Source organism: Paenibacillus eucommiae, assembly GCF_017874215.1.
GTDB lineage: Bacteria > Bacillota > Bacilli > Paenibacillales > NBRC-103111 > Paenibacillus_AI > Paenibacillus_AI eucommiae.
Map to the genome: position 1 here is coordinate 1 of NZ_JAGGLB010000011.1, position 57,671 is coordinate 57,671.

General features: G+C 45.8%; 33 protein-coding genes and 2 pseudogenes (1 of these 35 running past the window's edge). 11 read left to right on the forward strand and 24 right to left on the reverse strand.

What is annotated here, in order from left to right; genetic code table 11:
- Positions 1-310 precede the first annotated feature (310 nt).
- From J2Z66_RS16780 to J2Z66_RS16790, 3 genes are all read right to left on the reverse strand, one after another.
- Positions 311-1,198, reverse strand: coding sequence for a carbohydrate ABC transporter permease (locus tag J2Z66_RS16780; protein ID WP_209972606.1), 888 nt, complete (start codon positions 1,196-1,198; stop codon positions 311-313).
- A gap of 15 nt (positions 1,199-1,213) precedes the next feature.
- Positions 1,214-2,131, reverse strand: a complete 918-nt coding sequence (locus J2Z66_RS16785) for an ABC transporter permease (RefSeq protein ID WP_209972607.1) — start codon at positions 2,129-2,131, stop codon at positions 1,214-1,216.
- Between the two features lie 197 nt (positions 2,132-2,328).
- Complete coding sequence (locus J2Z66_RS16790; protein WP_209972608.1) at positions 2,329-4,026, reverse strand: type 2 periplasmic-binding domain-containing protein; 1,698 nt, start codon at positions 4,024-4,026, stop codon at positions 2,329-2,331.
- A gap of 192 nt (positions 4,027-4,218) precedes the next feature.
- On the opposite strand from J2Z66_RS16790, the gene J2Z66_RS16795 reads away from it, so the two are divergent.
- Positions 4,219-6,522 (forward strand): helix-turn-helix domain-containing protein, encoded by a 2,304-nt coding sequence (locus J2Z66_RS16795; RefSeq protein WP_209972609.1) that lies wholly within the window; start codon positions 4,219-4,221, stop codon positions 6,520-6,522.
- 1,344 nt (positions 6,523-7,866) lie between these two features.
- Here J2Z66_RS16795 and J2Z66_RS16800 read toward each other — a convergent pair.
- The 3 genes from J2Z66_RS16800 to J2Z66_RS16810 form a co-directional block, all read right to left on the reverse strand.
- The gene (locus J2Z66_RS16800; RefSeq protein WP_209972610.1) at positions 7,867-8,814 is read right to left on the reverse strand and encodes a carbon-nitrogen hydrolase family protein; all 948 of its coding nucleotides are present in this window, start codon (positions 8,812-8,814) and stop codon (positions 7,867-7,869) included.
- A 43-nt stretch (positions 8,815-8,857) separates the two neighbouring features.
- Positions 8,858-11,572 carry a glycoside hydrolase family 38 N-terminal domain-containing protein gene (locus J2Z66_RS16805; RefSeq protein ID WP_209972611.1) on the reverse strand — a complete coding sequence of 905 codons (2,715 nt, stop codon included), beginning with the start codon at positions 11,570-11,572 and terminating at the stop codon, positions 8,858-8,860.
- Between the two features lie 471 nt (positions 11,573-12,043).
- A complete protein-coding gene (locus J2Z66_RS16810; RefSeq protein WP_209972612.1) occupies positions 12,044-16,627 on the reverse strand; it encodes a DUF4838 domain-containing protein in 4,584 nt (1,527 codons plus the stop codon).
- A 391-nt stretch (positions 16,628-17,018) separates the two neighbouring features.
- On the opposite strand from J2Z66_RS16810, the gene J2Z66_RS16815 reads away from it, so the two are divergent.
- Positions 17,019-18,422 carry an extracellular solute-binding protein gene (locus J2Z66_RS16815; protein ID WP_209972613.1) on the forward strand — a complete coding sequence of 468 codons (1,404 nt, stop codon included), beginning with the start codon at positions 17,019-17,021 and terminating at the stop codon, positions 18,420-18,422.
- Between the two features lie 203 nt (positions 18,423-18,625).
- On the opposite strand, the gene J2Z66_RS16820 is transcribed toward J2Z66_RS16815, so the two are convergent.
- Together J2Z66_RS16820 and J2Z66_RS16825 are read right to left on the reverse strand one after the other, a co-directional pair.
- Positions 18,626-20,539: a right-handed parallel beta-helix repeat-containing protein gene (locus J2Z66_RS16820; protein WP_209972614.1), complete on the reverse strand. Its 1,914-nt coding sequence runs from the start codon at positions 20,537-20,539 to the stop codon at positions 18,626-18,628.
- Between the two features lie 444 nt (positions 20,540-20,983).
- Positions 20,984-21,265 (reverse strand): hypothetical protein, encoded by a 282-nt coding sequence (locus J2Z66_RS16825; protein WP_209972615.1) that lies wholly within the window; start codon positions 21,263-21,265, stop codon positions 20,984-20,986.
- 124 nt (positions 21,266-21,389) lie between these two features.
- Here J2Z66_RS16825 and J2Z66_RS16830 point away from each other — a divergent pair, with 124 nt between their 5' ends.
- Entirely contained in the window at positions 21,390-21,626 is a 237-nt protein-coding gene (locus J2Z66_RS16830) for a helix-turn-helix domain-containing protein (RefSeq protein WP_209972616.1), read from the forward strand.
- Between the two features lie 71 nt (positions 21,627-21,697).
- Here J2Z66_RS16830 and J2Z66_RS16835 read toward each other — a convergent pair.
- The 6 genes and pseudogenes from J2Z66_RS16835 to J2Z66_RS16860 form a co-directional block, all read right to left on the reverse strand.
- A pseudogene (locus tag J2Z66_RS16835) lies at positions 21,698-22,516 on the reverse strand (class I SAM-dependent methyltransferase); the annotation flags it as partial.
- Between the two features lie 866 nt (positions 22,517-23,382).
- Positions 23,383-27,807, reverse strand: coding sequence for a DUF4838 domain-containing protein (locus tag J2Z66_RS16840; protein ID WP_209972618.1), 4,425 nt, complete (start codon positions 27,805-27,807; stop codon positions 23,383-23,385).
- Positions 27,808-27,828: 21 nt separating this feature from the next.
- Positions 27,829-30,555, reverse strand: a complete 2,727-nt coding sequence (locus tag J2Z66_RS16845) for a cohesin domain-containing protein (RefSeq protein ID WP_209972619.1) — start codon at positions 30,553-30,555, stop codon at positions 27,829-27,831.
- 133 nt (positions 30,556-30,688) lie between these two features.
- Positions 30,689-32,371: an extracellular solute-binding protein gene (locus J2Z66_RS16850; protein ID WP_209972620.1), complete on the reverse strand. Its 1,683-nt coding sequence runs from the start codon at positions 32,369-32,371 to the stop codon at positions 30,689-30,691.
- 164 nt (positions 32,372-32,535) lie between these two features.
- On the reverse strand, positions 32,536-34,041 hold the full coding sequence (locus tag J2Z66_RS16855) for a response regulator transcription factor (RefSeq protein ID WP_209972621.1): 1,506 nt from the start codon (positions 34,039-34,041) through the stop codon (positions 32,536-32,538).
- On the reverse strand, positions 34,038-35,837 hold the full coding sequence (locus tag J2Z66_RS16860; protein WP_209972622.1) for a sensor histidine kinase: 1,800 nt from the start codon (positions 35,835-35,837) through the stop codon (positions 34,038-34,040). Before J2Z66_RS16860 ends, J2Z66_RS16855 begins: the two co-directional genes overlap by 4 nt.
- 198 nt (positions 35,838-36,035) lie before the next feature.
- Between J2Z66_RS16860 and J2Z66_RS16865 the strand changes: the two genes are divergently transcribed.
- Together J2Z66_RS16865 and J2Z66_RS16870 are read left to right on the forward strand one after the other, a co-directional pair.
- A complete protein-coding gene (locus J2Z66_RS16865) occupies positions 36,036-36,344 on the forward strand; it encodes an ArsR/SmtB family transcription factor (protein WP_209972623.1) in 309 nt (102 codons plus the stop codon).
- A 95-nt stretch (positions 36,345-36,439) separates the two neighbouring features.
- On the forward strand, positions 36,440-37,282 hold the full coding sequence (locus tag J2Z66_RS16870) for an SDR family oxidoreductase (protein WP_209972624.1): 843 nt from the start codon (positions 36,440-36,442) through the stop codon (positions 37,280-37,282).
- 5 nt (positions 37,283-37,287) lie between these two features.
- Here J2Z66_RS16870 and J2Z66_RS16875 read toward each other — a convergent pair whose 3' ends face one another.
- Both J2Z66_RS16875 and J2Z66_RS16880 read right to left on the reverse strand, forming a co-directional pair.
- Positions 37,288-37,932, reverse strand: a complete 645-nt coding sequence (locus J2Z66_RS16875) for an acyl-CoA-like ligand-binding transcription factor (protein ID WP_446686403.1) — start codon at positions 37,930-37,932, stop codon at positions 37,288-37,290.
- Positions 37,933-37,938: 6 nt separating this feature from the next.
- Positions 37,939-39,462, reverse strand: a complete 1,524-nt coding sequence (locus tag J2Z66_RS16880; RefSeq protein WP_209972625.1) for a DHA2 family efflux MFS transporter permease subunit — start codon at positions 39,460-39,462, stop codon at positions 37,939-37,941.
- Between the two features lie 345 nt (positions 39,463-39,807).
- Here J2Z66_RS16880 and J2Z66_RS16885 point away from each other — a divergent pair, with 345 nt between their 5' ends.
- Positions 39,808-40,674: an AraC family transcriptional regulator gene (locus J2Z66_RS16885; RefSeq protein WP_209972626.1), complete on the forward strand. Its 867-nt coding sequence runs from the start codon at positions 39,808-39,810 to the stop codon at positions 40,672-40,674.
- Positions 40,675-40,741: 67 nt separating this feature from the next.
- Here J2Z66_RS16885 and J2Z66_RS16890 read toward each other — a convergent pair whose 3' ends face one another.
- Positions 40,742-41,758 carry a phosphotransferase enzyme family protein gene (locus J2Z66_RS16890; protein WP_209972627.1) on the reverse strand — a complete coding sequence of 339 codons (1,017 nt, stop codon included), beginning with the start codon at positions 41,756-41,758 and terminating at the stop codon, positions 40,742-40,744.
- A gap of 148 nt (positions 41,759-41,906) precedes the next feature.
- Here J2Z66_RS16890 and J2Z66_RS16895 point away from each other — a divergent pair, with 148 nt between their 5' ends.
- From J2Z66_RS16895 to J2Z66_RS44305, 4 genes and pseudogenes are all read left to right on the forward strand, one after another.
- Complete coding sequence (locus J2Z66_RS16895; protein ID WP_209972628.1) at positions 41,907-43,001, forward strand: GerAB/ArcD/ProY family transporter; 1,095 nt, start codon at positions 41,907-41,909, stop codon at positions 42,999-43,001.
- A complete protein-coding gene (locus J2Z66_RS16900) occupies positions 42,994-44,427 on the forward strand; it encodes a spore germination protein (protein WP_209972629.1) in 1,434 nt (477 codons plus the stop codon). The genes J2Z66_RS16895 and J2Z66_RS16900 overlap by 8 nt, the downstream gene beginning before the upstream one ends.
- A 1-nt stretch (position 44,428) precedes the next feature.
- On the forward strand, positions 44,429-45,577 hold the full coding sequence (locus J2Z66_RS16905) for a Ger(x)C family spore germination protein (protein ID WP_209972630.1): 1,149 nt from the start codon (positions 44,429-44,431) through the stop codon (positions 45,575-45,577).
- Positions 45,578-45,866: 289 nt separating this feature from the next.
- Positions 45,867-46,001, forward strand: a pseudogene (locus tag J2Z66_RS44305) (IS256 family transposase); the annotation flags it as partial.
- Between the two features lie 446 nt (positions 46,002-46,447).
- Here the strand turns inward: J2Z66_RS44305 and J2Z66_RS16910 are convergent.
- From J2Z66_RS16910 to J2Z66_RS16940, 7 genes are read right to left on the reverse strand one after another with little or no spacing between them, the layout of a single operon-like run.
- Complete coding sequence (locus J2Z66_RS16910) at positions 46,448-47,665, reverse strand: VWA domain-containing protein (protein WP_209972631.1); 1,218 nt, start codon at positions 47,663-47,665, stop codon at positions 46,448-46,450.
- A 3-nt stretch (positions 47,666-47,668) separates the two neighbouring features.
- Positions 47,669-50,083 (reverse strand): DUF5682 family protein, encoded by a 2,415-nt coding sequence (locus tag J2Z66_RS16915; protein WP_209972632.1) that lies wholly within the window; start codon positions 50,081-50,083, stop codon positions 47,669-47,671.
- Positions 50,041-51,132 carry an AAA family ATPase gene (locus J2Z66_RS16920; protein WP_209972633.1) on the reverse strand — a complete coding sequence of 364 codons (1,092 nt, stop codon included), beginning with the start codon at positions 51,130-51,132 and terminating at the stop codon, positions 50,041-50,043. The genes J2Z66_RS16915 and J2Z66_RS16920 overlap by 43 nt, the downstream gene beginning before the upstream one ends.
- The gene (locus tag J2Z66_RS16925; protein ID WP_209972634.1) at positions 51,108-52,934 is read right to left on the reverse strand and encodes a HEAT repeat domain-containing protein; all 1,827 of its coding nucleotides are present in this window, start codon (positions 52,932-52,934) and stop codon (positions 51,108-51,110) included. The genes J2Z66_RS16920 and J2Z66_RS16925 overlap by 25 nt, the downstream gene beginning before the upstream one ends.
- A gap of 27 nt (positions 52,935-52,961) precedes the next feature.
- A complete protein-coding gene (locus J2Z66_RS16930; protein ID WP_209972635.1) occupies positions 52,962-54,413 on the reverse strand; it encodes an SWIM zinc finger family protein in 1,452 nt (483 codons plus the stop codon).
- A gap of 59 nt (positions 54,414-54,472) precedes the next feature.
- Entirely contained in the window at positions 54,473-56,281 is a 1,809-nt protein-coding gene (locus J2Z66_RS16935) for a sensor histidine kinase (protein ID WP_209972636.1), read from the reverse strand.
- The gene (locus tag J2Z66_RS16940) at positions 56,278-56,997 is read right to left on the reverse strand and encodes a response regulator transcription factor (RefSeq protein WP_209972637.1); all 720 of its coding nucleotides are present in this window, start codon (positions 56,995-56,997) and stop codon (positions 56,278-56,280) included. The genes J2Z66_RS16935 and J2Z66_RS16940 overlap by 4 nt, the downstream gene beginning before the upstream one ends.
- A 137-nt stretch (positions 56,998-57,134) precedes the next feature.
- Between J2Z66_RS16940 and J2Z66_RS16945 the strand changes: the two genes are divergently transcribed.
- On the forward strand, positions 57,135-57,671 hold the start of the coding sequence (locus J2Z66_RS16945; RefSeq protein ID WP_209972638.1) for a DUF418 domain-containing protein. It continues 663 nt past the right edge of the window; only the first 537 of its 1,200 coding nucleotides appear in the window; its start codon is at positions 57,135-57,137; its stop codon lies off the right edge, out of view.

The window sequence follows — 57,671 nt, forward strand, 5'->3', positions numbered from 1 at the left end:
CCTCCTTGTAGATTTGTTGATTAACTTATTTCACATGATGTACCCTGAATCCTTTTATTTCACCAAAATTTCTTTAAGGTACCTAAGTAGTAACTGAAAAACATCACTAAAACGCTATGGAAGCTAAACTAGGCTAATGAGGCTAAGGTAAGCTAAGGAGAGCTATCTTCGAGACTGTCCCCATCCCCTACGGCATCGAACCAACTCAAGAAGACAAGAGTCAGATGTTACCTTGAATAAACCACATGAAAACCATAATTTCATAGAAGTGGTTTCCATGTGGTTCTATATAGTTTTCATAAGAAGCCAACTACTCTTTTACACTGCCAAGCACAATCCCCTTCATAAAATATCTTTGCAGAAAAGGATATACTAGCAATATAGGAAGAGCGCCAAGCCCAATTTGCGCAGACTTTAAAGTCCGGTCGGAAAGATTGGACAGAATGTTCGCATCGAGTACTGATAAGGCAGCAGAGTCCTGTTTCAGAAGGATAATCGTCTGCAAATAGCTTTGCAGTGGGTAATTATCAGGCGAGTTCATATATATAATCCCATCAAACCAGGAATTCCAATGTCCAACCAGAGAGAACAGAAGCAGAGTCGCAAGTCCCGGTGTTGACAAGGGGATATAAATTTTCCACAGCGTCTTCCAGTGCCCCGCCCCATCAATGAAAGCAGCTTCACTCAATTCCTTAGGCAAATTTCTGAAGAAATTTAACAACAGTACAACACTGAAAACAGGGACTGCATTAGGTATGACAAGCGCCCAAATACTGTTCATCAAGCCCGTCATTTTGATCGTCAAATAGGTAGGAATTAACCCGCCACTAAACAAGATCGTGATCATAAAAAACCACACATACACAGTGCGAAAACGGAAAATGGACACATCCTTGGAAAGTGGGTAAGCAATTAACACCATCATCAGCATCTGCAGGGAACTGCCCAGCACAACCCGCTCCACAGATACCCAAACGGATCGCATAAATGCTTCATTTCGCATTACATAGCGATACGCATCTGTAGTAAATTCAATCGGAAATACTGTGACACGCCCGGAAGAGGCAGCCGTACCCGAACTGAAAGACACTGCTACCATCTGGATAATCGGAAATAAACAAGCAAAAGCCATGAGGGCTAATACGATATAGTTAAAAGAAAGAAACCATTTCCTGCTCCAAGATGCATGTTCAACCATGTGTTGCCTCCTTTCTTAGAAAATACGATAATTCGCAAAACGAAAAGCCAGCCAATAAGAAATGCTGATTAGAATCAGCGAAGTGAAAGACTTAAATAAACCTACAGCCGTAGCTGCACTATATTGCATATCAACAAGACCCATTCTGTACACCATCGTGTCGATAATATCTCCGCTTTCGTAAACTTGCGGACTATACAGCACGAATACCTGATCAAATCCAGCGTTGAGCACCGATCCCATACTTAAAGTGACCATTAAGACGATAACCGGCAGCATGCCTGGTAACGTAATATGCAGCATGCGTTTCCAATGATTCGCTCCGTCAATTGCTGCCGACTCATAGAGGGAAGGATTAATTCCCGTAAGTGCAGCCAAATATACAATCGTACTGAAGCCAAATTCCTTCCAAGTTTCGGAAATAACCAGCGTAAAAGGAAACCACTTATTGTCACCCAGAAAAAAGACAGGCTCAAAGCCCATGGAAGTGATAATCTGATTGACCACTCCTTCAGAAGGCGATAAAAGATCAATTAATATCCCGCCCAAAATAATCCAGGACAGAAAGTGCGGAATATAGACCAGCGTTTGAATTGTCTTCTTAAACCATTGCTTGGCAACCTCGTTTAACAACAGCGCCACAGTGATCGGTGCGATTAAACCGACTACAATTTTTAGAATCGCAATATACAACGTGTTTCCAATGACCTGCTGTGTATCGGGCAAACTGAATAAGTATGAGAAATTGTCCCATCCCACCCATTCAGACCCTGTAATTCCTTTAGTCGGAATAAAGTTTTGAAAGGCCATCACAATGCCGCTCATCGGAAAATAGTTGTAAATCAACACAATAATAACACCTGGCAGCAGCATAAAATGAAGTGGCACTTCCGTTTTGAATCGATTATTCAAGCCATCACCCCCTGGTTCCATGGAAAAGATTGAGGATAAGGTTCGGGAGAGAGGCCGGGAAGAAGCAGCATTTGGACAATGAACCCCCCATTCGCCCCTACTCCCCTCACCCTATTCCCGCATCCTTTCTTTACACTTACTGTTCTATCTTCTATCTGCTATCTTCTAATTGCTATCGTCTATCTTCTTTCTGCAATCATTCATCTGCCAGAGCAGATTTATTTACTTTTTAGCCATTCATTCACTTCTTTAGTGATTTCGTCTCCACCCAGCTTCTTCCACTGTTCCACAAATTTATCGAACTCGTCAGGGGAAGCGCCTTGGATAATTTTCAGGTAAGTCTGATCTCTCAGCTTATCCAGATTGGCTCTTTTTTGTACCATCGCAGGTGTTGGCGTACCGGTAAATTGCGTTGGCATATAGAGATCCTTTTCCAAATAATCGACTGCGATTTTGCCTGTGCCTTCCGGTCCGTCCTGCATATATACGTTCCAGAACTTTTTATCGCCTGCTAAATATTTTTGTATGCCTGCAAAATTATCACGCTGCTCAGGAGTCAAGCCGGAAGTATCCTTGCTTTCACTATTCAGCACTTTCATCTCGGCAAGGTGGTTCGTTGCTCTTTTGGTCTTATAAATCTTCATCGGTGCGTTCATCCAGGAAGCCACATCCGCTTCGCTGTTATAGTTATACTGCTTATACAATTCATCCGAAGTATTATTGTAGAATAAGTCCAACCAAGTCTGCATAAGCGGGAAAATCGCTTCAGGATTAGCCGTACCTTTTTTCACTACCCAGTAGTAGTTATAGATGTTTAAAGGAATTTGCAGCTTCGCCTCTTGATCATCTACAGACGGTACCGCGAAAGGAAGCCACTCGTTGTTCGGCGTTAACTGCTGAAGCGGTGAAGCTGCGCTGCCCATGTTGCCGAAAAACATCCCAATTTTGCCCGAGCCAATATTTTCTTCCACCTTTTGGGGATCCTTCACGCCGAATTCTTTGTCAATCCAGCCATTTTTGTACAAGGTCTGCAATTGTGTGAGCGCCGTTTTCATTTCCGGCTGAATATCACTAAAGACGAGATTGCCCTGAGCATCCTTGATCCAAATATCGCGATAAGCATGATAGCCATTCAGGAATCCAACCAGCGAATTATCGCCCAATTCTTTATTCAAGCCGAAGCCGAAGGTGTCATTCTTATTGTTGCCGTCAGGATCTTTGGTGGCGAAAAGCTCAGCGATCTTAAGCACATCGCTCATCGACTTCGGCGGCTGCAAATCGAACTTCTCATACCAGTCCTTGCGAATCCACAAGATCGGTACACCTTCCTTGGCAACACCTGTCCAAGGTATAGCCATCAGCCGTCCCTTAACCTGCGCCGATTCAAGTACTTCCGCGCCAGCGCTCGCAATGACCTCCTTAATCGTATCCGACGCATATTTATTGTAAATGTCGGTCAGATCTTCAAGCTCGCCAGCATCACTCAGCTGCTTGAACTGGGAGGGCGTTACACCGAGAAAATCGGGCATATCCCCGGATGCGATCATCAGGTTTACTTTTTGCTCGTACTGAGCGAAGGGAACATCCCACAGCGAGTGTATCTCGATGCCATACTTATCTTTAATGTAACGCGTCCATACATTATTGTCCGTCGTATCGCCTGCACCAAATTTAGTGTATGAATAATTAGCCATCACCGTGTTCAGCTTAATAGCCGGTTCATACTTGGCTGGCAGCCCGCCCGAGGCATTATCCACATCCCCTTGCTTCACAGGCGCCTCACTGCTAGGTGCTGCAGATGGCGTCTGAGTCGCAGCCGTTCCTGATTCCTTAGTGCTGCATCCTGCAAGCGCAGTCACCAGCAGCAGAACGAGCGATAAAACGATAACCGATGCATACTTCCCCTTTTTTACCATGTCTCACTTCTCCTTTGTTTTTTCTGTGGAATATTTAAAAATCTTGTGATAATGTAATTGTACTGTTGCGGCATGTAGAGCGATAGACACACTTTCCCGATTAGTTTGCGATTGTTCAGAAACCGAAGAAATGAATATTTTATGGCCTACGGCAAATTGCAGCAGGTGCAGGATTCAGGGGGTTGAGGCGCAATGTGGATGGCAAGACTCATAAACAAGAACACTTTATTTTCCAAGCTTCTGATAAGCTTCTTCATTATTATTATGGTGCTCATTTCCTTCAACTTCTTATCCTTTCTTTTTTTCAAGAACAGCATCAATGAAGAAATTATACACAACAACAGCCTTATATTGAATAAAACCGTAGACAACTACGAGAAACAAATCGCTCTGATCAACAAGAATCTTACCAATTTATATTTTGATGAACGAATCAATCTCCTTAAGACGAGCAAAAATGACAACGTAAATTTCGAAGTCATTCAGCAAGTAAATAACGATCTGGCCACACTGGTCTCTAATGAACTGCTGTATCTGGATAACATTCTGCTCGTATTCAAATCTGCTTCCCATGTACTCGATAAAGACGGAATTATTGATTTCGATAAAATGTTTACTACCTTCTACGTCAGTAATGATTATCCGCAGAGCTTCTGGGAGCAGCAATTTGAAGAGTCTGAGCATCTGAAAGTTTTGCCCGCATCCGAGTTTGCGAAGTACTCTTATGTGAAGGATTTTGTACCTTTCATTCGTGCCATTCCCGTTGTTTTTCATAATGTGATTGATAAGCAAATTTACTTTGTTGCATTTCTGGATGCAAATAAGCTTTTCAACAATTTTAATTATATGACAAATGGCAAGTTTCAAATCCTCGGCACCAAGGGACAGCTTGTGTACGATTCCGATGAAGGCCGTCAAGCGATGACGTTTATTCCAACCGAAACTAAAGAGGGATACCTGAAAAAAGACAATGTGTATTATTTCTACAAAAAATCAGAAGTAACCGGGCTAACCTACATCAATTCGATTCCAAATAAAACAGTTGCATTGAAAATAAATCAGCTAAGCCTGATTCTTGGAGCCCTTCTAGTCTTCTCGGTTATTGCGAGCCTTGCCATCTCTGTGTTTCTGAGCGCCAGGTTCAATCATCCATTTCAGAGAATCATTGAAGCTATCAAGGAACCAAACGGCGGCATGCCGATTCCGACTAATATTCATGAGTTTAAAGTAATTAATGAGAAAATCCAGAGCATCCTCAAGACTAACCACGATGTCCATCTGGATTTGAATAAAAAGAATGTACTATTAAAGCAGTATGGCTATTTGAAAAAAATGAAAAATATCGAGATGAATTTGAGCGAAATACGTGATTTAATCGATACGTCCGAGCCCTTCCATCTCTGTTTATTTCATATCGATTTTACACAGCGCTTTATAATGGAATTCGATTCCCTGGAACGCAGCAAAATAGCGAAGGTGGTACAAATTTTCGCAGGTACGTATACGTCCGAGCATTTTCCCGGCTCCGTTTCCATGAATATGGAGAAGGATTTGCTCTGCACCGTCATTTTCGAAAAAGATTATGATCACATGCTGGACAAATTAACTGCGCTTAAGCAGGTGTTCGACAGAGATAAAGACTTTTACATGTTAACGATTGCTATTCATCCGGCCTTGACGACGTTCGCGGAATTAGATTCTGTGTATAATCAGACGCTTGAGATGGTTCAAGCCAGGATCTTAAATGAAGAAACCCAAATCGTAGCGAGCAGCGACAGGGTCATTGATGTTTCGCTGCAAAATCATTTGCAGGAAACTGAATTTTGGGAGAACTTGCAGCACGGCAATGAGGCCAACTTAATGCAGATCGTGAACCGGACCCTCCAGCACTTTCAGAAAAAAAACGCTTATGCTTATCAGTACCAGCTTTTCGCCAATCAGATTATTGAACGGGTCATTAAAGCGCTCATCGTCAGCAAGCAGGATATCAGCCTCATTCTCAACGAGAATTCGCCTTATGAGCAAATTAAATATTGTCATACTCTTGAGCAATACGAGGCTTTTTTCGCGCAATTCCTTGCAGAAGCCACGACCTTAATTCGTCAAAAACGGGAGTCCAATGACCCCATTGTAACTTTTGTCACCACATACGTAAACAAGCATTATGGCGATGATATTTCACTCGACGTCCTGGCAGATGGGCTCAATCTTTCCAGCGGTTATTTATCCAGCTACTTCAAAGAAAACTTTGGCTACTCCTTCAGCGAATATTTGAACGAGATCCGTATTTCCAAAGCCAAAGAAATGTTAATGGACAGCACCAGCAGCATTCAGCAAATTTCCTTGCAGGTAGGCTACCAAAATGTCAGTTCCTTCATTAGAATGTTTAAACGGATAACCGGCATGCCACCCGGACAGTATAGAAGATCGAGCGTGGATGAGCCGGAAGGGCAGGAAGAGCCAGGTGAGCCGGGGGATGGACTTGATCCTGTGTAAGTGGGAAGCTGCCTTGTATAGCGTCCTTTGATGAGCGTGTTCATAATATCGGTGCGTGGGGAGGGAAAGGTTCTGGGTTGCAGCCGCTGTTAAGTGGCAGGAACCCTCTTTAAATGCGGAAGCTTCCGCTTTACCACCCATAACCTTTCCTTCTCTAGACTTCTATTCGTAGAACAAGCAATGCTCAAATAGGCAGCCCGCAAGGAGTGTCCCCCGAAATGCATACATTCTGCCGCTTCAGAGTGGGCCTGCCTTCTAACTAGGGAAAACCAAGCCTCCATTTGCATGTTAACCTGACAACATTGGGGATTATCCCCCCCAATGTTGTCAGGTTAAGCAACTTCTCAGGCGATACGCCGAGCAACCCGAGCAACCGCACGCGGAGAGCGGACGGATTTCTAACGGACATGGTTGCACCTTAGACGCGTTTTTTTCATCCGTCGCCCATCTAACGGACATCAGCGACTCTTAGCCCGCTCAACAAGGGAAAAATACGCTCCGTTAGGGCTGTAAGAGGCGCCCATGTCTAAGCTTGCCCCACTATGCTTCCAATTTTATGGAAACATCAAATATTGGAAATTAAGTTGATTTTATATAAATAAAAAATATCCAAATGAGCCCAATAATAATAATTTTTCCCTTTTAAACGCACTGGGAACGAACAAAATTACTAAAAACAGCTATGGCTTGCCGCGGACCCCCGACATGAAAGCGGCTCTTTTACAGAAAATAGAGCTGGGGCTCTACGAGGAGAGATCAAATTTCATCATATATTGGTAAAATAGTATATTTTCCGCTCTTGAACAACGCTCATATGGAGCTAATATGAAATCCCATTTTTCTGGAAGCGTTGTGGGTCAAGTTTAGGCGCCCATGTCCGTTAGAATTCCAGCTGGGCTTTTGGGGTGCGCTAAGGAGCGCTGGTGTCCGTTACAGTTACTGGCTTCCCATTCGCGTCTGCTGCCCCTCGTTAACCTGACAACATTGGGGTCCCCCCTCCCCCCAATCTCCATGCTTCGTTAGCGATGAAAAACATCGTTAAAATGAAATCCATACACCTGGTCGTGGAAAAGCATAAGCTTGGGTCGCAAATTTTGGAGTGATGTACGTATTTTGTGCAAAAGTGCAGGGATAAAGCGAGGACCGAGCATGGACTATGCATGGGCTGTACATAGGCTGTGCATGGACTGTACATGGGCTGTAACACGGGCTGTACATGGGCTGAGTATGAAATTCGGCATGAAGATAGTCATATGACTGCGAGGAATTGTGGTCAGAATTTTCTGAAATGATCAAACAGCCTGTTGAGCTTTCTCAACAGGTTATTTGATCATTTAGTTACTATTAGGCTTCGATAAAGTCACCATTTTGATGATACGCCAAAGACCTTGCCATGTAGTCATCAAGACGTTCCAATCCAAATTCCCGGACGAGATCGTCTGAAGTACATGCGTCCGTTTCACTCGATACGAGTACTGAACCCAGGTATCCAGGATCACTAATTTTTACTTTTTTTCCATACTTTTGCTTCATTGCATTGAGCCGCGGCCTGTTCTGATCGAGATGAACAACGACACAATCCAGATTGACCGTTTCGCTCACAAAATCATAATAACTGGACGTAGTCGCTGCAAGCTCCCCTACCGGAGAAACGATCGAACTCGGCAAACCTCCAGAAATCGCTCCAACCAAATGCGCACGACATGAAAAGGCCCAATACTGCTGCATAAAACTGCCGTGAAACATGGAAGGGAACAGAATCAGATCCGGCCTCTTCTCCACATATTTCAGTCTTAATGGATCAAAATTCAAGTCAAAACAGATGGCACAAGCCACTGTGCCGAAATCGCACTCCATAATTGGGGCTTCTTTCCCGCACTGCACCTTATCTGATTCCATTTCAATAATAACAGGATGATTCTTATTGTAGGTCCCTACAACTACTCCGCTGCGGTCAATAAGCCTCACGGAATTGCGCCAGGAGCCATCCTCCATTGTGCGGATCGAGGGATAAGCAATGTAGCAGTGATGCTGCTGCGCAATTCCGGCTAGCAGGTTCAGGATACGGTCACCGCGCTGCAGATAGTACTCACGCAATCTCTCAGCCGATAACCCGGAGGGCATGTCGCAGCATTCGGGTAAAACAATTAAATCCGGCTCATCCGGCAGCACCTGATTGATTTTATGTTCCAGATAATGACCTACCTGCTGGATCATTGGCTCCCATTCACTGTCTGGGTCGACCAGACAGTAATGGAAATTGAACGTACTGATGGTTACTTTGCGAGCCATCTGCAGCCCCTCCTTTTTCTAATAAGAAGCCTTAATGCTAGCCCTAATGCTCAAGCTTTATACGGAAGGTTTGAATCTTCCATTTCTCAAGGTGGATATCAAATCCATCCGGATCGTGAGCAATCTCTTTTACAGCTTCCTCGTACAAATTCGTTTCGGTCACATTCTTGATTGTTTTAAAGCTAGAGAACCGCGCAAACGAAGCTTGCTCAGACAAATTATAGCAGCGTACAATCAATTCTCCACCCTTGTTATCTTCCGGACGCTTTAAGATACTGAGACAAATGTCCGATTCTGACAACTGGAAGTAACTAATAGGCTCCGCCGGTACGAAAGCTTCATCAACTTTGACGGATGAGCTGTACACATCAGCCTGCAGATGCTCCTGTAGCCTGGTAAGATCGGCATATGAAGTGGAAGCATCCATGACAGCAAGCGCATATTTGAAGCTTAACGGTCCGATAATCTGACCGCCATCTTCGCCATTGGTCAAATAGGTTTTCTGGAACGAACGATACAGAGTAATATGAAGAGAACCGTTCTGGTCATCTGGCGCCGCACACTCGTGAAGCCCATAGGCGGATACAAAAGCAAGACCCGTTCCACTTACTCCGGCTTCCGCACCAGCTTCTATCCCGCCTGATCCCATTACACCCTCAAACCTTTTGCCCACAATTCCGTTCATTTGCTTCTCAGGCACGTCGCGTTCCTTCCAGCTCTGCGTTTCCGTTCGAAGCCCTGTCTTACGTTCAACAAAGGCAAACTGCTGATTGACGAAATAGGAAGTGGACAATATCCCGGTCGGAATGACTAAGCGCAGGCGATGATCCCGTGCTTGATTGTCGATGGCAGTTTCCACATCAACGTAATGTGCCCCCTGTGAAAGACCGATCCGGGAGCGGATGACCAGCTTGACCTGCTCATTCGAACGTCTGAGACCATGCACCTGCTGTTCCATGTACTTGGGAATCTTGATTTCATGTGTAATTTGAAACACAGTACGGACAGGTCCGTTTTCAATTGTTTCTATGGTACAGTCAGCACCTCTGCTGCTGATAATCCGATCTTCCACGGGACTCGCGTGGTACCAGCCATCTCCTATTTCGCCATTATCCAAATAACTCAACAAGTTATCATAGCGTATGCCGCTTTGTTTATCAGTTACCATGATTGTACCATTATCGTTGATCACAAGCTTCACGTATTCGTTCTCCGCTTCCCTATCAGTGCGGGATAAACGATCTAAATAGCGGGAAGGCTCTTTGGAAGGCACTACCTTATAAACCGCAGTCCCCATAGCCGGAAGTTCGACTTCCAGAGAAATGGTATGACGATCAACAACTTTAGTTGCTTTCTCATGATCCTTTATATTGTAATTTTTCTTAATTTGAATGAGTCCATAAGGTATTTTTTTGCCTTGATAATCATAAATTTTAAAGCTGTTTTTCAACTCGTAACCAAAAGGCTCCTGGAACTGCGCCGAATACCCGGGATCGAAATCGATGTCCAGCGTCACAACGCACCGTCGCGGAAAGAACAGCGGATTCCATAAGGAGAGTACTCTTGTGCCGTCACTTTCTTTTGATTCAAGCCTTTTAATTTCCTTGTTGAGGAAGCTTTCTGTTACCAGTCTTGCGATCTCCTTGGACTGGTCGAACCGATACTGCATGTCTTGATGCACCTTGTCAATCGAGCAGCCGCAAATCGAGTCATGAGGATGATTCTTTATTAAATATTTATAGGCTAAAGGAATATAAGTATGCGGTATGGGATAGCCAGTAAGATCAGACAAAGCAGCAATAGGCTCCGCCCACTTTTCCAATAAAACCTGGCATTCATCATTGGCCTGCTTCAGCGGATAACGGCTGGATAACGTATGCGTGATCAGGTAATTCGATCCTGGATTTTTGCCGGGTTCATTCAGCTCACCTTGCCGCACCGGCATTTGGTCTCTGAAGCTTTCGAGCTGTCTGCCCATTTGCTCCAAATTCGTATGCCTGATTTCCGCCTCGGGATAAAGCTCACGAATCATCTTCAGATAATCTCCCGTATTAGGGCGAATCCGCGCATGGTCCTGGCAATCCATAAGCAGGATGACAGGGATTGGGCTCCGGGTCATTTCGAGATCAATCGCTTTTCGGATCGATTCCTTCGTATCCTCAGGGGATAAATGCTTATTTTCCGCATTCAACAAGACAACCAAGAAGGCTCCGTATGAGCTATGATCCTGCAGCTTGAACGTCAGACATTCACTTCCATCCGGTGAGCTCCAGCGAAAATGCGCCGGTACATCCTGCTCGTTTAGGCCTCTGCCCAGCAAAGCATATGGAATATCAAAGCCGTTAAAAATTTGCGGCATCTGGGCAATATGTCCGAAAATATCGCAAACAAATCCATACTTCCACGGCTCAGTCCCCCACTCCTTGGAAATGTGGCGCCCAATCAGCAAATTACGGATCAAACTTTCTCCCGAAACAAGAAACTCATCAGGCATCACATACCACGGACCTATCACTACCCGTCCTTCTTGAATCAACCGGGCAAGCTGCTCCTTTTTCTCAGGTGCAATCTCGATGAAATCCTCCAGCACGATCGTTTGCCCGTCCAGATGAAACGTTTGAAAATCCGCCTGCTTCTCCATGACCTCAATCATTTCATTCATCATTTCAACTAACCGGAATCGGAAGCCTTGGAAGGATTCATACCACTCCCGGTCCCAATGCGTACTTGAATAATAATAAATCGTCGGCTTAGACAATGACCTAGACACCTCCATATTTCACTTCCATAATTTCATCATAACCTAGTTTCGATAAAATCAAAGAGCCAATTTTCCAGATTCTTAACTTTTCAAAATTTTTCCGTAAATCAGCATATTACCGGATGAACTGCATACTCCTTACAACCTTCTTACAACCTCAGGGTATTATCGGTGACACTTAAGAAAACGCCTTGCCGTGCGCGTCCTTTGAGGTGTGTGTTCGTGATGTTGGTGCATGGAGGGAGGGAATGGCTGTGGGCCCAGCCGCTGTTAAAGATTTGTTCCCTTAAGTGGTATACATGAGGAGGTCGGAACAAATCTTTAAAGGCGGACACTACCGCTCTTCCTCCTCATCATTAAAGTGATGGAGTGACCTGGAACACTTCATTTAACGATGAAAATCATCGTTAAATGAAGCACACGCTCGTTTCGGGGATCGCTGTGGGTTCCAGCTTTATCAATACCGCATTAATTAAGCTGATAAAAATCAACATCATCAAGATAAAGCTCGGTCTCCTCCTCCAGATTACTGACTATCGCTACGACAAACGCACTACTAACCGCGATACCATTAATTTTCTCGGGAATGATTCCCGCCATGTCAATGGTAACCCATTCGCTTGCTGCGGACGAAACTGCTGTGAGATTCGAACGAATAATACTTCCTAGCTCATTTCCACCCGCATCTTTCAGGTTAATCGCGAGTTGGATTGTCCCCGCCGTCGTCGGCGTGCCTGCCGGTACACGAAAGTGTGCCCGCATTGCATAAGGTCCCACTTTAGGTGAAATCACCTGGAATGGCCCGCCAGTATATAATCCCTTGATTAACAAGCTGGCATTTCCGGAATAGGCTGTTCCCTCATGACGCTCCATAGTCCCTCTTTCCTCGATCCAGCCTAGTGACCAGGGTGAAACATCAGTCACAGTGCCCGTTTCAAAAGAAGCATTATCCATTACAGGCGCTGCCCCATCCAGGATACTGAGCAGCAGACGGGCATATTCCCTCGATTCGGAAGACTCTGTTCCTTCCGCCAGTTCGGTAATCTGCTCATATCGCTCCCCAGTTGACCCGTTCTGGACAACCTCATCCAACAGGCTCCAGAACGTCTGGCCAGTCACTTGGATCTGCGGTGAAGACGTAGACAATTGATAAAAATCAACATCATCGAGATAAAGCTCGGTTTCCTCCTCCAGATTGCTGACAACGACTACGACTAACGCAGTACTCACTGTGATACCATTGATTTGCTCCGGAACGATGCCTGCCATGTCGACTGTAACCCATCCGTTAGCTGCAACCGATACCGGTTTGAAATTCGAGCGCATAATAGTACCCAGCTCATTTCCACCCGCATCTCTCAGATTGACCGCCAGTTGTATCGTCCCTGCTGTAGTTGGAGTTGCCCCCGGTACATAGAAGTGTGCCCGCAGCGCAAAAGGTCCTGCTTCAGGCGAAATCAGCTGGAAGGGTCCGCCGCCATTCAATCCCTTGATTAACAAACTGGCATTTCCGGAATGGGCCGTTCCCTCATGACGTTTCATTGCGCCGCTTCCCTCAATCCAGCCTAGCTGCCAAGGTGCAACATTAGTCAAATTACCCGTTTCAAAAGAAGCATTATCCATAACAGGCTCTGCTCCATCTGTGATACTAAGCAGCAGACGGGCATATTCCCGCACTTCCGAAGGCTCCGTGCTTTCTGCCAGCTCGGTTATCTGATTACGAACTGGTCCTCCACTTGTTCCCTCTCCGGCAACGGCATCAGCCAATTTCCAAAACTTCTGCTTGGAGATAACATCATCGTTCTGGTACATCATTACATCATCGATATACAAATTTGTACCGTCAGTAATATCATTAACGATAACAACAACTAGAATCTGCTTCACTTCTGAGCCCTTCAAGGAAACAGGAATGTCTTCCAGCAGTTCAATGCTGGACCAATTGCCTGCTGTAGCAGTAATTGATTTTTGTTCGGAGCGCACCTCCCCGAGTGCCCTCCCCTGGGCATCTTGCATAATAAATGCCAATTGAACCGATCCGTTCGTCTCCGTTCCGGGAGGAGTGAAATAATAGGTCCGGAATGCTGTAGGACCAGGCTTCACAGAAACAACCATAGCAGGTCCGCCTTCATCGAGTCCGCTAACTTTCAAACTCGCATTGCCAGTATGTGCGATCCCTTCCACTCGCTCCATTTTCCCTGTCGTCTGAATCCAATAAGACCATGGAGGAGACGTTGTTGATCCATCTTCAAATGAATAATTCGGAATAAGCGGGTATTCTTCTGCTTTGGCCTCTTTTAACAAACGGGCAAATTCTCGTAATGGAGACGAATTAACGCTTGCGGCAAGTTCATTCACCTTTTGGGTCAAACCGCCTCCTCCCGCTTCTCCCTTCATATAATCTACAAGATTCCAGAAGTCGGATTTATTCCAACCGGACCAATAGTAGGGTGGGAGAATATCAATTAGAACAGGATTGTCTTTAAATTGCTCCAGCAGATCATAACGTTTTTGCGCCATGAGCATTTTCGTTTCAATCGTAGTTCCCACATGGTCAAGCAAGGCGACTGCTTCACTAACGTTTGACGGCGGCGTATTCTCCCGAGCATAACTCAGTGCCGAGGCTTCATAATATTCGAACGCTTGCAGCAGCAGGTTTGCCCGTGCTTTTTGCTTGTTTGTTTCGGCCTTGGCCACCACCGACTCAAGCAATCTCCTGCTTTCAGCAATATCTTCATCCGTTACTGCATTCAGATAAGACAAATCCTGAAACGGCATAAAAGTTCGTCCTTTGGCGACATTAAACCATTTGGATGTTTTCATTCGCTCAGTCCAGATTTGTTCCCATAACGCATAATACGCCTTGAGATCTGCAGCCGCTATCTCGCCTACAGCCCCTGAGTACCACTCATCAAGTAGAACATTAACATCTAGATTCGGGTTCCAGAGAAGCTTTGAAGTAACCCACGGTTTAGGACCGTCTCCCCAATTGCTATACATTTCCATGTAAATGGAACTTACCTGATGCTCATATGCATATTGATAATTCTCGGCCATCAGATGCTGATACATGCGCGGCACCACGTAGAAGGTTCCATACGTATAATCATACCATCCTATTTCATTGGCCACTGCATTCCATTGTTCCATTTGACTATGTCCTTCTTCTTTCGTTTCGTCGTCAATCCATGCCATCCGATCCTTCGTAATAAAGGGAATGACGCGCGAATTCAGCGCGAAAGAAGGTGGATCCATCACTTCTTGGTAGGCAAGCAAACCAAACCATTTGTCCTGATGAACACTCAATACCTCTGCGACGACTTGATTCACCCAGTTATAGTAAATATCCGACATGTCCAAAAGGCCAATAGAGTTAAACTTGTTCGGAAAGTTGGGATGGGCCGGATTTGCTTCACAGAACCCCCCTACATCATTTACGCTTAACGAGTAAGAAGTTTTATTCGGATTCTCGTTAAAATATTGAATGATCGATTCCGAGGCAGCTTGAACGGTTCCATCAGCAGTAAAGCAAGGCTGCCAACCCGTAGTAACATTCGGTGCAGGAGGAGTATTATTAGGATAATATTCCGGATTTGAGACGCCATATTTTTCGGGTGAGAATAGAATATGCAGATTGTGCATTAAATCGAGAGGAGCATTATAATCTCCTTGTACGCGATTCCTTTGTGCCCACTCATATTGCAGTGGCAGCCTACCGCCTTCACCGGGCTGCTCGACTAGCGGGCTTATCATGCGGAATTTAAACGCCGGCTGTTCCAAGACGTCCTCTCTCGGAATACTGAGGTTGGCAGTTTCCGGTACGTCCTCCCCGTCCTCCCCAGGCATGAGCCAACGTACACCTACGTATCGTTCCAGGAAATCAAAGACTCCGTTCTGCGTCCCCCATACGGTCGGACCAGCAATAATCATTGAATTGCCGTGCATATGGATGATAAATCCATCGCCTCTCAATCCCTGCATCAAACTGTCGATGTGCTCATCTGGGAAAGAATCGTTCAGGTCAATGTAAATCCGAACCAAATCATTGGCAGAATTCGTCGCAGCAAAATCCACTGCATTCATAATCGGCAGGATGGCTCCCGTAGACTTATTCACATAATCAGCAAGCGTATTAGCAGCTTTGAGTATTTGGCTTTCCGCTTCAGCATCGACGATAATCACTGCATTAGCCTGACCATTGTGGACGATGGCTGCATTGGGCGTCGGTGTCGGTGTTGCGGTCGGTGTTTCAGTCGGCGTCGGTGTACCCGTTGTCACTACCGGCGTAGGCTTTGGAGTAGTTGTAGCTGTAGGGGTTACTGTCGGGGTTGGCCCGTTATCCCCCTTTGTTATTTTACTTGCTTGCTCCAAATATTTGCTGAAGTTCTCCTTATATTCATAGGCAAGTCTGGCTGCCGCCTGACGTTCTACAAATTTATGGGGATCAAAGCGCAGCGATCCGTCCGGATTCGCGATGCCCCCAATAAATCCGATGCGAAAGGCAAAAGATACGTAGGGTTTCGCCCAGCCGGAAATACGGGCCGCATCCGTAAATTCCACATCAGATTGCAACCGCTTAGCGTCCTCCTCTAAACCGAATGCACGAATAAAGAAAATGATAAGTTCTTCTCTCGTTACATTCGCGTTCGGGGAAAACATCGATTCTGAAGTTCCCTGCGTAATGCCGGAACCCACAAGCGCTCCGATATAACCGCGATACCAGCTAGCTTCAGCCACATCGTCAAAGCGGCTGGCTGCTTCCGGCTGTTCCTTAAGCCCCAGCAAGATCGTCATGACCTTGGCCAGTTCGCCTCGCGTCATCGGCTTATCCGGTGCAAAAGTTCCGTCCTCGAAGCCGGAAATAATACCGGCATCAACCAATCTTTCAATCTCGCTTTTGGCATAAGATGAACCGATATCCTTCAACACCGTCCTTCCGTAAGCCACATCAGCGTTCATCGGGCCTTGGATCGACAATACTGAAAAAACTAAAGTGACGATTAACAACTTCGCCACCATTCCGGGCAAATTTCTGATGCCTCTGAACATCATTCAAATCAACCTCCATATAAATAATATCTTAGATAAATGCGGAACAATATGTACCATATACCTCTAGGTAATCTTGCCTCCTCTTCCCCAGTTTCCATTCCTTTGCGCTAATACGATTCAAAACCCACTCAACAATTAGTTTTTAATGTACAACTACTTCCCAATACATACAATAAACAATATATAAAGCGCTGTCAATAACTTTTATACAGTAGAAATAAAGTAATACTAAGGAGTGTTTGGTCCATTCAAGTATCCAATCGTCTTCCGGATATTGTTTTGTAGTATTTATTTATTAAGAGTATACTAATAGTTATATTTCTTGTTATAGTTATGCAGTAGATAAAATCTACTAATTTGAAACACATTCTTTAAGGGGGTAGGCTTCTCGATGAAAGAGAAACCAAGCCGTAAAACATTTCGCTCCCGATTAGACGAAATGGTATATCAACTACGAGCCGATATCATGAATGGAGCATTGAAGCCTGGTGAATATTTACCTTCAGAATCATCCCTGGTGGAACAATACCATTTAAGCAATAAAACCGTACGTAAAGGTCTGGAGCAGCTTGTTGAAGAAGGACTGATCGTGAAAATCCACAGGATTGGAAGCATGGTTACAGAAGCAGCTCAACGGACAGTAACAACGATTACTTTAGGCTGCACTTATTCAATCGAAAGAGACCTCGAGCTAAACTTACTGCTATCGGATTTCCACACTGAATATCCTTCGATTCGCGTAAAGACAGTTATGAACACATCCGATAACGCCTTATCCTTTGGCGATTATATAGAAAGAGGAATTATCGATGTTTTTACAATGAACCAACTGGATTTCCAGGAGTTTCTGGAGAAGGGTGCCATTGAGACATTGGAGCCGCTGTCGGTAAATGAGGACATCTATCCTTTTTTAACAAATTCTTTTTCACATAACGGAATCCTTTACGTACAACCTCTAATCTTCTCGCCCATCGTGCTTTGCTACAATACAGAGCATTTTCGCGAAGCAGGTCTACCAGAGCCGGACGGCAGCTGGACTTGGGACGACGTTGTTCGAACTGCCTCGCTTCTGAGCGGGAATAATCAACGATATGGCCTCTATTTCCATCTGCTTTCTGAAAATAGGTGGCCTGCATTTTTGCTGCAGAGCGGAATGAAATTCGAATGGGATGACCATGGCAATTGCGATATCAGCGGTTCTAAAATGCTTGAGAGCATCAATTTATGTAAACAATTAATTCACAACAAAGAAATTTTTCCCCAATACTTATCAGAGGGAAGCCACGATGCTACAAGATGGTTTCTTCAGGAGAAATTCTCCATGTTCCTCACTAATTACATGACGATAAACGAATATAAGCATACGAATCTGCCTTACGATATCTCACCTCTTCCATATATAGAAGATCCAAAAACGTTAACAGTCGTTGTAGGGATGGCGCTTAATAAACATTCCAAAGAAAAGGAGGCAGCAAAACTACTGATCCATTTCTTATCTTCGCGCAGAGCGCAGCAACAGATTCTGAAACAAACACTTAGCATCCCTAGCGTAAAGGCTATTGCCGAATCAGAAATTAAGGATGATCCGTTGAATCGCCCCTCCCGCTTCCCTTTGTTTCGGGAGATTCTTGGAACGATGCGATTTCATCGGGATCTGAACATCACGGTCAGTACTTTTCATACAGTCAGGGATTTGTTGAAAATGTACTGGTCCGATATGATTGACGAAGAGACATTATGCAAGCGAATATACAACGAACTCCCCCCAGAAGCCGCGGCGATCGCCAGGAACTAACATGTTCACAAGAAGCGTGCAGCAATTCCCCTCCGCCATATAGAAATGCGGAGAGGGAATTAGCTCTTCCATCTCATACTCCTCCAATCCACATCCTACTGTATAACTCCTACAAAATGATTAAAAAACAGATAAAATCAGGAAATCAACTGTATTTCTACTTCCATCCCCGTTATTTCACTCTCCTTGTACCCTCAAAATCATCATATATTGGAAACCTCTGTTAAATTACCCTCTTGTAAGGTATGCAAATCCGTTGCTACAATCTGGTGAATACCGTTGGTCAGGTTATCCCGAAGAATGGAAGTTTGGGTCGTCAAAAATAAACCAAGAGCTTTCGATGTCCTGCTCGGAACATGAAACACATTGCCTGAAATGACAGCCGACTCTACTCCGTTAGCATACAATGCAGGATTTGAGTTGTCGCCTGTTTTTTCCAATACGTTTCCTTGAATCATACAGCCTATGGGGTTCGATGCGTATGACAAATCTAAACAGCTCCCCGTAGTTGCCTTAACACGATTGTGGCAGAATCGCACTCGTTTATAGAATTGGGTTGTAGCATTGGCAAACACGACACCCGTCTCTCCGCTGAGGTCATTTCCTTCGATCAAAATCTCAGTTGAACCCCATACAGCGATCGCAGACTTGGTTGCAATTACATCATTATTATTTACAATCATTTTGCCAGAATCACAAACGATCCCATTATAAAAGCCATGTACTGTATTGCCTTGTAGAATAGCCCTTTTACTGCTATCAGGTGAACAATATATACCGCTGCTTGGGTAATTCCCCGCATCGGTCTGCACAATCAGATTTCCTCTTACCTGAACCGCTCCGTCACTTGCAGATGAACTATAGATGTAAATGCCGTTGCCTTTATTGTACGTAAGCCTGTTTCCTTCGATAATGACATTACCCGACCTGCTGTTAATCAGTATGGCAAAACCGTTGACGTAGCTCCCAGACTGATATACAGGAAGCATATCGATGCATTCATTGTTAGCAATCACCACATCTGTGGTCAGACAAGCATCGTCCGTAGAATTTGTTACTGTATACGATTCTGTCTTGATAAAATAGGTACTGTTACGCGCTACATTATTTGAAACCACACACCCCCGAACACCTTGACTTACATCAATACAGAAACCACCTGCATTAATCCCTTCACCTGCCCACACCCCGTCAAAAAAGTTTCCTGTCACAATAGCATCTCTGGCATTTGTCACCACGACAGCATGGCCGCCAATTGTTTTGAATGTACATCCGCGAATCTTAATCTTATTGTTTTTCTTGGAGTTTACATCCAGAGCGATTTGTCTTCCACAGCAAATGGCTATATCGTCCTGACTCTCGAATTTACAATTAATAATGGAGATATCGCTGACGGAATGATCTTGAAGCGGATCGATGATAATCCCTCCATCCCCTCCATAGAAGTGGATGCCCTCAATAGTAATTCCAACAACGTCTCGCAACGCCAAAAAGTAACCCTGAAGGTCAGTACCCGGCGTGAAGTATTGCAGCACGGTTTTGCCGGGAACCCCACGAACACTGCATTTCGGCTTAAATAAACTCCCTCTGTGATTGGAATCCTGGTGTTCCCCGGCAGGAGCTTTAGGCGCAACGATGTAAGTATAGGGTCCTAACTCAACCGGAAGAGCTGCAGCAAACATTTGGACAAATACTTGGGTATCATCCGCCCCTCCACACACCGATCCGAACATTTCGGGAGTGACGCACACGACATTTTGCCTGATCCAGCGCCCGGTTGTAATTCCCGTTACTTTGAAAACAGTTCCTCCGTTGTCAGCTATCGTGCTTGCGGAGGACCAAATAAAACATCCACCGCCAACAGGCCCCCGTGGGTCAGTCGCCCATGTATTATAGTAACTGACTACCTCAATGAGCTGGCCGTCATACTCCCCTCCTGTTGCACGCAATGTCGCAATATCAGCGATTCTTTCTACTGCATTACCTATACTCGCCTCCGCCGTGCGCGGCTGCAAAGTACTTGCCGCAACACCCAGACCGGCAGCAGCTAAACCAGCGACACCCATTAGAGAAACAAACTTCCTTCTTGATAAGTTGCGATCTTCTTCATTCGACATACCCACCACGCTCCTTAATTTTTTTGCTCCATCACTGCTCGGTATTACCCAAGAAACATTTTGAAAGCGTAAACATTTTATTGTATTGAATTTGTCAGCATTCACCCCCTATGGTTTAAGCCTGCAAAAAGTTGTGCTGCACGATTTATTGTACTTAATTCACAAGGTAAAGCGATATTACCACTTCACCTTCTTATGTACATTTCCCCGGAATCCGAAAAAAAGAACATTATCTGATGAAAGGTACAATCCACATTTTTCCTATAAATATCAAATAAAAAAACCTATTGCCCTCTCGAAAGGCGCTAGGTTTTTGCTTCTCATTACTATTTTTAAAGTTAATCATCTTTTTTATTGTTCAAGCTGCCCTCTCTTCTGTCACTCGTCTTTTTTCTTATTTTATCAATATCTTTTTGAATTTTTTTTGTTTTATTTTTTGATGCATCATCTCACATTCTCTTTGCTGTCTTTATACTTTATCCATTTTATTTTATTAGCCAGAACACCCTTCTCCAATTTTAAATGGAGCAGTTCTGTCTGCAGATCTTGTTCAATAACATGTATTGCGGAAACTATATCCTCAACTGTAAGTATGTGCGTAGAATCATTTTTATTTGAAATATAATCTAGAATTACAGATACACAATCTTCACAAACTCTGATTCTCTGAACCAAAGTATCTTCTTCCAAAGCCAGATTTTCGTATGTCACCATAACATCATCCATTCTATTCACACTCCATTCAAAAAATTTGAATAATTACGCATTAGCGTACCAATCCTAATTTCATTATATGGTACGTTAATGCGTATAGTCAATGATTAAGTCTGAATGATGAAGGTGATTTCCTATGTCAAAAAAGGTAGTAATTAAAATCTCCGAATTAACGAAAAACAAAAAGATTACTTTGCGGGAGTTATCCAGATTAGCAGATGTGCGTCATGCTGCTTTAAGTGAACTCTCAAACGGGAAAAGAGAAAATATAAATTTTAGCCATATCGAAAAAATCGCTGAGGCTTTAAATATTTCCGATATTAGGGATATTATTGATCTGATTGAAATTCAAGATGATCACGATCCCATTTGAAGTAAGCTGCTAATCGTATACGGATGATATGGATGAGCGGCTTCACGTTATCTAACTCAAGAAGCTCACCCTCACTTCTTTTTACCAATATATAAAAGATGGGATGAAATCCCCAAAATCGAAGGCTCTGCTGCTGTTTGAATAATGAATTGATTCAACTTTTCGTTTTCTTCCTCTCCTTGTTCCGCCCAGTATTCTTTTTGCTCCTTAGTCATTAGTAAGCCAACACCGCTTGAACCGATCAAATCGATAGTTTCAAACCCGTTGCTTTCCATAAATGGCTTAATCCCCTCCACCTCAAAATAATAAGCGCCCGTAAATCTACCCTCATCACTATGGTTGAAAATGCCGGTTTCATAAAAATGATGAATCGCCTCCATATGATCATTAGGTTTCCAAAACTGGGGATGTTGGATAGACGTGAGCAGCATCCTCAACCTCGTTTGAAAAGCGGCAAAAACAATACCGTTCTTTTTTGTTACCCGATACAACTCTTTAACTGCGGCCATCCGTTCCTCTTCTTGTTGCAAATGATATAAGGGGCCAAGCATCAGGGAGGCGTCATAGCTCTCATCCGGGATTCCGTCTAAATGCGTGGCATTTAAAACATGAAATCCATTAAAGCGCTCCTCCAGCCCTAATTCAGCAGCCTTCTCCCTCGCAGTTTCAACCAATTTAGGTGTTAGATCAGATAGAGTCACCTCGTATCCCAGCTTCGCCAGCTCCATCGCATATTTCCCGGGTCCCGCACCATTGTCTAATACTTTGCCGGATTGGGGTAAATATTTGTTCATATAATGCCAATTAATCGTGAACTCCAAGGGTTCTCGTTCCAGCCTTCCCCATTCATCAAAACGGGAATAATAGTCAATGACATTGTTCATTCCATCGCACCTGCCTTTAAGATTATTGTATAAAAAAAGAAAATAACCCTACCGCCTCTAAGAGGCGATAGGGTTTACCTTCGCGGTACCACTCTTTTTGATCCGAATGCTATAAGCAGACGAATACCTTGGGACCCGGTTACGGAGGTTAACCGTTAGGAGCTACACATCCAGATCCAGATTTATAAAATCTAATCTATGATTTTCGATCCTACCACTTATGGGCGAGCCTGAGGGAACTATTGGCTGCCTTGCACCAACCGGCAGTTCTCTGGACAATAGCGGTCCCTTATTACTCCCAATCCTTGCGTTTATGGATATAAAGTTCGCATTCATAATTTTCATTAGTATACATTTCCATATACTTCCTGTCAATATACCATGCTCATTTTACAGTTGACACCTCCCCAAAAGTGGGGATCGAATGAATCGGATAAATAGCGTGCAAAGGCGCTGGGGATGAAGAGCTGAGAAGAGCTGCTACTTTAGCGATGTTTTTCATCACTAAATGCACGGGATCATCTCCACAACCTTACTTTAACAATGAAAAACATCGTTAAAACCTCTTTTATCCTCCCAAAGGGGCCCTCCGACCTCTTTTAGCGATGAAAATCATCATTAAGTGGCTGATTGTCCTGGAAATACGTACGTTAACGATCAAAAACATCGTTAAGTGAAGCACAAGCTACCAATTCGGGGGAGGTGGCTCTTTTAGTTCAATTAGAAAGGCTATGCCATCTTCTATACTTCATCGCTGTATCTTCTATACTTATCTCTGTAAAGTACTTAAACTTTCTTTTAAAGTGATAAGAAATACCCCGCGACATGTCGCGGGGTTGTTTCCTTCTTTGCTTTATTTCTTTTTATATCAGCTAATCCGTCATCTTATACAAAGCAACATCATCGAAATAAACTTGATCACCAGGATTAAGATTCCACGGGGTGATGCCCATTCTCAAGTTTTGGGCTGGTATTCCGTTATAATCCGGTTTGATCTCGAAAATATGCTCGAATTTCTCCCATTTGCCTTTTGTGAAAGTTACATCCACCGGGGGTGAAAGGGTACTTTCGATATTATGCTCCCAGGAAGAATCCATCATAAAATTGTAAATTTCCAGTTTGCCATTCACACCTTCTGGTACGTAATAATACAAGACCTCTTTATATATCCCTGGTGTAAGTACAATGTCTTGAAACGGCCCCGCGCCTGCATCAATCCCAGTATGCACAATGCTATAGCTGCCTGTACGTGCGACTGCTGTAGTCCGTTCTATTCTTTGAATACTGGGATCTACAGTCCATTTCCTCCAAGGCGCGAACTGACCTGGCTGCTCCTCATCTCCCGCTTCAAATGACGGGTTCTGCACCAAGTTTTTCTCGACAAGATGAATGGGGTTAAAGTGCTCTGGCCTCCAAGGTGCTCCTCCTCCCCAACCAATAAACACTTCGTGACCGTGATAATTCCGGAAGAAAAGTCCCATTAAAGTCTTTGTCTCTTGAGGGTCAACGCCAATGCCAGAGAACGGAATCACTTGAATCACATTCCAGCGGTCCTCTCCCAATCGGGCGCTAACTTCCCACTTCGTGGTTGCATCATATACCGGACCCACATTCGGCTTTTTATTGTAGTGCAAACTGAGTCCATTCGGATTCGTCATAAAGCCGGTAAAAGCTCCTTTTGGATTTCCAGTCACAAAAGTTTCATTCGAATCGTCCCCTCCGCTTCTCCACCATCCATTCGGCGTATCCTCACTCACAATCATTTTAGACATGTCACTATCAAAGTTTTCATAGCCTACATAGAGATTCACGTCATCCCACAATAAGTATACGTTCGTCTGGGCTGGTGCTTCTTTCTTCGAATCCATGACCACAAAATCGGAGAACGATGCCGCATCCACCCAAGGCCCCTCACTGAAATCAAGCGAATTTAATATTTCAGCTTTACTGGCAGTCGTTTTGACAGCCATTGCTGAAAGCTCAGTAAGGCCAATTTCCTTGATAAACTCTTTCAAAAGCTTACCGACAATCCCGTTTTCCGGCTCGGTTATCACATAGCTTTGTAAGACGGAAATCCATTTCACCTGGATACCGTCCCAAGCTCCTCCGGCACCTAGGTAGTCCGAGATTTCCAGAATCGGATCTCCTTTGAACTGATTCCTTAATTCGATCCGTTTCTTTGCCATTACAACACTTTCTTTAATAAAATCAAGCATTTTCAACGCTTCCTGTTCATTGGAAGGAACGGCTGTTTCTTCAACACGCGGATAGGAAAGTGCTGAAGCTTCGTAATATTCGAATGAGCGCAAGAGCAGCCCGGCACGTTTCTTTTGCTCATCTGTTTCTGCTTTAGCAACAACCTCTTCCAGAAGCAGCCGGCTGGCAGCCATATCTTCTGCTGTAACAGCTTCAAAATAGCTGTAGTCGCCAAAAAGCAAGAAATTAGCGCGGGGTTCACTGTTCGCCCAGCTTTTGTACCATTTCGTTTCAAATATTCGTGTTGTCCAGAACTGTTCCCATTGACTGTAATACTGCGCCAGAAGCGGTGCTGCTTCCTTACCGACTGCACGTTCGTACCATTCATTTGAAAGTTGATCGACATCTTCATTTGGATTCCATTGAAGCTTAGCCGAAACCCATGGCTTCGGACCTTCACCAAAGTTCGGAAACAGCTCCGCAACTTGCCCGATAACGCCATGATCCTGGGCATATTTATAGTTCTCAGCCATCTGATGCATATACATACGCGGCAAATTATACAGCGATCCGTACATATAATCGTAGAAGCCTAGGCTCACTGCTGCCTGCTGCCAGTTTTCCGTATGCTGTTTTCCGACCTTTTCCATAGCTGGATCGCTCCATGACATGCGGTCATCGGTAATGTAAGGAACTACATGTGGATTTAACTTCACCGTTTTTGGAGGATCGTACACATTTGCATAGGCAAGCAGCCCAAAATATTTGCCGGGATATTGCTTCAAAACGCCCTCTACAACCTTGTTAACCCATGGATAGTAAACATCAGACATATCCACGGCACCAATTGAGTTCACTTCCCCCGGATAATCAGGGTGACCTGGATCTATTTCGCAATAGATTCTACTATCATTAATCCCTAAAGAGTAGGATATTTCATCCGGATTTTTATCAAAATATTCCATGATGCGCTGGATTGCCGCTTCTGCTGTCTGGTCGTTCAAGCACGGCTGCCATTCGTAAGCATGCGTCGGCACAACCCCGCCCGGATAATACTCTGGATGGTCTTTAAATACTTTCGGATCGAACAACGTGTCCATGTTATGGTGAAATTGAAGATTATCATGCATGCGATTGCGACGCGCCCACTCTGCATTATTCCATAAGCCCCAATCTGACTCCGTACCGAAGAAGTGACGGGAGATCGTTGCGGGCTTTTCACGTACAGTTTCGGGTGAAACAGCTATCGTACGCTGCTTGGGCACATCTTCGCCGTCTGGTCCTGGCATTAACCAGATCACTCCAACGTATCGTTCAAGAAACTCGTAGACACCGAATTCTGTCCCCCATGGTGTTGGCCCGATGATTGTGATATTTTTCCCTTTGGAGTCAATAATGAATCCATCACTATACATATCCTGCAATAATGTCTGATGATTGGCATCATCTTCCGTCCGGCTAACACCGATGTAGATGTTCGCAAAATCATTATTAGAGGCTCCGCTTCCAGCCAGCTCCTGTACGGTTTTGATTTGCAGCTCTGCCCCTGTCGACTTCTTCACGTACTCCTTCAAGGTATCGGCTGCTTTACGTATTTGCTGGCCGGCATCCGTCGCAACAATAATGAAGGCACGCGCCCCACCATTCTCGACTACCGTGATCGGATTAGGCTCAACAACTGGTGTCTCACCACCGCCGCCTGTTCCTGCCCAGCTCCCTTGATATACAACTCCCGGCCCTTCTAGTAGAAGCGGCTGCTTCTCAAACGTTGTTCCCTTTGCTTTTGCACTAAGGTTTGCCTTGTCGATTTTCCCTTGTCCGAACACCTTGCTGATTGCATTCAGCATCATCGAAAGAATTGTGGCATCCTTACCTATAGTTAGGCTTGTATCCGTCGCTTCTTCCGCAACTGTTAATTTCTTAATCACACCTTTGAGAAAATCGATAGCAATCCCTTTAGCCGTGATCTGGAAATCATCGATATTGCCACCAATCAGTGTTACTTTTGAGCCTTTAGGCAGTAAATTATCCAGCTTCAACAACCTAATTCCGACTGTGTCTGCAGCATTCTGCTGCTCCAAAATAACAGGAGTCTTCACGATCAACTCAGTTATTGCCGCTTCGTCCTTCAACACAATCCTTACTGTTCCAGCTGCTTTATCTACAATTACGGTGCCTAGAACGCTGTTCTCAAAGTGTAAGCTATTCATCCCCCCACCTTTAACGGTTGTCGTTCCCGAGACCGCTACATTCCGCAGGAAAACGTCACCTTCACCGATACCTTCAGCTAACAGTAAATTACCGGTAATCTTCATATTCTGCAGGTTTATGCCCGAAGTATGAACAACGACATTGCCATTGATGGATTGAACACCGTCGGCAGGTCCGTACGTTCCTGCTTGATTATACGCTAACGCTGTTTTTGACTTTAACACACGATCCAAAGTGATGATAACCTCCGCACGTGTAATGGAGGCTTCCGGCTTAAAGCTTCCGTCCTCATAACCCTCCATAATTTGGGCGGCTGCTATAGCTGCAACGGCCCCTTTGCTCCACTGCGGAATTTGCTTCGCATCCGTAAAGGCGTTAGCAGCAGAACCCTCTTCGGTTACCTCCAATCCGAGTAAACGAGTGATGATAACAGCCGCCTCTTGTCTACTGATGGGCTGCTTCGTACCGATGGTGCCGTTGGCATAACCCTCAACATACCCTGCTTTCACCGCTTTCGCCACATCTTCGTATTCCCAGTCAGAGACAGACAAATCCGAGAAGTTGATGGGTGCTGCATCTTGAAATCCAAGAGATCTATTAATCAGCGCGATTGCTTCTCCCCGGATGACTGTACGATTCGGTTTAAACGTGCCGTCAGGATAACCTTCGATGAGACCAGATGCCATCCATTCCTTTAGTGATTTTTCTGCCCAATGCCCCTCCAGATCGGCTAACAATGCAGGAGGCGAAGAAGCAGGGGATGAAGCCGGATTTTCAATAGGATCTACTGCACCAAAAGAGATGGAGATTGTTGAACCAAAAGAGGAATAAATAAGACAAAGCATGACAAACAGAATAAAAATCTTTTTTCTTTTTATTTTCAAAGCCATGGTATACCTCCTAAAATTTCGTTACCGTGTAACCTTCTTGGCAAACGCGACTAAATCATCGATATCGATTTTGCCATCTCCATTTAAATCTACACGCTTCACCTGCTCCCAATCCGCACTGTTCGCATCTTTACCATAATGAGCTGCCATGATGGCCAAATCGCCTATTGTAACTTTATGATCATTGTTAAAGTCACCCGAAATGCCAAGTGTCACTTGAACGTTGACTGAAGACAATGCGGCCGAATATTCGGCCCCGTCACCGCCTGCCAAAGTAGCGCTTGTGATCTGAATTTCACTTGACGCTACCTGCGAAACATATTTCGCTTTGAAGGTCAGCTCGACGATATCCGCTTGACCTTTGAGCTCATTACCCGGTCCTTCACTAGCCAAAATCAATTGAAGGGATCCGGCTGGTTCTCTTACAGTCTCAAGCAGACTGACTCCCGTTTTGATGGATTTTGCCGAAACAAACTCTACGACTGCTGAATCATACTGCAGCATAATATCCTGAGCATAGACATCTTGAGAAACACTGTCTAATCCATATTTCACCTTAAACGTCGTCCCTGCAGAAACTGTGCTTGCCTCAGTCGTTAAGGAAGTAACATTCATGTCATTAATCGGGACATCCAGAGCATACAATCTGCCTTCACCTGCGGCAAAGCTGGCCGATAATATCCCGGAAGTGTTATCATAGCTGGCAGGAATGTCCAAGCCCGTTGTTTTCGAAACTTCTTTGACCGAATCTGGTTTGGAAGGTAGTGAGAATGTTACGGTACGGGAATTGGTATAATCCCGGTTAACGATAAAGACGTATTCCCGCTCATCCTGGTCCTTAAAATATCCGATAACAAGCGGCTGGGTTGAGTCAGTCGGCTGCATGAAGAAATCGGAAGGAAGCGCCACAGCAGATTCCGGCAGCGTACCAGTATGATAGACGGCCTGCGATGTGAGATCCTTAAGCGTAGGTCCGAGCTTCAGAACTTCCGCATTCAAGTTTTTCGCCCAAGTATAGGAAACATTTTGAGTTCCGTCCTGCAAAATTAAACCGTCATGGAATCCCCAGCTTCCTGGCGGTGTCCAATAAGTGAAATAGATCAGTCCTTTTGCCCCATAGGCTAGCTGTGTATACATATTAAATCTCATTTCACTTTCTGTGGGGGCACGCATCCCATTATCTAATCCGACTGATTGGACATATGCCCAAAAATTCACATTTCCCTCAAGTGATTCCTGGCGAATAAGCTCGATATTATCGAAATACTTTGCGCTGAACCCATTGCTGCTGTCAAACGGATAATGATCAAAACTAAGTACATCCGGACTCTTGCTTACCCATTCCTTGACGTGATTTTCATAAGCCGAAATACTATCGGTGAAATAAAAATCGGCATTAATGGGAGAACCATTCACATACCCGGTTCCGTCAGGAACCCAATCACCACCTACTTTCGAATGGATGACCCAGCCTACAGAATTATCAGCCCCCCCATTATGGGTCAGTTCCCAATAATAGGTCGTATCGGGCGTGACAGCCGCATTCAGCTCGAAGTCAAAAAAGATTTTTGCAGGCCCGCCAAGCATTGTCTTCGCAGCCAGCAGCGTGTTTTTTGCGGGAGAGTCCCACAGGGACATCGTTAGTGATTCATCGGCAGTCCACATCGAAGCATCGGTCCAAATTTCGATAAAATTTACCTGCGTTTGATCAGGCCTGGTTTTAAAGGTTTGACCCAGTGATTGCGAAGGGGTAACGAATTCACCACTAAATTCATCAATACCTGTATAATTTAACCAATTGGGCCAAGTACCTGTCAGGTTAATAAAAGACATATGATTCGGGTCGCTCACTTTTAACCGGTCCTGCACTTCCTTGATAAGGCTAAACGTATTACCGCCCTGCGGTTCGTCAATAATATTGTATCCAAGCAGCCCTGGATGATCTTTGTAATGCAGCGCTATTTCATCAAGAATAGTATCGGATGGTCTTTGGCCATCAAAATAAGCCCGGGTCGAAAAGTCAACATTGAACCATAGATCGCTGCTTTGAGCTGCGCCGTTCTGATAAGCCTGACCGGGAGTATACGCATCCGAACCACTCGTAATGAAAGGTAGAGCTGTAGTGCTGTTACTGGTCAACTCCATGTAGTAAATATGATTCGGAGCTATAGAAGCATAGAAATCGAAGGTCAAATATTCTGATGTAAAGGGGCCAGTAACTGTATCCGATACGTAAGGCCCGCCAATTTTACTAACTTCGTCATATAAAGTTAATGTCAACTCAGCAGTAGAGCTTAACATGGCCGGATTGATACGCAGTTGAATCGTACTCAGCCCCAGATTAGCCCCCATGTCTGGGGATTCGAAGGTTTGACCCAGCGAACTGCTGCTGCTGACATCCAAGCTGCCTCCTGCCGCTTCCTGCTCCAGCATCTCCTTGCTGTTCCATTCGAACCTTCCATCTTTCACCAGAACCTTCAGCCCGTTCGCTGCAGCCAGATCGAGAACCTTGTCATTTTCCTCAAACGTATCGACATAATTGGTCCCGACTATAAACGTGGCGTTCATATCAGCGATTTCAGCATATCTGGCATTCGTCGAGTCCGCCGCACTCGGGTTGTAGAAAATGCCAATTGGAAAAGGATCGACTGAAGTGGCATAAGTATTAGCGGCAGGGGTAATCAAGAACAGCAGCGGAGCAAGTATTGAAAATAAAACGAACCTCTTTTTTGACGGTTGTTTCGGCATTTAAATACCTCCTGAAAATTAATTTCAGTATGCCTATCTCTCCATGTATCCGTGTGTTCTATTTTCTATATGTAGCATATAACCTCCGCAAATCCCCCCTTTCGAAGCAAATTGTTCTTATCGTCTCTAATGCTTATTTGCGTTTGGCATACCACTCATTCACTTCTTTCGTGATTTGCTCCCCGCCTTGTTTCTTCCATTGCTCAACAAACTTATCAAATTCAGCAAGTGGAGCACCCTGTACAATTGTCGTCATCGTCATAATTTCCAGCTTTCGCAGGCTTTCCCACCTTTCTACCATCGTTGGAGTAGGTGTGGAAAAATACTCGTCTGAAAGAAACTGATTTTTCTTTAAATAGCCGTCCACAATGCTTGCACTGCCGTTCAAGCCCCAGATCTCATTTGCCCCCCAATTGCCATTATCTCCATTTTTGTATTTCATTGACGCACTATACAGATTACGCTGGTCGGGTGTTAGTTTGTTCAAATCGCTTTCTTCTCCCTTCAGGAATGGCGCAATTGCAAGATGATTGTTCACATTATTGAAGGCGCGGTAAAATTTGATCGGCGACATCGACCATGCCGTTGACGCACCATCGATACCAACAATAAACTCTTTGTAAATCTCTTCGGATTTATTGTTATGTTGGATATTGCTCCAAAGCTCCAGCATGTTCAGCAGAGCTTCCGGATGCGGGATACCTTTCTTGACGACCCAATAACCTGATACATTCAGTTTGTGCGGGGCCAAAGCCACTTGATTATCAACGGAAGGCATCGGATAAGATCCCCAATCTGCTTGCGGATTTATGTCTTTACTTTGTTGCAGCGGCCATGCAGGTGCATACATGGCACTATAATAAATACCTGCTTTTCCAGCGATAAGCTCCTCTATGGTTTTTCCTTCTGCCTTCATCGCAAACTCCGGATCTAACTGCCCGGCTTTAAACATACCCTGCAATTTGCCAAGTGCTGTCTTCATTTCTGGTTGGATCGAACTATAGGCGAGCTTGCCAGTCGAATCTATAAGCCATAATTCCCGGTATGCATGATATCCGCTGAAAAATCCACTGGCGGAAGACAAATCCTTATCAAGCAGCATGCCGACTGTATCATCCTTGCCGTTATCGTCCGGATCTTGAGTTGCGAACGCTTCCACAATTTTTAAAACATCCTGCATGGTTTTTGGTTCCGGCAAGTTTACCTTCTTCAACCAATCTTTGCGGACATACAGTATAGGAGCGGATTCTTTAAACGTCGCCGTCCAGGGGATGGCCATCAGCTTTCCGTCAAGCGTTGCCGATCTCATCACTTCAGGTCCGGCTTCGTCAATAAATTTTTTGACCATGTCTGGCACATAAGTGCTATACATAGTTGTAAGATCTTCAAGCAATCCAGCTTCATAAAGCTGCTTGAATTGTATCGGAGTGGCATTGAAAAAATCAGGGATGTCTCCAGATGCGATCGCCAGATTCATTTTCTGTTCGTATTGCTCAGGGGGAACACTCCAAAGGGATTTCACCTTAATCCCATAATCTTTCTCTAACCGGCGGGTCCATGGATTATTGTTTTCGTCGTCCTCAGGTGCATATTTCAATGTGGGATTCGGTAAAGTGACTGTCGTCAGTTGGATAGGGGGATCGTATTTATCTGGCAGCTTTTTAAACGTCTGGTCTGTCTGTTCCCCCTGATTCCCTTCATTTTGTTTATTGGCAATCTCTGGTGTTTGCTCCCTAACAGCTTGGCTGCTGCAACCGGATAGAATCCCAGTTACCATTAATAGGAAAGCCAATAGAACCGGCATAAATCGAACCATACTTACACGCTCCTCGTAACCTGCTTTTTCAACGCATCCGCAGATTATATGTAATATATGATCTACTTCCCATTATAAAGGGCGGCCTATCCTGAACATATACAGTAAAATTGCTAAAAAGGAACGGATCTTATCCAAAAGTAAAAAAAAGCGCCTTTGGTGCGCTAATCGGGGGATACTTCCTTGCGATATTCGGCGGGGCCGTAGCTTGTCCGTTCCTTGAAGGTTCGGCTAAAGTGTTTCCAACTGCCATATCCGACTTGTTCGGCCACTTCGTATATTTTGATCCCTGGCTCCTTCAATAGCCGTTTCGCTTCTTCCATACGCAGCTCGGTCAAGTATTCCAAAAAGGTAGTACCCGCACGTTCCCGAAACAAGCGGCTTAAATAATGAGGGCTGACGTACGTCGCTTTGCCAGCTTCAGCCAAAGACAATGGCTTGTGTAAATTTTCACGGATATATTGCTTCGCTCTGCTGAGTACTTGGCCTTCTTGTTTTTCCGGAGCGTTTTGTTCAATTAGGGCAGTAACCCATTGAAGTACGGATTCCCTTAGATCCTCAAAGCAACGTGACCAAAGCATCTTTTCCATAAAAAGGGATACATCTACTGCAGCCATGCCTCCAATATCTCTTCTATAAGGTTGAACGTTCACAGCAAGGGAAAGGAGGATCGATTCCACGCCATACAAAAGCTGATGCAGCTCCTTCCGCTGAAATAACTCGCTCAGTATGGATTGCAGCTTCTTTAAGTAACTGTCGTAATCACCTAACTCCCATGCCGAATGAAGCGTTTCTAAGTAGAGCTTTGCTGGAGCACTATCCCAAGAACCGTCCGCAGAAGAACGCCTTATCCCGCTCCCTGTCAACAGCCGTCCAAATAAGGCATGGCAAGCCTGAAGGTAATAAGTTCTTGCTTCATGCTGTGGTTGCAGCAGCGAAGAAATACCGAAGCTGACCGGAATACGAATCTTCCCGGACCAAAACCGGCTGACTTCTCCGGTAATAGCTTCTATCATTTGCTCCAAATCCACTTCTGTCTGCGCATATAAGCCTAGTACGACATTGTTTTGCTCTCTCTTGACTGTTTCTTGCAAAAAACAAACGCCTTGCCATTGTTCCATGACCTCACTCACAGATTTGTGAAACAGCCAGGCAAGTGTTATGGGCTGCCCGAATTCCTTCGCCCGCGGACTCGCCGTTTCATCAGGATCCCCAACCACGACTGCTTTACAAGGAGCTTCCTCATGAATAAACTGCTCCCAGGTCCAGTGTATGGTTTTCTTCTGTTTTTGGTTATAGCCTTTTTTCGCCCTCTTGAGAGATAGCAGCAGTTCATCTCCGCCGATTGGCTTGAGCAAATAATCCGTTGCCCCATAACGCAATGCCTGTTGTACATAGGTAAATTCTTCGTATCCGCTAAGGATAATGACCTGCACATCCGGGTAACGTTCCGTCACGGTTTGTGTAAGAATTAAACCATCCATACCTGGCATCCGTACATCTGAGATCACCAGGTCCACCTGCTTGGTCATCAATACATCCAGCGCAGCATAACCGTCGCTGCAAACCGCAACGACTTCCGCGTCAATCCCGGTATCATGCAGCTGGCTTACCATAACCCGTAAACCCTCTCGAATTTCTTCCTCGTCATCCACAATCACGATGTTCATCCTATAGGTTCAACTCCTTGTGTTGGTTTTGGAATGGGAAACCTCAGAGTGACAATCGTCCCGGACCCTTCCGCGCTATCCACATGCAATTCCCCGAGCTCCCCGTATATCAGCTTGATTCTTTGATACACATTCGTTAGTCCGATACGGTTCTCGGAGGCGGCTCCCACTCTCATCGCATCAAAGACTTGTTCCAATCGTTCGGAGGACATTCCTTTGCCTTCGTCTATCACATGTATAACCATCCCCTGCTCTTCAATCCGCATGCGAACCAAGATCTGAATCGAGAAATCGTAATCGGAAATCCCGTGTTTAATGGCATTCTCCACAAGCGGCTGGATCAAAAAGCTTGGCATCACGCAGTCCAAACACTCAGGCTGAACGTCAAAATCCACCTGCAGGCGATTGCCGAATCGCAGCTTCTCGATACTTATTAAATGCGATATAAACGTTAACTCCTGGCTGGCGGGTACCAAATCAGCCAAATGCGAGGCCTGATAACGGACAATACGTCCGAGTGCCACCAAAGCATTTTCCGCTTTGTCCGGCTGTTCCCTGACTAGTGTCATTCGGATCGTTTCCAGCACATTGTATAAAAAATGCGGATTCATCTGGCTTTGCAGCGCGCGAATTTCCGCCTCCTGGCGCAGCAGCTTCGATTCAAGCACCTCCTGGTCCAGCGTATGAATGCGTGAGGTCATGTCCCGGAATGCTATCGATAAATGACCTATTTCATCTCTTTGTTCGTTGCTGTCTTTACTTGGTGCCGTGGACAAATCAAGCTTCCGCAATTGCATGCTGAGCGTACGCAGCCGATTGGTCATACCGTATGTAACAAAAGAGGCCACGATAGCTGCCAAGGCAATGCCCGCTATTGTCCAGATGACAGATCTCGATAGCACAGAGGTAGTCCGTTCACTTAAATTCGCAAGAGGAATTGTGCTGACTACTTTCCAGCCGCTATTTGCGGACCGGTTATAACTGATTAAATACTCCTGCTTCCCGAAGGAAACCAGTTGAGATCCGGAGTCAGCATTCATTCCATCCGGAAATAGTCCTTCCAGCGGCTGCCATACCATACCTGACTTCCCCGATGTGGACGAATAGACGACCTTGTTTTGCCGATCGACAATATCAAGTAAAGCACCCTTGCCAAAATCGGCCTGCTGCACAACCTTTCTTACCGTGTCGAGTGAACAAAGCAGCATCATGACGCCTGCCATCTTTCCTTCTGGGTCATACACCGGCTGCGCTATGGTGAAATTCTCCGATTCACTCCCAATAAAGTGCTGCTTTACAATGCCTAAGATGGACGGATCGTTCTCCTGTGCTTCCAGCTCCTTAAACCATGGTTCATTCTCATAGGCGGCATCGATCCAGCTAGCCCCCTCTGCCGACCGTACAAACGCACTGCCCGATTTGGTATACAGAACGATGCCGACCATAGACTGGTTCAACTTAAACGTATGCAAAATATCCCTGTCATTCCCGCCTTGCTCCAAATTATCGAAGAAACCTTGCAAAAACTGATTATAAGGCGGCGTCAAAATAGTGCGATAAACCGAAAGCATTTCTTCCACATAAGCATCCAAATTATTATTTACTTGCGACAGCATCCGCGGGACAAATTCCTCGATCTGTTCCTGCATGGATTTGCGATACAGCACATACGAGTGAATGCCCAAGAGGGAAACAACAACGGTTACCAGTAGGCAAAAGATGATAGACAATTTTAATGCAAAGGGCCAGTTTGTATATGTCCAACCTTTCCCGTTCAACGTCGTGAAATTTCGCAAGTAGGGTTGACCTCCTTTTTTTTCCAATATTCAGACCCTGTTAAACTTTATTCTACTAGTATAGGATGAAAACCTGCTGCCCTACATATAATTCAATGCCTATCATTCATAACAGATTTGACATCATAAAAGTTAATAGCTACAATCCTGAATATAGATATGCTTAATTTCATTTACCGATCGAGGTGAGATAGGCCAATGCAAAGTATTGACCTCAAAGATTTGAAAAGCGTGACCAGGTTCCTTACTGCATTTGGAGATCCGATACGGATTCAAATTCTTACCCTGTTAGGAAAAGATGGCCGAAGCAATGTGGGCGAAATCGCCAGTCATTTTGAGTTAAGCCGACCGGCCATCTCCCATCATTTGAAGGTTCTTCGTGATGCCAATATTGTCGATAGTCAGAAAATAGGCCAAGAGGTTTATTACTGGTTCGCTGGAGATAGTGTTGTTGCCAGCTTTCGTACGCTTGCAGATATGGCGGAAACTTTTCGCTGTGGTGAGTAGGCGTGTTTTTTAAAGCATTATGTAAATATATTTAAACGTATTTATATATTTTTTCTGGAATGTATCTGGAATGTATAATGAGGGGGAGCTTGACAATGAAAGAGAAAATTTGCATGGTGACTGGCGCAAACAAGGGAATGGGGAAAGCAGCCGCTCTTGAATTTGCTAAACAGGGGGCAACGGTAATCATGGTATGCCGCAACCCTCAATTAGGCAAGGTCGCTCAGGACGAAATCAAGCGGCTTTCAGGCAGTAAAACTGTCGAACTGTTTATAGCCGATCTATCCTCCCAGCAGTCGGTTCGCAAATTCGTTGAACAATTTCAAAGTAAGCATTCGAAGCTGCACGTTCTGTTCAACAATGCAGGCGGACTTTTTACGGAGAATCACATATTAAGTGTGGACAACATTGAAATGAACCTTGGCGTTAATTATTTCTCAACCTTTTTGCTTACCAATTTGCTGCTCGACAGGCTGATCGCCAGCGGATCTGGCCGGATCATACATACTTCATCGATGATGATGGCCAAATCACTGAATTGGGACGCTTTTACGGGTAAACAAACCCTTTCCCCCATGAAAATGTATGGCCTTTCTAAGCTCGCTATAGTTCTGTACACTTATAAGCTTGCGCGCAAATTGGCAGGTACTGGTGTAACAGTGAATGCCCTGCATCCAGGATTTGTACATACGGACAATGCTACGAACTCATTTCCTAAAATGCTCCGCCCGTTAATGACCATTTTCAAACCGTTTGTGCTTACACCTGAGCAAGGATCGCAAACCGCACTGTACCTGGCTTCATCACCAGAGGTCGAAGGCATCACGGGCAAATATTTCGTTAAGAAAAAAGAAAAGTCTTCCGTACCCATCTCCTATGATGAGGCTTTACAAGAACGTGTCTGGACATACAGTGCCGAGTTGACCGGCTCAGAGTGATGCATTTATAACGGTAGGCCAGCCTCCAGCTGGCTCAAGCCTTCATCCAGCAAGCTGGAAAAATCCGCATCGGGATTCTCCGCATAGTAAAGCATCGCCGAGAAGTTCACACCGATTACCGCCCCGGCCAAGGTACGCACTGCCAAGTCATCCGGTTTACGACCGGCGCGTTTCGCTACCATCTCCGCAATCATCTCCATCGTCTGGGTCAGATTGTTCAGCACCGCCGCCCGGAGCTCGGGCACCATCATGATAAGCTGGTTTCGTTCACGCATCGTAGCCAACTCTTCGGCAGACATGTCGGTCATTCCCGAAAGAATAGCTCCCTTCACTGCCTGAAGCGGACTCAGATGGGATGGTTGTTCTTCAAATGCTGCGATAAGGAGAGGGTCGTAGTTGTCTGTAATCAGCACTTCCTCCTTGGTCGAAAAGTAGCGAAAGAACGTGCTGGGAGAGATCTCCGCAGTCTCCGCAATTTGTTCCACAGTCGTGGCCTGATAGCCAAACTCGCGAAAAAGCCGCAGCGCATGCATTTGAACTGCTGCCATCGTTTTGGCTTTTTTGCGCTCACGTAGTCCGGGAGTGGGTTTAGCCGAGCGGATCGACTGAACTGATTGTATCGCTGGATTTGATTTACTATTGGATGACACCTTAATTCACTCCCCCATGTTCATTTGCCTGAATTCCGGTTTCCCGTCTTTATTTACCCTCAGCCGCAAGAAGGTCAAAGTTAATAGGAATCCAAGCGCGGCAAGTCCCCCGCAAACCCACAGCATCGTATCCATCCCGTGAATGAAAGCGGCGTGCACCGAATCGAGCAATACCCGCGAGTTGAGCTGCCCGGCGGCGGCGGTGCCTGCCGATACACTTCGGCGCACCTCCTCTGCAACATTGCCAGGTAATCCGTCAACATCAAGTATATCACGATACCCTGTGCTAAGCACGGTACCTAAGACGGCTACCCCAATCGCCCCTCCCACATTACGAAGTGTCATGATAAGTGCTGAGCCAACGCCACTCGTTTCGGCCGAAAGTGCAGACATCGCCACATCCATGGCAGCTGGCAGCACGAACCCGATCCCAAGTCCGACCATGCTTATCCATAAGGAAGCAAAGACATATCCATGTTCCATGCCTGTTTGCGCTCCGATAACAAAACCTGCGATGAGCAGCAAGAAACCAAATGCGATGGTTAATTGTGCCCCAAGCCTGGGCTTGATCCGATCACCTATTTGAGCTCCGATCAGTAGACCGCCTACAATTGGCAGCAGTCGCAGTCCGGTGCCTAGCGCATCCGCACCCCCGACCGCTTGGAAATATTGCGGTGTAACAAACAACAGCCCAAACATGGCAAAGGAAACAATCGTTGCCAAAATCGATCCCCAAGTGAAGCTTGCTGAACGAAACAATGAAAGGTCTATGAGCGGGTGACTGGTGCGCTGCTCCCAGCGTATAAAACCGATAAGAACAGCCGCACCCGCAAGGATCATAGCGAGAGATGCCGGATCGCCCCAACCTTTCTCTCCCGCTTCAATTACACCGTAAGTTACACCCACCAAACCAAGGCTTGACGCCAGCGTTCCGATGAGATCTACCCGCTGACTCACCGCACTTCGGGATTCCGGCAGCAGTATGCTTACTGCGATGAGACCCAAGATAATGATTGGAACGTTAATCAGGAACACAGAACCCCACCAGTAGTTGTTAAGCAGCCATCCTCCCAAAATGGGCCCAAGCGGAATACCAATCGAATTAGCTGTCACCCAAATTCCGATCGCCTTTGGCCGTTCCTTTTCAGTGAATAAAACTGGAATGATAGACATAGACAACGGCAGCATAAAAGCAGCGCCAAGACCCAGAAGAGCGCGTCCAGCGATCAGCTCCCCGGCAGAATCGGCATAGGCGCATACCCCTGAGGCTACACCAAACAGAATTAATGCGACAATTAGCATTTTTTTGCGGCCTAAGCGATCTCCAAGCAATCCTGCAGGCAGCAGCACCGCTGCCAGAACAAGATTGTAAGCATCGGCAAACCATTGAAGTTCTCCGTTGGTTGCGTGCAAATCTGTTGCCAGCGTAGGAAGTGCTAAATTGAGAACAGTCAAATCTAAACCAACCGTAAGCAGACAAATAGCAAGTGCACCCAGCACCCACCATTTGCGATTTCCTTGAGCATTCATGACAGTTACCACCTTTCAACATAAACTATATAATGACACTTTATTTCATTTGATAGTTTATGTCAAATTATTGTTTTAGCGACGTGTACAAGTAAGTGTGCAAAAAGAAAAAACATTCCCTGAAAGAAATCGTTCTCATCTTAATTTTTAAATAAATAACCCCCAGTGCTATAATTAGGAATAGCTATCATGGTTTAGTATTGCGTCAGAGCTGATCCTGCTAATACCTACTAATATAGGCATATAAGGCATGCCTGGCCATACAAATCAGAACCTGTTCATCGAAAGCACACAATGACAGGATTGTTCAATACGTAAGTGATAGGATGAATAACAGAGGAGGTGATGCGGTTGGAATGGTTGCTGAGGATGAAAGATGCACTTGATCTCATGGAGAAAAGAATGGAAGATCAACTCGATATCGAAGAAATTGCCAAGGCGGCTTATGTGTCCACTTTCCATTTTCAACGAATGTTCAATATGCTGACTGGTATGACAGTGGGCGAATATATTCGCAAACGCAAACTTACACTAGCGGCGCAGGAGCTGGCAATGACATCCTCCAAGGTCGTCGATGTAGCACTTAAATACGGCTATGAAACACCGGAGTCCTTCGCCAAAGCATTTCGTAGAATCCATGGCATTTCGCCATCAGAAGCCCGAAATCCTGGAGTCAGCCTTAAAGCGTTCCCCCGCATCTCCTTCCAGCTATCTCTAAAAGGAGACAAAGACATGGATTATCGAATTGTAGAAAAAGAGGCATTCAATGTCGTCGGCAAGTCTTATGATGTAACATGCAGGGATGGAGAAAATTTGCGCCAAATCCCTATATTCTGGCAGGAGTGCCAACTTAATGGCACCATTGCCAAGCTGGGTTCCATGGGAACCGACGAACGATTGCTTGGAATCTGCCTGGATATGCAGCCAGATCAAGAAAATTTCAGTTATATGATCGCCAGTGAAACTAATCTCACGTCCCCTGAGGATGGGCTCTCCTTACGTACAATCCCAGCTTCTACCTGGGCCATATTCACTTCTGTCGGACCCATACCCGGAGCCATTCAAAACGTTTTTCAACGCATTTTTCAAGAGTGGTTCCCCGCTACCGGATATGAACATTCTGGGGCTCCCGAGATGGAGGTATATCCTATGGGAGATACAACTGCGGAGGACTATCAGTGCGAGGTTTGGATTCCTATTTTGAAAAAGTAAATTAAAAAGGCCGCTGCATAATGCATTATGCAGTTGGCCTTTTTACATAAACTAATTGTATCAGGACTTACCACTCACCATACAACTCGTCCAACTCCCACCACCGATCTGTGAGCCAGATCATCTCCTCAGCAAATCGTTGGATTGGAACGCTGAAGTCATCCATATCCGTTTTTAACCACCAATGGGCTTCCCGGCACCATACAAGCTTTAACGCCAACGGCAGCAATCCCTTCTGAAAAGGTCGTTCCTCCCGGTAGCCGGCCAGGAAAGCGCCCGCAGGTTCAGGACGCAGTTCCCCGCCATGCAGTGCGCAGGACAAAAGTCCTCTGGCAACATCAATTTCTGAATAGGCGAATTGAACGGTGTCAAAATCAACAAATTTAACTTCCCCGTTTTCTCTTACGAGCATATTGTCGACCCATAAATCCCAGTGCGCCCAACCCGGCTGGAACACGTCGAACATCGATACATCCAGATCGGACATAATAAGTCCCTGCCGTTCAATAGCTTGACTCGCCCTGTGTGCCGGGGTGTTTCGTTCCAAGGCTTTCTTGCGGTTGTCCAGCCATTTTTCACTCATATCAGTCAATGAAGGACTCCATGCTTCTCCATCCATCGGAAAACGGGATAGCACTTGATGCATCTTCCCGGTATTTTTCCCCAGCTTGTACATAATGGATGATTCCACTTGACCGGCTAAGAGAGGCTTTCCATCGAAATACTCCATAACCACATAAAAATGACCCGATTCCGATTGACAAATATGCGATCCCTCCGATTCCTCCTGAACCCATACACCGGGGCACACACCAGACAGATCAGAAAGCAAGTGCTGAAAGGAGAGCGAACGCGCAATTTTCAAGTACCGGCTGGATTCCGTTAATTTGTAGCGCTTCGGATGATAACATTTGATAAACAGCTTCCCTGAGCTTGTCGTAACGATCCATTTCATATTGTATAAACCCAAAAAAACAGGAACATAAGAATGAATGCTTAACCCAAACTTATGGGTAAAATGTCTAAACACTTCTTCGCGGACCGTTTGGTCCTCCGTTACTCGGGATTCATTAGGTATTGTCATCAAACACACCTCTTCCCCATCATTGATTTCATTCTAACTAAGTTCTCCAAATTATGTTAATAACCTCCTGCCAGAGTGAGAACATTCATTTTGGGAATCATATGAAAACATATGAAAATGAAACCATGGAAATAACAGGAGAAGCATCATGCCCAAAACGAAAGCTACAACCTCCATATCAATGCTGCAAGCCTATCTTTTGATCATTACTTCCGTTGGCTTTATGAACCATGTCCTTATCATTCCTATACTCTTTGACAGAGCTGGGAGGGATGCCTGGATCTCCGTCATTGTTGCCTGCTTACTCCTGCTTTTGTTATTACCACTCATTCATATGATTGCGACCCGTACTGGTGACAAGTCTTTATTTCAATGGATTAAGCAAAAAATCGGCGTCAAAGCCGCATGGATCGTTTACTTTCCAGTAGTCATCTATCTATGCTGTATAATTGGAATAACTTTAAAAGATACACTGGACTGGCTTCGGGTTACTTATTTACCGCACACACCATCGATCATCATTACGAGCTGCATTTTACTGACCTGCGTGCTATCAGCACGATCCGGACTGCGATCCATCGCCATTATGAACGGTATTCTGCTGCCCTTTGTCGTTATATTTGGTTTTTTCGTTATGGCTGGAAATCAGCCGCATAAGGATTATGCGCTTTTACTGCCTATTTTCGAACATGGATATCGGCCTGCAGCTTATGGAACTCTTTATGCATGGGGAGGTTTGTTGGAAATTGTGATGATTTTATGGATCAAGCAGCATATTCATTCCAGCTTACGCAAACGTTCGTTACTGCTGCTTACTTTCATTCTAGCCGGTTTAACCTTAGGACCTATTATTGGTGCTATTTCAGAATTCGGTTCCATCGAAGCTGTTAAACAACGTTACCCTGCTTATGAAGAATGGCGGCTGGTGCAAATCGGAAAATATATCGAACACCTCGATTTTCTTTCATTATACCAATGGCTTTCAGGAGCGATTATTCGTATTTCTATCGCATTGTATCTGATTCTAGATATAGCAGGGCTTCGTGGATCCAAAAAACGCACAACCATTTTACTGTATCTTTCTTTTGGGGTTCTAGCATTTGCCCATATGCCTGTCAGCGACTCCTTCTTTGTTGAAACCCTGTCCAGATTTTATTTTCCAACATCTGTTGTTTTCATCTTGATGTTTTTGATTTTCGTTGGTGTACTCGTATTCTGGCATAAGGAGAAATCATATGAATGAACAAATGATCAGGCAGTGGTTTAGCGGTTCTCACGATGTAAAGTTTTACGAGCACACTTCAGAGTATACGGGTCTCCGCACCTTGCTTGTTTATTGCGATGGACTTTGCGATACAAAGTTTATGAATGAATTTGTTTTATCTGAACTCGACAATGTAACTTCTGAAGGCCTAAGCTCTTTATTGGTTAAAAAGTATATTGGAAATATCATGCTGGAGCCGGTAGCTCAGCCTTGGAAGAAATCAGAGCTTTCATCTGCTATTTTCAGTGGTTATTTACTGCTCTATTTTATCAATGAGCAGCTTCTTGCCCATTTAAATATTCAGCGGCTTCCACAGCGAAAACCGGAAGATTCCAATATGGAAAATTCCGCACGCGGGGCCAGGGATGGCTTTGTAGAGGAGCTTGCCACGAATGCTGCGTTGATTCGCAAGCGTCTTGCCACTACGGATCTGCGGTATGAAGAAATTAAAATCGGCAACATAGCCCCTACTAAAACGGGCTTATTATATTTGGAATCCATCAAAGATAGACCCTATATAGAGGAAGCAAGAAATCGTCTGCTCTCGCTAGATATCGACACGGTTTTAGGAATCGCACAAATTGAAGAGCTGCTGTCTGACTCTCCTTACACCCTGTTCCCGCTTGTAACTTATACAGGCAGACCAGATTTCGCCGTAGAGTGCTTATTGAAAGAAAGATTTATTATTATTGTGGATGGAAATCCTTCTGTAATTATTGCTCCAGTAAATCTGATGCTGCTTATTAAAAGCCCCGAAGACGCATATTTGTCTTATGCATTTGTTATGTTCACCCGGCTAATTCGTATTTGTTCCTTGTGGGTATCCATTGCCCTTCCTGGTTTTTGGGTATCCCTCTGCGAATTTAACCAGGATCAATTGCCTTTCCCCCTGCTTGCTACGATTACGCTTGCCCGTCAGGGTCTTCCTTTATCTGCTCCAATGGAGATGTTCCTGACTTTGCTGCTGCTGGAATTGTTCCGCGAGGCCAGTGCCCGCCTTCCCAGCTCTATCGGACAAGCCATTACAGTTGTCGGAGGGTTCATTATCGGGGAGGCTGCTATTCTTTCAGGTTTGATCTCACCCAGTATGGTGGTTATCTCTGCCATTACGGCCGTGGCTACTTCCACGTTAATCAATCTGAATTTGGCCGGCATCGTCGTACTGGTCAGATTAGGAATTTTTTTAATCTGTTCCATTTTCGGGATGTTCGGATTTATATTGTGCCTTATTTTTCTCGTATGGCATCTGTCTAATTTGCGCTCATTTGGCCTTCCTTACCTGGCTCCCCTTTCTCCTCTGAACCCCAGGGATGTGCTGAGCGCACTTCTGATCAAGCCCCGAAAAAACAAAAATAAAAATAAAAAGCCTTTTATGTTTGATGATTTCAAAAGGAGGGATCATTAAATTGGCACCCAAACGCTTTGCCCTGCTGCTCAGCATCATCGTGCTTGCGCTTCAAACAGGCTGCTGGGATGCAAAAGAAATTCAAAATATTAACTATGTCGCGGCGCTTGGATTGGATTTTAAGGATGGTAAGTATCTGGCTTATATCCAGATTATGGATTTTTCTTACATAGCAAAAACAGACGCTGGCAACCCAGGGGAAAAAGCCTCCGTTTGGGTGGGCAAAGGGACTGGAAGAACGATCAATGAAGCCATCAATGAAATCTATAGATCCTCACAGCGGCAAGTGTTCTGGGGTCACGTCACGTCGATTGTCTTTAGTGAAAGCATTTTGAAAAGCGGCATTCAGGAAGTGATGGATCTGACTAACAGATACCGGGAAATCCGCTACACAAAATGGGTATATGGCACCCGGGAGCCAATGGAAAAGATTCTTGCGGCCACACCATTTTTCAAGCTGTCACCACTCTCCTCCATCCTGCATGCCCCATTGGAAAATTATCGGCAAAACTCATTAATCAAGCCATTGCAATTCTATAGATTTACATCAAATTTCCATGGACTGGGATCAACCGTTCACCTGCCTAGTCTGGGATTAGAAAATCATACATGGAAAGAAAATGATAAAGACAGCCAGCTTTTGAAAATAGGCGGGGCTTTCCTTATTCACTCAGAAAAGCTTAAGGGATGGCTGCCTGCTGCCAGCCTGGAGGGTGCACGATGGGTTCAGCCCGATGCGATTCGTAATCCGCTAACGATCACATCGAATGACAAGAAACTCATTGCCACTCTAGTCCTGGATAAACCGCAATCCCAAATATCATTCCAGAAGAAATCCGATCAAGTCCAATTTCAACTTCATATTCAAATCAATGCAACCGTGAATGAGCTTATTCAACCTGCAAGTGAATCGGAACTCGTCACTCGCGCTGCCGAATTAATTGAAGAAGAAGTACGAGCCGTCTACTCGGAAGGACTATCGATCCAATCAGATATTTTGAACTTGGGAGAAGCGCTGTACAGAAAGCGCCCCAAATTGTGGAGGGAGTCATGGGAGCATGATCAATTTCCCTTAAATGAACAGTCCCTGGAGAAGGTGATGGTTGAAGTTCATTTAATAAATTCTGGAAAGTACAAATTAAAAAAATAAACCCTTTTCGGCGTCCTTTGATATGCGTGTTCGTGACTTGGGTGCGTTGCGGAGGGAATGGCTGTGGGCTCCAGCCGCTGTTAAAGATTTGTTCCCTGATTGGAATCGATGAGGAGGTAGGAACAAATCTTTAAAGGAGGACGCTAACGCTCTTCCACCCACAGCCATTCCCTCTCTTTAGCTACAGTCGCACGAATCACACGAACACCAAGCTCAAACGAACAGCCAGCAAGAGTTTTTATCTTGATTGGAGGAGATTTCCTAGCGGGCGCAGGCGCTAGGGACGCAGGAGAAGGTTGCCTACTTTGTCCAGCAAGATTACAACGAACGTTGGAGCTAGCGGATCACCCGTGGTTTTGGCATGGAAGTGACTCAGATCGCTTTAGCCGACATATTTCAGGAACGCTATGGCGTCGAAACTTAGAAACGGCTCCCGCGCCTTCGCTTGGGCTACGCCACCCACACCCACCTATCACACCATCACACCATCACACCATCACACCATCACAAATGATTATCTGGCGTTTCCATGAGTTCCTTTCTAGCTCCATACACAAAATTCTTGATACTACTTGAGTGGAGAGTGGGAAAGAGCTGCTACTTTAACGATGTTTTTCATCGCTAAAAGCAACAGTCCTCTCCCCAACCTTACTTTAACGATGAAAAACATCGTTAAAATTCCTTTTTCCACCCAAGAAGAGGCCATTCGTGATCATTTAACGATGAAAATCATCATTAAAGTGAAGAATGACCTGGAAATCCTTGTTTTAACGATAAAAACATCATTAAATGAAACACACACTCGTTTCGCGGCGGAGGGCTGCTTACTATCGCCCCTCCTCGCATAAGTTCTCATATTTATGCATTTTCTTATGTGGATTTAGCTCCAATAACCCGGTCAGCCAGTATTTGAAGGTCCTGGCCTTTGAGAGCTCCTTCGATAAATTCCGGGAGTCTGTCTGGTGAGCAGCCGAAGCACGGGATCCCCATTTTCCCCAGCTTTCTGGCTACCGACTCATCATAAGAGGGTACCCCTTCATCGGATAAAGCGAGCAAACAGATCGTTTTCACACCAGCCTGCTGCAGGTCGTCCAGTCGTCTAAGCAGCTCTGAGCGGTTTCCGCCTTCATATAAATCGGTAACGAGAATAAACAGTGTCTTCTTTGGCTCTGTCACGAACTGCTCGCAATAAGCGACCGATTTGTTAATATCCGTTCCGCCTCCGAGTTGAATCCCGAACAGCATGTCCACAGGGTCGTCCGCGCATTGTTCGCTAAGATCGACCACTTCCGTATCAAAGGCCACCACTCTCGTATCCAGTGAAGGCATACTAGCGAAAATCGAACCAATGATGGAAGCATAAATAACCGAGCCGGCCATAGAACCACTCTGATCGATATCAAGAATGACCGTCCATTCTTTGCTTCTGCGAGCGCGGTCAAAAAAGAATACCTTGTCTGGAATCAGCAGCTTCCGCTCCGTATCATAGTTTTTGAGATTATGACGAATCGTCCTGTTCCAATCCAGTCCGGTAAACGAGGGCAGCGGAGAATGCCGCCTGCGGTTCAGTGCTCCTGTGACTGCCCGCTGCAGCTCCTGCGAAAGCCGCTTCACAATTTCGTCCACTACGGCTTTAACTAACTGCCGCGCCGTTTCTTTCGTTTTCTCGGGAATCTTTCCTTTAAGCGCCATTAATGTCGCTACCATCTGGATATCCGGCTTGACCTGGGACAGCAATTCCGGCTCAAACAGCAGTTGTGTCAATCCCTTGCGCTCAATCGCATCCGCCTGGATCACTGAGACGATATCCGGCGGGAAAAAGTTGCGGATATCTCCAAGCCATTTCGCCAGCTTCGGTGAGGAAGCCCCCAGTCCTGCGGATCTGCTCCCTCCTCGTCCGCCTGTTTCTGTTCCATAGCTTCCAGCTGTATCATCATAAATGGCAGCCAACGCCTCATCCATTAAGGCATCTTCATCGCTAAGCAGCCGGCCGCCGCCATCACCACTGTAACCCTGGAGCTTCTCTTCAGAAGCAGCGCCAAGAATCAGTCTCCAGCGCTTCGCCTGCTCTTGGTCTATGGTCGTCATAAGCTATAAATCGCCAAAATCGAAGTCATTGAGTTCATCCAGCTTCTCCTTTTCATCCTCGTTCAGCGGACGCTGCAGCGCGGCCCCAGTCTCTTCAGCATCAACACCCCAAATCTCTCCCATCATCTCTGCTACCGCTGCTTTTTCCCTGGCCTCGAAGGCACTTAAAGCTCTGCGCAGAAAAACAAGCGAGCGGTGAAACGACTCTTCCTCCAATGAGTGAATATAGGCATCCAGCTGTTTCCATAAAGAAACTCTGGAGAGGAGCGCGTAGCGGTTGCGCATGGACATGCCCTCAAACCAGCCCGCTCCCAGATCGACCGGAATGCCTGGAGAAAGCCGGCGCGATACTTCCTGCGCACAGCGTTCATCAGAAACTTCATTGCGCTCGAGCAAAATGGCAAAAGCAAAGCCTGACAAGCGGGCATTCCGGTCATCCCGTGATGACAGCTCCTGCAGCTTCTGCAGCCATAGAAGATCGTCGACCAGCTCATAATGATCAAGTGCAACACTGTTTAGCGCATTAATGGCTGTAATCATTCCCGAGGCAGCTTCGTCATTGCATCCTGCAGAGTCCAGCAATAACAGAGAGCCTCTCAAAAACAATTGCTGCAGCAAAGGCTCTAGCGATGCTGTATCTATTCTTCTTACCGAACCGTAGCGCAGCAGCACGGACAGCTCGTAAGCCGACTCAGCAATCTGTTCAAAGCTGCCAGTATCCACAGCAAGCTGCTGCAGCGTGCTTCTTGCCTGCTCCATCAGCTTATTCAAGCCACAATTGCACGCCACCCGAATGATTCGGGTCGCTTCCCTGATATCGGAACATGCCTCAAGCCGTTCCTTCAGAACAAAGGCAGCTGCCAGTTCAATCGTTTCGCCCTTTAAAGTCGATTCAACCACTTGAATTTCCGCTTCCGGTGTCCACTGCAGCACCCAGTGCTCTGCCCAGGATGCAGAGTCCTGGTTAACGTGCTGCTTTTTGACAAAGCTGATCTTAAGCAGGTCAAGCCGATGCAGCAGCAATGAGCGATTCAAATCTATAAAAGCCGCTTCCTCTGATTTCACTCTGCGGTTCTCACGCAAATCCAGCTCCAGGGTCGCTGCGACTGTTGACTTGTACTTCTCCAGCTTCAGGCGCTTCAGTTCCCTGTTTAAGTCATCCTGAACCGGCGTTTGACTGATCCCTTCAGGCAAATTGCCAATGGCTGTCCCCACGTCCGTTCTAGCCAATGCCTCGGCAATGACAGACAGCTCTCCGTAGCCAAGACATACAGTCGCCGCATCCCGCAAATCCCTCCAGGTAGGCTGACTTCCGTTATGCATAGCCGCCAAAGCTTCTGCAAGCCTGACGCCTTCGATCAAGGAAGCCGTCGAACGGTAAGTCCCATGCTCCCTTAGATGTGCGATCACATGAGAGAGGTACAGAGCCGGAAGCCTGCTCAAATCCCCTCTTTGCAGGCACTGCCATAACAATTCAAAATAAGCAGGGGCTTGATTGCCTGCACCATAACCGGAATGCGTAGAAAGCTTGTAGTAGGAATACGGCATTAATGTAATTTTAGTCGAAGCCTTCGGTATGCTTTGAAGCTCGGCCTCGCTCATAATCGGGAGGCTCATGTTCATCGCTGAAGCATGGTGAGCCCCGGTAATGACAACCACCTTTTCTGGTGCATGACCGGAACCCAAAACTGCCTGAATCCTCGACCTCATATAAGCTTCGCGAATTTCATTATAAGACGCTTCCTCTGGAGCAAGCTCCCACTCCTCCTGCTCCGTAATGTCCCTCATGGCAGCAGAAAAGCGGTATATCGACTTCTGGTAAGCATCCTTGTGCAAATTATGCTCGAAGTTCCGCTCCCAGTATGATTCATAATCCGGCTCGTCGGCAAGCTCAACTAGCTTCTTATAAATCTTTCTTTGCTGCTCGGCGAAGCTTTGACCTTTTTCTTTTCGGTCTTCCTCATTTGATCCGGTTTCTCCGTCTACCTGCTCATCCTCGAAATCTGCTTTTTCATCAGCATCCGCTGAAGCGCTCCTATTCTTATGCTCATAAAGAGCCAGCGAATGACTCGAGGGTAAATCAATAAACTCTGCGTGAGCACTATGGTTGGAAGCCCAAAGCAGAGCTTGGTATTCCGGGGAATAATCAGCATAAGGATACAGAAGCGTACGCACAGGCAGCTGGTCGGTATAGGCTAAAATAGCAATTGGAGGAACGACTCCGCGTACCGTTAATTGTGGAATATACGAATTGGCATCGCTTGGTCCCTCGATCAGCACAGCTGTGGGCTTGACTTCATCAAGAAAAGCACGCAAATGAAAAGCGCCAGCAGGAGATAAATGCCGTATGCCAAAAACATGAAACTGCTGGTCGCTTACTGGTTCATATCCGAGCACGCTTTGTACAGATTCCTCCATGTCGCTCCCCGCTTTTTCATCACATTTTCTAAATATTCCTTCCATACATGCTTATCTTTCTCATCATCCTTGACGATAGCCCCCTGCAAGCCCGCGGCGATATCTTCATCACTGATCTCACCACTGCCAAAGCTCGCCGCAAGCGCCATGCTTCCGGTTAAGAGTGAAATGGCTTCCGCAGTTGAAATCACACCGCTCGGCCCCTTCACCTTTTCTTTGCCATCAAGAGTCATGCCATTTCTAAGCTCCCTGAAAATAGTAACAACCTTCAATACAGCCTCGTCGTCAGGAACAGAAGCTTTAAGCTCATAGCTCGTTGAGATCTCACCAACACGCTTGCGGACAATGTCCACCTCTGTCTCGATATCCGCAGGAGAAGGAAGTACGATAATGTTGAACCGCCGCTTCAAAGCCGCTGACATTTCGTTAACGCCGCGGTCGCGGCTGTTGGCCGTAGCAATCACCGAGAAGCCTCTGGTGGCAAAAACCTCTTTGCCAAGCTCGGGAATCGAGATCGTTTTTTCCGACAAAATAGAAATGAGCGCATCCTGAACTTCTGACGCACACCGTGAAATTTCTTCGAATCTGGCAATGCCGCCAGTCTCCATCGCCCGGAATATCGAGCTTTTAATCAGCGCCTGATCCGAAGGACCTTGAGCCAGCAGCATCGCGTAATTCCAGGAATAACGGATATGCTCTTCACTCGTTCCGGCGGTTCCTTGAATCACTTTGGAGGAATCCCCATGAATAGCAGCTGTCAGGTTCTCAGAGAGCCATGACTTCGCAGTTCCAGGCTCGCCAATCAGCAGCAGGGCCCGATCCGTGAGTAAGGTTGCAATCGCCATCTCAATAAGCCGCCTGTTGCCAATATATTTGGGCGTAATGACCTTACCTCCGGCATTACCTCCAATCAGGAAGGTCAGCACCGATTTGGGCGATAGCTGCCAGCCGGCAGGCTTAGTATCGATATCCGCTTTCTTTAGCGCTTCAAGCTCATCTTCATACAACCGCTCAGAAGCTAGTCTTAAGACATCTTGTTTTTGATCCATCCCCATAATCCCGTTCCTTTCTCATCTGCATCCGTCTGCTCCGGCTTCGCTTTCAACGTTTCTACAATGTCCATTAGCTGTTTTTTGACACCATCATAGGATAACTTGCCAACTGCCGCTTCCATCCTCTGTGCATAAGACGCGGGAAGACTGGCCAGCAAAATGCGCTGAGATTCCCCTATGTAATATAACCGCTTGGAAGCATCCTTCTCCAAAGCCTGCATCAGAAGCTCTGGAGCTTCTTTATGTTGAAGTCGGAATAACGCTAGCAGCAAATCTACTTTCTCGTAGTCATTAAATGCATCAGAACTCTCCTTGCATTTCTTCGCTAAATAATCCATGATTTTGGGTGTAGAGCGATTAGCAAGCCTGCAAACAAGATCCTCATCATCGATATCCACAAACAGATCTACCCATCTTTTATCCCAATGCTCGATAGGCAGGTATTCTTCTCCTTCTTCTTCTATATCTCCTTCCAAATATTGCTCTGTTTGTGACGGAACAAGGCTGTAGAAGGCCCATTTCAACTCCTTGCCGGCAGCCTTCCGTTTCTCCTTGAAGCTGTCTGCATACTGCTCATAAAGCTCTGTACTGGAAAGATTTCTGGCCGCAGCGCGGAAGCTTTGTGCAATCAGCTTGCGGTTGATGTGCAGCAAAGACATGGCAAACCGGTCAGCATCCGGCTGCTCCAGTTCCAAAAGAAGATCAGCCGCGGCTTGCAGCGCCTCATCCATTTCACGGGTAACCGCCTTCGGATTGGACAGTATTTTTTCCAACAGCCCTAGAATCCCGTTATCCTTCTTACCGTCCAAACACCTTAGACTATCTCTTAGGCTTTGAATCGATGCTTCCACATCTGTCTTCTGAATGATGCGATCCAGTACAGACTCTGCATACTGGATAATGCCCTGCGTAAGAGCTGCCGAAGCGCATTGCTGTATAGGCTCTATAGCGATGTCTCTGTCCTTCGAGTTAAGTGCCGAAAGCAAACGCTGAACCGCTGATTCAGTTCCCAGTTTGGCTAAAGCCAGTAGGGCTGATTTACGGATCTCTTTCTTTTTAGCGTCAGCTTGCTCTAGAATGAAGCTTTCCTGCTCAGGATAATCTCCTAGAATCTCAATAGCCGCGGAACGTACCTCATTCGATCCTTCCCTGGCTGCTTGCAGAACAAAATCTGTGCCAGCTTCACCAAGCAGCGGATGGAGCAGCATCAGTCTTCTAGCGTGACCCCTGCCGCCCTCCAGCTTAAACTGCTCAGCAAGCACCGTCTGCGCTTCGGCACCATACGCGGGGATTAGTTTTTCGTAAACAAAATCAGCCATTTCCGCATAGCTGTCGTCCAGTGCGGATACAGCGGGGAGAATAACACGTATATCCTGAAGCCGGCTCTCTTCATAGGCTTGGAGGAGCTGCTCCATCCTTCCTTGGCCCTTTTGCGTTAAGGCTTCTACAGCAGGATACAGCTTCCGATAGGATAGTGGCGTGTTCAGCTTCGTATCTGTTCCCTCCACCTCTATCCACTGCATTCCTTCTTGGGATGACTCTGTTTTCCCCTGGGTATATAACACAGAATTCAGCAGCGTGCTAAGCTCAAGAAGCTTAATAGCCCCGCTCCCTGCTTCCGGCTCAACAACTTGTGCCACTCCTTGCGCCATGCGTTTAAAAATCGGAGCCGACTCGCCCAGCCTCTCCAGCTGCGGCAGAATTTTCTTCAAACGCACATCACCAGCCGCCAGCCCGCTGCCTGCGACGAACAATCGCCGCACTTCGTGCTGAAGCTCAAATAATATATCTATACTCATTTGATTTATCTCCTCATCCTTATCTTCTCAATAAAGCAAGCGAAGGATATCGCCAGGTGTCACAATGCTCAGGGGCTGCGCCGTAAGCCGGTTATGCTCCATACTGTGCTCGAACATGAGCAGCATGGCTTGATTGCGTACATATTGCTTATTTATAAAGGAAATCAGTTCTACTGTAGGAAAATCCAGATATTCGATATTTGCCAGTGGAAGCTGTTTTCCCTGCTCGTCTATGAGCATATAGCCGTCTTCACTGCGTTTTATAGCTGAAAAGAACACTAAGAGGACAGGATTTTTATCTGAGAGCTGATTCTTGATTTGATTTTTAACCTGCTTGATCACTTCCGGAAAAGACCTTGACGCAAAAGCACGGACAGCTTCATAATCCTGTACCCCTGCATCTCTTAGCACTGAATCCTCCCAGCGGACTCTAGCATTTAACTCTCCCGGATACTGAACCATTTCTTTTGTTGTTACGACCTGAAAGACGGTATCTTCCTCCCGAATATATTTGGCTGCGCGAAAAGGCCGGTAAGTCCGGGTTGCATGAATCTCACCGGTCTGCAAATTGACCCAATGCCCCTCATCAATAAATTCGCCGCGGGCTTGATCGGTGTAGGAACGGAACGCGAGCTGCAGCAGCTCGACATTGTGACGTGTGCGCCCGTATTCTCGCAGCTCGGCGATTTGCCAGGCATGTCCAATCCACTCTTCCAGCGTAGACTCACTATCCATGGATGCATCCGGATGTTCTATTTTGTTCTGCAAATAGGCACGACTCTTCTTCAATAAGGCATGCAAAGTAGTAAGTCTCTGCGAGACATTCGTATAAAGCTTCTCGCTGTCCACGCCGGATTGAAACTGCAGCAGCAGCTCGCGAAAAGTGGTCTGTATGCCTGGTATATAATAATTGCCTAACTGTTTGACTTGATCCTCCACCGTTTTCAGCGTCTTCTTATCCAGACTGCCTAGTCCTGACTGCACGAGCTGAAGCACCAGTGTATCCGCAATATCGAGCCCTTCGAGCTGTGCGGCTATTTTTTTCAATAAGGCAGACTTGTTAGACTTCCGTTTGGGTGCAGCTGCAGATCCGTTCTCCACAGTCGCATTTGCAGCCTCTTTCTTCTTGTCCTCACGCTTTTCCGCCTTCTCCCTCTTGTCCGCAATATCCTGAGGAATATCTGCAGTTTCAAAAGGTTTCCCGGCCGCATAAGCATACATCAGTCCAAGGAGATGCTTGCAAGGAAACTGCCGGCTCGGACACGAGCAGCGAAAAACAGGCTCATCAGCCTTCACGTAATCTGCCGAACAGAAATAAGGACTGCTGCCGCTGCCCTTACATTCACCAAAAATAAGCGTACCATCCTCAGTCTTGCAAAGCTTGGGAAAGCTATTTTTCTTCACCAGATCCTTGCCATTCTTGATCGCACTGCTATTCAGCGCCAAACTATCTACATAAGCTTCCGTTATATCAATCATCTGTGTACCTCTCACTACTAGAGTTATAATGATGGCTTTCTACTAATCTTTCGTTCTTTCTATATGTTACCATCTTGGAATAAGGGTTTCCACTTTTGCGACAACTGTGCAGCCTGTGGAAACCGCAAAATAATTCTCGTTCCAATCCCTTCCCTGGACTCAACTTCAATACTGCCCTGATGGGCACTAACAATCGCATGGGCTATACTCATGCCGAGACCTGCTCCATCTGTGCCTTCATCCGTATTGGTGCCGCGGTAATACCGTTCGAACAAATTTTGTTTCGTTTCTTCATCCATCCCCGCTCCGTTATCTTCCACGATGATCAGCGCATCATTTGCTTCTCTTCTCGTCTTCACTGTAATCAATGTGCCTGCAGGATTATGCTTGACCGCATTTGTGATCAAGTTCTGCAGCATCCGCTGAAACCACTTGGCATTCGCTTTCACGATCAATTCGCTTGCTTCTTCCTCATCTTTTTCCTCATCTTCTTCTTCGAAAACAAAAGAAGCGTCCTGAATCGTGACATCATTTACATACCTGAGTACAACGCGGCGCACAAATTCGTTCAGTTCAATATCTTCTAACGGGATGCTGATGGCGTTGTTCTTGAGTTGAAACGTCAAGGAGAAGTCCTGCAGCAATTCAAGCATGAAGGTTCCTTTTTCCCGTATCATCTTCCCCATCTCTGCCAGTTCGGCATCCGTCCATTCAAATTGGCCGCTTTCTAACAGATGGCCATAGCCATGAATTGTCGACAATGGCGTTCTAAGATCATGGGAAATACCCGTCATCCATTCCTCCCTCGTCTTCTCCAAACGCCCGCGCTCCCGCTCCGAAGCTTCCAATCTTGTGGCCATGTCATAGAAGCCGGCGATTACTTCTTTGTACAGCCGGTAGCGCAAGCGGATTGAGCCATTTTTGCGAAACACTTTCTTCCTGTCTTTTTCTGTCAAAGCTTCATGATAACGCCCCTGCCCCATCCGCTCAAACCAGTCAGCAAACAGCAGCAATGGCTGACCATAGCGGTAGCCATGCCACACCGCGAAAGCAAAAGTAAGCAGCAGCACCACTACTCCCGTATAAACAAACACCAGGATAATATCATAAAGGATCGGCTGACTCGTAAAAGTGCCTTCTTCCTTCGGTGTTTGCAGCACCCAAGCGTATCCTGATTGTTGGTCGTAATACACAGACATATTAGATGGATATGCACCAGGCTCCGCCCGCATCGAAAGCAGCTCAAGGGGACTGTAGGGATCCTTCCGCACCGATGGTCCTATGGATTGAACAATTCTCCCCTCAGCATCGATAATTTGTACAAACTCTTTGGACTGCCCAAGCTGGGATTCAAGCTCCTTTACTGCATCCGGGCGAATCAACCCATTCTCACCGAAGGAGCGTAACCAGACCTGCAGCCTTTGCGCACCATGGTCCTCGGCCCCAAGCAAATATAGAAACTTCTTATTCTCTCTCGTATCCAGCTTCGTCATCACGCGAAACGTCTCATAGTGCCCGGTCTCTTCAACTTGGAGCAGATCAGTTGCTCCGTATGAAGTTTTCAACTGTGCAGGCGCGTTAGCCGAATAAATGACTTGTCCATCACTGTTTAAGACTTGCAGCCAGTATCCTCCCTCAATCAGCTGTGAAACCCACCTTGAAGGGAGAGTGATATCTTGGCCTTTTAGTTCAACTTCCGCGACGATGGTATCCAGGGCTCCTATGGGAAAGTTCCTTTTCAAATCCTGATTCATTAAGTTTTGTGCAAGCAGAAGCAGAGTAACAAGTAGGGTGACCATAACAAACACCCATAATAAAAAAAACTGAACAGTGAAATGGATGGCAAGCCTTCTTTTGATCTGTTTCATACCTGTTTATCCTTCATTAATTTATAGCCTAATCCGCGTACCGTTACTAAATATCGGGGCTCACCCGGATCCGGTTCAATCCGCTCCCGGATTTTCCGGATATGAACCATGACCGTGTTGTCGTCTCCGATCCCCTCGATCCCCCATACTGCTTCATATAATTGTGACTTGGAGAACACGATATTCGGATTTTTGCACAAAAACTGCAACAGCTGATAAGCCTGCGCCGGACAAGGAACCGGGCTCCCATTCACCTGCAGCTCACCTGCAAACTCATCCAACACAAAGCTGCCGAAATCATACCGGTTCCGGGTGTCCTCAGCCCGCGGCAGAGGAGATTGAGATGGAACACCTCGACGCAGCCTCGCCTTGATTCTCGCCGCGATTTCCAGCGGATTAAACGGCTTGGTCACATAATCATCACCGCCAGTAGCAAAGCCGGTCAGCACGTCGAGGTCAGACGTTCTTGCTGTCAAATAAATAATGTGCGCATCTGACAGCTCCCTGATTTTCGGGCACAACTCGAACCCGGTCAGATCGGGCAGCATAACGTCCAGCAGAATAATATCCGCACCGTACTTAGCCAGCTGCAAAAGCGCTTCTTTCCCCGTACCCGCCGTATAAATATGGTGGAAACCCTCTTTTCGCAATACCATTTCAATTAATTGAACAATCGATTTCTCGTCATCGATCAGTAATATTTTTGTGTTGTGCATACAATCCCTCCATTGGTATTATAGCAAAAGCACCTTAATTCGAGCTAAACAAAGCCCTTTTCAATTTAGGTCACGTTAAGGAAACGTTTAGGAGAGCTTCAATCCGGGATGCTATAGTCATTTTCGAGGTGATACAATTGGTCGAACAGCAAAACAGAGTACGCATCATTGACAGCATGCGGGGGTTCAGCCTCCTTGGTATTTTGATAGCGAACATGCTTATTTTTCAGTATGGCCTATGGGGAAAGGACGAAATGCAGCTGTTTGCCTTATCGCAAGCGGATTCCTTCGCTAAAATCCTTGTAAACATCTTAATCGAAAGCAGCTTTATGCCTATCTTTGCGTTCCTTTTCGGTTATGGCATGATCAAGATGAAGGAAAGCCTGGAGGCCAAAGGATTGAAGCCTAAGCGTTATTTGAGCCGCCGGTTTCTCATGCTAATTGCTATTGGCATCCTGCATAGCACTTATTTGTGGGAAGGTGATATTTTAACCTTTTACGGCTTCATGGGCTTTTTTCTCCTTCTATTTATGAATCGGAAAGCGAAAACACTGCTAATATGGGGCGCGATTTTATTGTTTCTGATCGGCCTGATGGGATTTGTACCTGACAATCCTTCTGATCCCTCCAAAGTGGACGACAATGCTCGCATGGAAACCTACGTAAAAGAAACC

What these genes read in the sequence shown, in the direction of transcription:
- J2Z66_RS16910 (WP_209972631.1), bottom strand. Translation starts at nt 47,665, where the DNA reads ATGACGACCATAGACCAAGAGCAGGCGAAGCGCTGGAGACTGATTCTT.
- J2Z66_RS16810 (WP_209972612.1), bottom strand. Translation starts at nt 16,627, where the DNA reads ATGATGTTCAGAGGCATCAGAAATTTGCCCGGAATGGTGGCGAAGTTG.
- J2Z66_RS16825 (WP_209972615.1), bottom strand. Translation starts at nt 21,265, where the DNA reads ATGGATGATGTTATGGTGACATACGAAAATCTGGCTTTGGAAGAAGAT.
- J2Z66_RS16815 (WP_209972613.1), top strand. Translation starts at nt 17,019, where the DNA reads ATGAAAGAGAAACCAAGCCGTAAAACATTTCGCTCCCGATTAGACGAA.
- J2Z66_RS16785 (WP_209972607.1), bottom strand. Translation starts at nt 2,131, where the DNA reads ATGGAACCAGGGGGTGATGGCTTGAATAATCGATTCAAAACGGAAGTG.
- J2Z66_RS16890 (WP_209972627.1), bottom strand. Translation starts at nt 41,758, where the DNA reads ATGACAATACCTAATGAATCCCGAGTAACGGAGGACCAAACGGTCCGC.
- J2Z66_RS16915 (WP_209972632.1), bottom strand. Translation starts at nt 50,083, where the DNA reads ATGGAGGAATCTGTACAAAGCGTGCTCGGATATGAACCAGTAAGCGAC.
- J2Z66_RS16880 (WP_209972625.1), bottom strand. Translation starts at nt 39,462, where the DNA reads ATGAATGCTCAAGGAAATCGCAAATGGTGGGTGCTGGGTGCACTTGCT.
- J2Z66_RS16855 (WP_209972621.1), bottom strand. Translation starts at nt 34,041, where the DNA reads ATGAACATCGTGATTGTGGATGACGAGGAAGAAATTCGAGAGGGTTTA.
- J2Z66_RS16930 (WP_209972635.1), bottom strand. Translation starts at nt 54,413, where the DNA reads ATGATTGATATAACGGAAGCTTATGTAGATAGTTTGGCGCTGAATAGC.
- J2Z66_RS16830 (WP_209972616.1), top strand. Translation starts at nt 21,390, where the DNA reads ATGTCAAAAAAGGTAGTAATTAAAATCTCCGAATTAACGAAAAACAAA.
- J2Z66_RS16820 (WP_209972614.1), bottom strand. Translation starts at nt 20,539, where the DNA reads ATGTCGAATGAAGAAGATCGCAACTTATCAAGAAGGAAGTTTGTTTCT.
- J2Z66_RS16925 (WP_209972634.1), bottom strand. Translation starts at nt 52,934, where the DNA reads ATGAGTATAGATATATTATTTGAGCTTCAGCACGAAGTGCGGCGATTG.
- J2Z66_RS16840 (WP_209972618.1), bottom strand. Translation starts at nt 27,807, where the DNA reads ATGGCTTTGAAAATAAAAAGAAAAAAGATTTTTATTCTGTTTGTCATG.
- J2Z66_RS16800 (WP_209972610.1), bottom strand. Translation starts at nt 8,814, where the DNA reads ATGGCTCGCAAAGTAACCATCAGTACGTTCAATTTCCATTACTGTCTG.
- J2Z66_RS16865 (WP_209972623.1), top strand. Translation starts at nt 36,036, where the DNA reads ATGCAAAGTATTGACCTCAAAGATTTGAAAAGCGTGACCAGGTTCCTT.
- J2Z66_RS16895 (WP_209972628.1), top strand. Translation starts at nt 41,907, where the DNA reads ATGCCCAAAACGAAAGCTACAACCTCCATATCAATGCTGCAAGCCTAT.
- J2Z66_RS16900 (WP_209972629.1), top strand. Translation starts at nt 42,994, where the DNA reads ATGAATGAACAAATGATCAGGCAGTGGTTTAGCGGTTCTCACGATGTA.
- J2Z66_RS16935 (WP_209972636.1), bottom strand. Translation starts at nt 56,281, where the DNA reads ATGAAACAGATCAAAAGAAGGCTTGCCATCCATTTCACTGTTCAGTTT.
- J2Z66_RS16795 (WP_209972609.1), top strand. Translation starts at nt 4,219, where the DNA reads ATGTGGATGGCAAGACTCATAAACAAGAACACTTTATTTTCCAAGCTT.
- J2Z66_RS16780 (WP_209972606.1), bottom strand. Translation starts at nt 1,198, where the DNA reads ATGGTTGAACATGCATCTTGGAGCAGGAAATGGTTTCTTTCTTTTAAC.
- J2Z66_RS16940 (WP_209972637.1), bottom strand. Translation starts at nt 56,997, where the DNA reads ATGCACAACACAAAAATATTACTGATCGATGACGAGAAATCGATTGTT.
- J2Z66_RS16850 (WP_209972620.1), bottom strand. Translation starts at nt 32,371, where the DNA reads ATGGTTCGATTTATGCCGGTTCTATTGGCTTTCCTATTAATGGTAACT.
- J2Z66_RS16920 (WP_209972633.1), bottom strand. Translation starts at nt 51,132, where the DNA reads ATGGATCAAAAACAAGATGTCTTAAGACTAGCTTCTGAGCGGTTGTAT.
- J2Z66_RS16885 (WP_209972626.1), top strand. Translation starts at nt 39,808, where the DNA reads ATGCGGTTGGAATGGTTGCTGAGGATGAAAGATGCACTTGATCTCATG.
- J2Z66_RS16790 (WP_209972608.1), bottom strand. Translation starts at nt 4,026, where the DNA reads ATGGTAAAAAAGGGGAAGTATGCATCGGTTATCGTTTTATCGCTCGTT.
- J2Z66_RS16845 (WP_209972619.1), bottom strand. Translation starts at nt 30,555, where the DNA reads ATGCCGAAACAACCGTCAAAAAAGAGGTTCGTTTTATTTTCAATACTT.
- J2Z66_RS16870 (WP_209972624.1), top strand. Translation starts at nt 36,440, where the DNA reads ATGAAAGAGAAAATTTGCATGGTGACTGGCGCAAACAAGGGAATGGGG.